The following is a 48,552-nucleotide window of genomic DNA, read 5'->3' as shown; positions in this document are numbered from 1 at the left end:
CGGCACCGACCACCACCCAGTCGCCCACCACCCAATCGACGACCACCGAGCCGACGACGACGCAGCCGACCACCACGTCGGCGGCGCCGACCACGACGGCCACGAAGTAGCCGACCCCAGGTGAGCCGACAACGGCCGGGCCCGTAGCAACGGGCCCGGCCGTTTCAGTTGGCCGCTCGCTCGGCGAGCATCGCGGACGCGGTCAGTTCGACCGATCGGACGCGGTCGGCGATATCGGTGGCGTGGTGGACGAGAATCAGCTCGTCGGCTCCGATCGAGGCGGCGAATTCGTCGAGGTAGTCGCGCACTTCGTCGGCGGTGCCGGCGGCGGTGTAGCGCGTCATCGAGGACAGCTGGGCGCCGTTCGGAGAGGCGAGGAAGGCGTCGATCTCCGCGTCGGTGAAGGTCGCCGTGCCGGCGCCGCGGGAGATCATCATGCGGGCGCGGGCCCGGTAGGAGACGGTCTTCTGCGCGATCGCCGCGTCGTGGGTCTCGGCGGCGAACACGTTGGCGCCGGCCATCACATACGGTTCGGAAAGCTGTTCGGAGGCTTGGAACTTCTCGCGGTAGACCTGGACCGCCTGGTGGAGTGCGTCGGGTGCGAAGTGCGATGCGAACGCGTACGGCAGGCCGAGATGCGCCGCGAGCTGGGCGCCGAACAGCGAGGAACCCAGAATGTAGAGCGGCACGATGCCTTGCGCACGCGGCACGGCCTCCACCCCGGGGATCCGCGACCGGCCGCTCAGATATCCCTGCAGCTCCAGAACGTCTTGCGGGAACGAGTCGGCCGAATGCGGATCGCGGCGCAGGGCGAGCATCGTCTTCTGATCGCTGCCGGGCGCGCGGCCGAGGCCGAGATCGATGCGGCCGGGGAAGAGCGTTTCGAGAGTGCCGAACTGTTCGGCGATGACCAGCGGGGAATGGTTGGGCAGCATGATGCCGCCCGCACCGAGCCGGATGGTCTCGGTGTGTTCGGCCACATGGCCGATGAGCACGCTGGTGGCGCTGGACGCGATCGAGCGCATGTTGTGGTGTTCGGCGTACCAGACGCGCCGATATCCGCTGCGCTCGGCGGCCTGGGCGAGGGCGACGCTGTTGGCGAAACTCTCGCGCGCGGTCGCGCCGGGTGCCACCGACGCCAGGTCGAGGATGGACAGGGCGGTGGGCCCAGTGGCGGTAGGCATGGTCGCTGCCTTTCGTACTCGGGGGTGCGTGGATCAGAGCACGCGGTGTAGTCGGTCGGTGAAGTGCCGGATGCGGGCCTCGTCGCGGCGGTAGTACGTCCACTGCCCGCGCCGGGTGGCGACGAGGAAGCCCGCGCGCTGCAGTACCGCCAGATGGGCGGAGATGGTCGAGGCCGACGTTCCGGCCCGCCGCTGGATCAGTCCGACGCACACGCCGAGTTCAGCCGAATCCTGTTCCAGCTCAGCGAAATTCGCGTGCGGGTCTTTGAGCCAGTGCAGGATCTGCAGCCTGGTCCGGTTGGCCAGGGCCTTGCATTCCTCGAGCATCTCGCATTCGGCCTCGCTCACCTCCGCGAGGTCTCCCGCGCGGACCGATCCGCTGTCGCGCACATCCACCATCCTTCGGCATTTCGCTAATTAACGAATTTAGGCGCCCGACAGCGGACCGGCACTGTGTCGCTCATCACCCGGGTCGCTCAGCACCCGGGTCGCCGGTCACCCCTGCCGCATCGGCTCCGGCGCCGGCTGCGGTTCCACCGCGTCGTCCGCGTCGACGTATCCGCCTCGGAACAGCAGCAACGGCGTGGCCAGCAACAGCACACCGGCGACGGCGAGTGCGGTGCGCGGGCCGGTGAGTTGCGCCAGCACGCCCCAGAGTGCGGTCAGTATCGCGGTGGTGGCCTTTCCGGTGATCGACCACGCCGTCAGCATGCGTGCCACCACTCCCGGATCCGTGCGCTGCAGGCGGTAGGTCGCCATCACCGGATTGAAGATCCCGATGCTCGCGATGAGACCGGCCTCGACGAGAATCACCAGCACCAGACCATCGAGCCCCGCGGTGATCCCTGCCAATCCGATCGGCCAGCAGGCCCTCAGGCTGCCGGCGACCAGGACGATCCGGCGTTCCCCGTACCGCCGGACCAGCCGGGGCGACAGCCGGGAGCCGAGCAGGCCCGCCAGGCAGGGGATTCCGAATGCCAGCCCGTACTGCCAGGTCGGAAAGCCGAGGCGACCGAGCATCAGCACGGCCAGCACCGGCGCGGTCGCCATGATCAGCCCGTTCACGGCGACGGAGTTGAGAAACAGCGGCCGCAGTCCGGGATGGGCCAGCAGATAGCGCCAGCCCGCGAACAGATCGGCGGCGCGGGTGCGCGTGGCCTTCCCGCGATCCGGACGCGGTTCGCCGGCGCGGATCGAGCCGAGCGCTGCGGCGGACAGCAGATAGCTGCACGCGTCCGCGAGGACGGTCGTGACCGGACCGAACAATCCGATCGCGGTACCGCCCAGCGGCGGCCCCAGCGCGGTCGCGGTCCAGGTGGTGGATTCGAATCTGCCGTTGGCGGCGAGCAGATCCTCCTGCGAGACAACGCTTTTCAGGTAGGCGCCACTCGCCGCGCGGAAGGCGATATCGGCCGCGGCCACCACGACGGAGACGACGAGCAGTTGCGCGTAACCGAGTACGCCGAAGGCGAAGGCGACCGGAATACTGAGCATGGCGGCGAAGCGCAGCAGATCGGTCGCGACCATCACCGGACGTTTCGGCCGGTACTCGACCCAGGGGCCGAGCGGCAGGGCGAGCAACACGCCGACCGCGAGACCGGCGGCGGCCAGTGCCGAGACCGCGCCCGGTCCGGTGTGCAGCACGCGGATCGCGATCAGGGGTAGCGCATCCAGAGCCAGGTAGGTGCCGAAGGTGCTCACCGCGTAGGCGGACCAGAGCCGGGTGAACGAGGTGCCCAGCGAACGATTCATCATCGAGGGGATCGAAGCAATCGGCCCGGGCGGCGCGCAAACAACCGACACGCGCGCGGCCACAACCGCCGGTTGTATCGCGGTGACACGGATCGGCCGCGGCGACCACCCCGTTCCTGCCCATCGGGATCATCGGTGACGCGTGGGCGCCGAGCGCTTACCGTGAGCACAGACGAGTGCTGGGAGTGTGCGGTGACGGACTGGAACGAAGAAGTCGATGTACTGGTCGCGGGTTCGGGCGGCGGTTTGGCCGGCGCCTATACCGCTGCGCGGGAGGGACTTTCGGTGGCCGTGGTGGAGGCGACCGAGAAATTCGGCGGCACCACCTCGTATTCGGGCGGCGGCGGAGTGTGGTTTCCGTGCAACCCGGTGCTGCGGCGGGCCGGTGTGGACGACACCTTCGAGGACGCGCTCACCTATTTCCGCGCGGTCGTCGGTGATCGCACACCCGCCGACCTGCAGGAGACCTATATCCGCAACGGCGCCCGGGTGATCGAGTACCTGGAGAGCGACGACAGTTTCGAATTCCAGATGTTCCCGTGGCCGGATTATTTCGGGGCGGCGCCGAAGGCTCGTACCGACGGTAAGCGTCATATCGTTCCGGCGCCGCTGCCCGCCGCGACGCTGGGGGAACTCGCCGCAGCCGTGCGCGGCCCGCTGGGGACCGATCGGCTGGGCGAGCCGCAGCCGAAATATCTGATCGGCGGCCGCGCCCTGGTCGGGCGGTTCCTGCTGGCGCTGTCGAAGTACCCCCACGTCTCGCTGCAGCTGAACACCCCGCTCGTCGAGCTGGTCACCGAGAACGGCGCGGTGGTCGGCGCGATCGTGGAACGCGAGGGCACGCGAGTCGCCATCCGGGCCCGCAAGGGAGTTCTGCTGGCGGCGGGCGGTTTCGAAGGCAACGACGACCTGCGCCGGCGCTTCGGCGTCCCCGGACGAGCGCGGGACACCATGGGGCCCTGGGGAAATCAGGGCAGGGCGCACGAGGCCGGAATGGCGGTCGGCGCCGATACCGATCTGATGGATCAGGCGTGGTGGTCGCCGGGAATGATTCATCCCGACGGCCGTGCGGCGTTCGCACTGTGGTTCACCGGGGGCATATTCGTCGACGGGGCCGGACAGCGTTTCGTCAACGAATCCGCACCCTACGACCGGCTGGGCCGCGACATCATCGCCCGCCTGGACGAGGGTTCCATGACACTGCCGTTCTGGATGATCTACGACGACAGCGCCGGCCCGGTACCACCGGTGCAGGCCAGCAACGTGCCGATGGTCGATCACGAGGAGTATGTGCGGGCGGGGCTGCGGCACAGTGCGGCGACCCTGGACGAACTCGCCGAGAAGATCGGCGTTCCGGCGCAGGCGCTGGCCGACACCGTGAACCGATTCAACGACTTCGCCGACCGCGGCGTCGACGAGGATTTCGGGCGCGGTGACGAGGCCTACGATCGCGCCTTCTCGGAAGGAAAGTCGCCGCTGGTGCCGATTCGGAAGGGGCCTTTCCACGCCGCCGCCTTCGGCATCTCCGACCTGGGCACCAAGGGCGGGTTGCGCACCGATACGACCGCTCGGGTGCTGAACGAATCCGGCACCCCGATTCCCGGGCTGTACGCCGCGGGTAACACCATGGCCGCGGTGAGCGGAACCGTCTATCCCGGCGGCGGTAATCCGATCGGGGCATCGGTGCTGTTCAGCCATCTGGCCGCGCTGGATATGGCCGGACGCTAGTCCCCGCCGGCTCTGGGGCGGGCGCGCACGTGGGCGCGCTCGCCCTGTTTGCCGAACAGGCTCAGGAATTCGACGGACTGTTCGTCGGCCGGGCCGAACCAGTGCGGGACGCGAGTATCGAATTCGGCGGCCTCGCCCGGGGCCAGCACGAGGTCGTGTTCGCCGAGGATCAGGCGGAGACGTCCATTGAGGACGTAGAGCCACTCGTACCCCTCGTGGGTCTGCGGATCCGGTTCGCCGCGGCGGTTCTCGGGGTGGATCACCATCTTGTAGGCCTGAATGCCGCCCGCGCGCCGGGTCAGCGGCAGCATGGTCATCCCGTGCCGGGTGATCGGTCGCAGATGGATGCGCGGGTCGCCGGTGGGCGGGGCGTCGACGAGTTCGTCGAGCGTGACGCCGTGGGCCCGGGCCAGCGGCAGCAGCAGTTCGAGGGTCGGCTTGCGGTCGCCCGATTCCAGGCGGGACAGGGTGCTCACCGAGATGCCGGTCGTCGTGGACAGATCGGCGAGCGTGGTCTGGCGTTGTTGCCGCAGTGCGCGCAGCCGCGGGCCCACGGCGTCGAGCGCTCGGTCCAGGTTCTCGTCCATGCGTCCAGTTTGCCATTTCAGCAAAGATGTTTGCCATGTTCTCCACGTATCCGGCACGGTGGACGCCAGGAGGTGGTCATGGTGACCGATGAGCTGAACAGCAACTACGACGTGGTGATCGTCGGCGGTGGGGCAGCGGGGTTGAACGGCGCGTTGATGCTGGCGCGGGCCCGCCGATCGGTGGCGGTGGTCGACGCCGGCGCACCCCGCAACGCCCCGGCCGACGGGGTGCACGGCCTGCTCGGCCGGGAAGGGATGCCGCCGGCGGAACTGCTCGCCCGCGGCCGCACCGAGGTGCGCGGCTACGGCGGGCACATCGTGTCCGGTGAGATCACCGGCGCTGTCCGCGAGGACGGCGAATTTCTCCTCGAACTCGCCGACGGGCGGACCGTGCGAGCGCGCCGCCTGCTGGTGACCACCGGCTTGGTCGACGAGATTCCGGAGGTCGCGGGCCTGCGGGAACGCTGGGGCCGCGATGTCGTGCACTGTCCGTACTGCCACGGATGGGAGGTCCGGGACCGCAGGATCGGGGTGATCGCCAACGGCCCGATGTCCGTCCACGGCGCGCTGCTGTTCCGGCAGTGGACCGACGATGTCGTCCTGTTCACCCACACCATGGACGCACCCGGCGGCGAGGAGGCGGAAAAGCTTGCCGCGCGGGGTATTCCGGTGATCACGGGGGAAGTGGCGGCGCTGGAGGTCGCCGGGGACCACATCACCGGTGTGCGGCTCGCCGACGGAACGGTGGTGGCACGCGAGGTGATCACCGTCGGCCCACGCATGGTCGCGCGGTCCGAGATCCTTCGCAAACTCGGTCTCGAGCCTGTCGACCATCCTTCGGGCGCAGGCGAATACATTGCCACCGATGCGATGGGCCGCACCGACGTTCCGGGCGTGTGGGCGGCGGGCAATGTCACCGACCTGAGCGCACAGGTGGGTGCGGCGGCCGCCGCGGGCGCGTTCGCGGCCGCGCAGATCAATGCCGATCTGGTGGAGGAGGAGACGCGCCGGGCGGTGGAACGGCATCGACGCGGATTCTCCGCCGACGATGAGAGGGAGCTCGCCGACCGCGTGCTCGGCGATCGGCGCCACGGCCTGTGAACTCGCACCCCACCGAAGGAGCCGACATGAGCGGCAGCCATCCGACCGGCGGCGACACGACCGGTGACCACGCACACCACGAGCATCGGCACGGCTCCGCCGGGCGTGAATTCGACCGGCACTATTGGGAACAGCGTTATCACGGCGCCGGTTCGGCGTCGGAGAGCGAACCCAATCCCCACCTCATCGGCGAACTCGCCGGCCTGCCGCCCGGCACGGCCCTGGACGCCGGCTGCGGTGAGGGCGCGGAGGCGATCTGGCTGGCCCGGCAGGGCTGGCGGGTCACCGCCGTCGATATCGCGGCGGCGGCCGTCGCGCGCGGCAGGGAGCGCGCCGATCGGGCCGGCCGCGACATCGCCGGCCGAATCGATTGGCACGCAGCGGATATGACGCAGTGGGACGCGGGCGAGAACCACTTCGACCTGGTCTGCGCATGCTACGTACACCCGGTCGATTCGAACGACGCCCTGTTCGAGCGCCTGGCCGCCGCCGTGGCGCCGGGCGGAACGCTGTTCATCGTCGGCCACGCCCCCGGGGATCACGAGTCGGCCGCCCACACCTCCGCTTCCCACGTGCACGTCACCGCCGAGCAGATTGCCGCCGGATTGGCGCCGGATCGCTGGGATGTTCAGCTGGTCGAGAGCCGGACGCGATCGGTCGTCCGTTCGAACGGGGAGTCGATCACACTGCGGGACAGCGTTTTCCGAGCCCGGAGGCGTTGACCACCGCCGGATCAGCGGCGCTCGTGGAGCAGGAGGAGACCGTAGGCGGCGATGGTCTGCGAGTCGGTGATCTCGCCGGTGCGGATCATCCGTTCCACGACGCCGCGCTCGAACCACTGGGACCGCATGTCCTGTTCTTCGGGTTCGCGTTCGGGTTCGCCCGCGGTGAGACCGGTGGCCAGGTAGGCGTGGCCGCGTTGGGCCAGCGTGGCCGGTGCGGCGTCGAGGATGCCGAGGTGGGTGAGGTCGGCGGCGCGCAGACCGGTCTCCTCGCGCAGTTCGCGGCGGGCGATCTCGACCGGGTCGTCGGACTCGCCACCCGGCAGCGCGCCCGCCGGGAACTCCCAGCACCGTTGTCCCAGTGGGTATCTGAACTGCTCGACCAGATGCAGACGGTCGCCCTCCAGCGGCACCACCACCGCGAATTCCGCCCGGTGGACCACGCCGTAGATGCCGGTGGAGCCGTCGGCGCGGCGAATACTGTCCTCGCGGACCTCGATCCAGGGATTTCGATACACGATGCGGGAGGTGAGCGTTCTCATCCGTCCGCCTCCCGGTGCTGCGTCGAGGTGGCCATGCCGCGACCCTACGCGCCGAAACCCGGAAGGGTCCGGGCTCGACGTGGGTAGGCTGCCGGAGTGAATGCGAATTCCGATGCGGTCGCGGCCGCATACGACGGGGTGGCGGAGCTCTACACCAACCTCTTCCGGGATGCGATGGTGAACGCGCCGGTCGATCAGGCGATGCTGGGGCTGTTCGCGGAGCTGGTACAGGCCGAGGACCGCGGGCCGGTGGCAGACCTGGGATGTGGTCCGGGCCGGATCACCGGATATCTGGATGGGTTGGGGCTGAACACCTTCGGGCTCGACGCCTCGGCGGAAATGATCCGGATGGCCCGCGAGGTCCATCCGCATCTGCGATTCGAACAGGGCTCGATGGAGAAGCTGGACGTCGCCGACGGCGGGTTCGGCGCAATTGTGGCCTGGTACAGCATCATTCATATGCAGCCGGAGCAATTGCCGGATCTGTTCGCGGAATTCGCTCGCGCACTGGCCGCCGACGGTTATCTCATGCTGGCGTTCCAGGCGGCCGACGACGGCGCCGAACGGCAACCGTACGACCACAAGGTGGCGCCGGTGGTGCGGTGGTCTCCCGAACGCCTCACGCAGATGCTGCGGCCGCACGGGTTCGTCCCGGTGGCCCGGATGGTGCGACCCCCGGAACCCGACGAGCGGTGCCCGCACGGATATCTGCTGGTGCGCAAGTCCGCGACACCCGGCGGATCGGACGCGGGTCGCGCGGATTCGTGATATCCAGGGCTGATGCGCGACTCCTATGACGTCGTCATCGTCGGCGGCGGGCACAACGGGCTGGTGGCCGCGGCGTACCTGGCGCGCGCCGGACTGTCGGTACTGGTCCTCGAGCGGCAGGACCATACCGGTGGAGCGGCGGTGTCGGAGCAGGTGTTCGCCGGGATCGATGCGCGACTGTCGCGGTATTCGTATCTGGTGAGTCTGCTTCCGGATCGGATCGTCCGGGATCTGGATCTGCGGTTCCGGACCCGCGAGCGGCGGATCTCGTCGTACACGCCGGTCGGCGACACCGGGTTGCTCGTCGACACGGCCGATGCCGGACGAACCCGCGAGAGCTTTCGCCGGGTCACCGGATCCGATGCGGATTTCGAGGCGTGGCAACGGTTCTACGCGACGACCGCGCGGGCCGCGCAGCGGATCTTTCCGACCATGCTGCGGCCGCTGCCCACCCGTACCGGACTACAGCGGGTGCTCGACGATCCGGACGCCTGGGAGATGCTGTTCGAGCGGCCGCTCGGCGAAACCGTCGAGGCGCGATTCCGGGACGACACCGTGCGCGGCGTGGTCTTCACCGATGCGCTGATCGGCACGTTCACGCACGCGCACGATCCGGGGTTGCGGCAGAATCGCTGCTTCCTCTACCACGTGATCGGCAACGGGACCGGCGAGTGGAACGTGCCGGTCGGCGGGATAGGCGCGCTGACCGATGCCCTCGCCGATGCGGCGCTGCGGGCGGGTGCGCGGGTGCGCACGTCGTGCACGGTGACCGGGATCGACACCGACGGCGACACAGCGCAGGTCCGGTTCGACACGCCGGACGAATCCGGCCTGGCCGATGCCCGCCACGTCCTGGTCAACGCGGCGCCCGCGACCCTTGCCCGGCTGTTGGGCGAGCCGGTCGACGCGCTGCCCGAGGGCAGTCAGTTCAAGGTGAACATGCTGCTGCGCCGGCTCCCCCGGCTGCGCACCGAGATCGATCCGCGCGCGGCGTTCTCGGGCACGTTCCACATCGCGGAGGGATACGACCAGCTCGAACGGGCCTATCGCGAGGCGGCCGGCGGGCGATTCCCGAGCGCCCCGCCATCGGAGATCTACTGCCATACGCTGACGGATCCGTCGATTCTCGGTTCCGAGGCCGCCGAACAGGGCATGCATACACTGACCCTGTTCGGTTTGCACACTCCGGCAACTCTTTTCGAGCACGGCTCACGCGACGAACTGCTGGCTTCGACGCTGCGACAACTGGATGCCGTTCTGGCCGAGCCGCTTTCCGGCTGTCTCGCCACGGATGCGAACGGCGATCCGTGTATCGAGGCCAGAACCCCGTTGGAATTGGAGGCCGAACTCGGCCTGCCACGCGGCCATATCTTCCACGGCGACTTGGATTTTCCGTTTCGCACCGACGACGATTCCGCGCCCGCCGCTCGCTGGGGAGTCGGCACGGGCCATCGCAACATCTTCCGGTGCGGTGCCGGCGCGGTCCGCGGCGGTGGCGTGAGCGGAATCGGCGGTCACAACGCGGCCATGGCGGTACTGGAGATTATGGGCCGCACCGCCCCCGCGGCGGACTAGCATTACCGACCGATGCCCGGCGGACAGGAGAACCGCATGCGCACCCATCGCATCTTGCCCAACCTTCGAGTGGCCGATATCGAGGCCGCCCGCGATTTCTACACCGAATTCCTCGGCCTGAGCACCGAGGAATTCGATATGGGCTGGGTTGCCCGCTACACGTCCCCGGATACGGGCGCCGCCATCCAGCTCGTCACGCAGGACGCGGCCGCGCCTGCGGACTCCGTCGCGTCGGTGCTGGTGGACGACGTCGACGCCGCCTATGCGCAGGCGCAACGACTCGGCTACGAGATCGTCCATCCCCTCACCACCGAGCCCTGGGGAGTTCGCCGGTTCCTGGTCCGCGCCCCGGACGGCAACGTGCTCAATATCGTCCGCCACCGCGAATGAGTGGCGGGCCGGTCAGCCGAAGCTGGGTCGCACCACCGAATTGCCGGTGACCCGATAGGTGGTGAGGAGGACGCCGTTGTCGAGCACCTCGGATTCGGCGAGGGCGAGGGTGGCTTCCGGCTCGACGGACTCGAACAGCCGCAGGCCGCTGCCCAGCAGGACGGGGTAGACGACCAAGCGGTACTCGTCGACCAGTTCGTGCTCGCGCAGGTACTTCACCAGCGAAGCGCTGCCGAAGACCAGCAGGTTCTGCTCGGTCCGCAGTTTCGCGATGCCGGCGGCGAGATCGCCCTCGATGCGCTGAGCGTTCCACTCCAGCTCACGCAGCGAATCGGTCGCCACATACTTGGGCATGCTGTTCATCTTGTCCTTGTACGCACCCTCTTCCGGGTGGTCCGGCCAGGACGCGGCGAACATCTGATACGTGGTGCGGCCCAGCAGCAAGGCGTCGACCGCCTCCAGCTCACCGGATTTGTACTTCGCGATGCCGTCGCACCAGAAGGGTGCGGTCCACAGCGGATCCTGGATGAATCCGTCCAGCGAAACGAACTCGGCGACAACGATCTTCCCCATGATTGACCTGCTCCTCTGCAACCTGTCACCGGCCCGGTCGGCCGATGCGTTCGAACCATGAAGACGGGACGAACAACGCTAACTAATCGGTGCGGAGAAAAACGCGGTGCGGAGAAATACGGCGGATCAGCTCACCGTGGGGAGACGGGTGCGAGGTTCGGTCAGCCATTGCAGCCAGTGCGGGCCGATCATGGCCGCCAGTTGCTCGTAGCCCGGCGCGCCGGGGTGGTAGCCGTCGCCCACGCGCAGTTCGCGCATCCAGATGTCGTTGTGGCGCAGCGGTTGGTGAACGCGAAGATACTGAACCTGTTCGCCGGAACACATTTCGGTGAACCGATCGTCCAATTCGACTGTGCGCGTGTTCTGTTCGTCGTCGATACAGGGCGGGGGCGCGACCACCAGGACGGTCCAGTCGAGTTCGGCGCAGCGGCGCAGCATGCGGCGGAGATTGGCCGCGGACTCGTCGGCCGGCACCCGGATCGCCCCGTTTTCCCACAGCGTGTCGTTGACGCCGAAGGAGAAGACGACCCGCGCGTCGACCTCGCCGGATAATCGCTGTCCGCATTCGGCCTCCCAGCGGGCGGCGATATCGGAGGAGGTCTGGCGTCGCACCCCGAGGTTGTAATAGGTCAGCGGTATTCCTGCCGCTGTCGCACGCCCAGCGAGCCGGCCCGCCCACCCGAGACACTGCGGATCTCCCAGTCCCGCAACCAGAGAATCTCCCACGAAACAGACCCGAACGTCGCGCACCACCGGGTGATGGTTGCACAAACCGGGACGAACTCGGCGCGGTACCGGGAAGGCAATAAGATCGGCGGGGTAGTCCGGGAGGGAGCTTGTATGTTGTCCGAGGCGCCGTTGCCGCGCTGGTTCATCGATCTGCTGGCACATCGGCGATGGATTCGCCGCACCCGCCCCTTCCCCCACGTCTACGTCCGCGACGTCTTCGTCGCCGAGTTCTACCAGCGGCTCGCGATCGAATTCGAACGAGTGCGCACCGATCGCCGGGACCTGTTCGGTCCGGTTGCCGCGGGCTACGGCGCCTCCGGCGCGAGCCTGACCCGGATGCGCAACGGACCGCTCGAGGTCTTCCTGTCGCGCGCCTGGCACGACCTGATCGAACGGGTCGCGGGCGTCCCGGCCAGCGGCGACGTGGAGGGCTCACTTCATCATCACCCGCCGGGGAGTCCGCGCGGCTGGCCGCACCACGACCTCACCCCGGCCTGGTTCCCGGGGGCGGCGCCCGGGCCGGACACGGTCGGCCTGCCGGGCGACGATATCGATCTGAAGTCCGGCGCCCGGCCCGCGGGGGTGCCGGCGCGTGAAATGGTGCGCGCCGTCGCGGTGCTGTTCTATCTGGGCAACGGCGAATGGCAACCGGGCGACGGCGGCGAGACGGGACTGTTCGCCGATATCGGCGCCGCGGAGCCGACACCCACGGTGGTCGTTCCGCCACTGGACAATTCGATGGTCGTCTTCGAATGCACGCCGCGGTCCTGGCACACCTTCCTCGGCGCCAACACCGCGGCCCGCAACAGTGTGGTGATGTGGTTGCACCGGCCCAAGGAGCAGGCGGCGAGCCGCTGGGGAGGGGACCGCATTGTCCAGTGGTGACAGCCGTCGAGTGTGCCTGCTCACCGGGGCGGGCGGGCGATTGGGCGATGCGTTCTGCCGCGCGTACTACCGGGACTACGACATCGTGGCCGTCTGCCGCAATCGGGTTCCGGCCGCGCCCTCCCAGGAGGAATGGTTCATCGATCCGCTGGAACCCTGGCAGCCGGTTCCGGAGAACGACTCCCGCATCTTCGTCGTGCGCGCCGATCTGCGCCGCGAGGGCGAGGCCGAGCGAGTGGTGGATCTGGCACTGGCGAAATTCGGCGGGGTCGATCTGCTGGTCAACAATGCGGCGCAGCTGGATCTGCAGCCGAACGGCCTGGTCGACGGCGACACCGCCCTCGACGCGCTCGCCCCGCAGTTCGCGATGAACGTCGAGGTGCCGCTGCGACTGGCGACGCGGCTCGCACAGCGTTGCTGGCTGCATCGCGGCGACGAGAATCGGGCGCGCAATCGCAATATCGTCAACGTCTCGAGTTTGTCCGGATCCCGGGTCTACTCCGGCGGGCAGGCCGTCTATTCCGCGACCAAGGCCGCACTCGACCACCTGACCAGGCATATCGCCGCGGAATTCGCCGAATTCGGGGTCCGCGCGAATGCCGTCGCCCCCAATTCCTTTCCCGCGCTGGTGCCGACGGAGCTGGTCGCGGCCGCGATCGCCGAACTCGACACCGGCACCATGACCGGCGGTATCTTCAGCGTCGGCGACACCGACGCACTCGAACCCGTCACGGCCGGCTCGGGACCGCCCGGGTGACGCTGCGCCCTGCCGGTCCGCGAAGACCCGGGCGCTCGCGCGGTGGCCTCGGCCCGAGCGAGCGGAGATCCGGACGCGGAGCAGCCACCCGAGTTCGGTCGGCTCGTGTGGAGTACGCGCACGCCCACCTGCGCGAACCCGGGGAACGGCGTGTTGCCGACGGGCGCTCGGACGGCCTCCTGCATACTCACACCCGAGCCGACCCAGGGACCGACGCAGCTCCCTCGATCCGAAAGTTTCGATACGACATGCGAGTAGACGGGCGGGAGATCCCCGTCTCCGGCAGTCTGCTGCAGCCGCGGATCAGGCGGACCAGCGACATCATTCGCGTGGTGTTGTCCGCCCTGCTGGTGGCGGTGGTGGTCGCCGGATCGCTCATCACCCGGCCGCGCTGGGAAGCCCTGGAGCGATCGGTCTCCGACATCGTCGGCTTCCTCACGCCCGAACAGTCCAACCTGGTCTATCTGCTCTACGGCATCGCGATTCTGGCATTGCCCTTCGCGATTCTCGTTCGCCTGATCTTCCGGATGCAATGGAAACTGCTCAGCGGCTACGTCACCGCGGGCCTGATCGCGGTCCTGGCGCTGTCCATCACCGAATCCGGAATCTCGGCGCCGCAGTGGCATCTGGCGGTGCCACGCCAGCTCGACACGTTCCTGTCGCAATTTCTCGACGATCCGCGCTGGATCGCGATGCTGGCCGCCGGATTGACCGTGGCCAGTCCCTGGCTGCCGGCATCCTGGCGACGGTTGTGGTGGGCGCTGTTGATCGCGTTCGTGCCGCTGCACCTGTTCGTGAGTCTGGTGGTGCCCTCGCGGGCGATGTTCGGGCTCGCGGTGGGCTGGTTCGTCGGTGCGGTGATCGTCCTGCTGGTCGGCACTCCGGCCTTGGAGGTGCCGCTGGAGGCCGCCGTCCGGGTGCTGGCCGGCCGCGGATACACCGTCACCGGATTCACCGTGCTGCGCCCGGCCGGTCCCGGACCGCTGCTGCTGAGCGCCGACACCGGGCCGCATCGCCAGCTGATCGTGGAGATGTACGGACAGAATCAGCGCAGCTGGGGAATGTTGCGGCAGGTCCGGCGCTGGCTGACCTTCCGCAGCAGCGAACGCACCCCCGCCTTCGCCTCGATGCGCCGCGCGGTCGAGCATCGCGCACTGATGGGTATCGCGCTCGGCGATCTGGGACTGGCCAGCAACAAACCGCTGACGGTGGCCGCGCTGAGCCGCGGCTGGACCCTGTACGCGCACACCGCGCCCCGGGGCCGGCAGCTGGCCCCCGGCGACAGTGAGGTGGTGCTGACCAACGTCTGGCGGTCACTGCAGAACATGCATCGCGCCCAGATCACCCACGGCGATCTGCGAGTCGAGGAAATCCGCATCGCCGAGGGGCGGGTGCTGTTCGGCGGCTTCATGGCGGCGGAATTCGGCGCCTTCGACTCCCGCTTCTCCGCCGATATCGCGCAGCTGTTGCTCACCACGAGTTCCCTGTTCGGGGCGGAAACGGTGGTGGCCACCGCCATTCACGTGCTGGGGGAACAGGCGGTGCTCGACGCCTCGCGCCGGCTCACCAAGAACGGAATCGGCACCCAGGTCCGCAAATCGGTGCCCGACAGCGGTGAACTGATGAAAACGGTCCGCGCCCAAGTACTCCAGCAGACCGGTAAGGATCGGATCGAGGCCGCGCGGATCACCCGCTACTCGCGCAACCAGATCGTGCAGCTGGTGCTGCTGATCGCGCTGGTGTACGTGGCCTACCCGTTCATCAGCCAGGTGCCGACCTTCTTCACCGAACTGCGGACCGCGAACTGGTGGTGGGCGCTGCTGGGGTTGACGATCTCGGCCGCCACCTATGTCGGCGCGGCGATGGCGCTGTGGGGATGTGCCGGGACCTCGGTGAATTTCCGCAAGCTGCTGGGCATGCAGGTCGCCAACACCTTCGCCGCGACCACCACGCCCGCCGGGGTCGGCGGGCTGGCGCTGAGTGTGCGATTCCTGCAGAAGAGCGGCCTGGGCACCGTGAAGGCGACCGCGGCGGTGGCATTGAACCAGGCGGTGCAGGTGATCACGCACGTGGTGCTGCTGATCGTCTTCAGCGTGGCCGCCGGTGTCTCGGCGAACCTGGAACATTTCGTGCCGAGTGCGACCGTGCTGTATCTGCTGGCCGGTGGTCTGCTGGGCGCGGTCGGTGCGGCCATGTTCGTGCCGACGGTGCGACGCTGGCTGCGCAACGAGGTGCGACCGCAGCTGGCGGAGGTGGTCGCGGAACTGCGCACGCTCTCGCGTGAACCGAAACGGCTGCTGATGATCGTCGGCGGCTGCGCGACCACCACGCTCGGCGCGGCGGGCGCGCTGTGGGCGGCCATCGAAGCATTCGGCGGCGCAACGACATTCGTGACCGTGACGGTCGTGACGATGATCGGCGGGACGCTGGCCTCGGCCGCGCCCACGCCCGGTGGTGTGGGCGCGGTGGAGGCGGCGCTGATCGGTGGTCTGGCCGCCTTCGGCGTGCCCGCGGCGATCGGCGTGCCGGCCGTTCTGCTGTACCGGGTACTGACCTGCTGGCTGCCGGTCTTCTGCGGCTGGCCGCTGATGAACTGGCTCACCAAGCACGACATGATCTGAGCCGCACGCCGATTCGCACCGGTCGCGGAGCGAAACGCCCGGCCGCGGGGCCGATACCGCGACGAGCCGCCGAGTGTCGACTCGGCGGCTCGTTCACGACCGGATATGCGGCGCAGGCCTGTTCTCGGCCGTGCCGGGCATATCCTTTGTCCGAAGGTCAGCCCGCGTATTCCTTGCGCAGCTGCACCTTCACCACCTTGCCGCTGGCATTGCGCGGCAGCTCCGGCACGATCACCAGATCCTTCGGATGCTTGTACCGGGCCAGGTTCTCGTTGAGGAACGGGGTCAGCTCCTCGAGTGTCAGCGTTTCGCCGTCGAGCAGCGCGACCACGGCCACCGGCACCTCGCCCCACTTCTCGTGGGCCCGGCCGACCACCGCGGCCTCGTGGATCTTCGGATGCGCGAACAGCACATTCTCCACTTCGGCACAGTAGATGTTCTCGCCGCCGGAGATGATCATGTCCTTCTTGCGGTCGACCACCCAGACGAAGCCCTCCTCGTCCTGGCGAACCAGGTCACCGGAGTGGAACCAGCCGCCGGCGAAGGCTTCCGCGGTCGCCTCGGGCTTGTTCCAGTAGCCCTGCATCATGGTCGGCCCGCGGTAGACGATCTCGCCGATCTCGCCCGGCGCGACATCGTTCATCTCGTCGTCGACGACGCGGCTCTGGATGGTCGGGATGGGCTTACCGACCGAGCCCAGTTTGCGCAGCGCGTCCTTGCCCTCGAGTACGCAGGTGATCGGCGACATCTCGGTCTGGCCGAAGACCGCGACGTTCTGCGCGTTCGGGAAGCATTCGGCCATCGCCCGCAGCACGGTCTCCGAGGCGGGCGCCGCTCCCCAGCTCAACGTCTCCAACGCCAGCTTGCGCTCCTTGACCGTCGGATCCTCGCAGATCAGCTGCCACTGCGCGGGGACACAGAAGGCGGTGGTGGCCTGTTCTGCCTCGATGGCGTCGAGGAATTCGGTCGCGTTGAACGCGCCGAGCGGATGCAACACGGTCTTGGAGCCGAGCATGAACGCCGGGGCGAGGGAGCCCAGTCCGGCGATGTGGAACAGCGGCGAGGTGCAGAAGCCGATGCTGTCGGGGGTGGCGTTCATCGCCCGAATGCAGGTCAGCGCCTGGGCATTCAGATTCTCGTAGGACAGGATCGCGCCCTTGGGGCTGCCGGTGGTGCCCGAGGTGTACATGATCAACGCCGGAGTGTCCTCCGGAATGTCCTGCGGCACATGGGGTTCGCCGGTCTCGGCGAGGAAGTCGTCGTAGCCGATGACGCCCTCGCCCGTGGTGCCACCGATGACGACGCAGGTATGCAGCGCCTCGCTCTGCGCCATCACACCGGTGGCCAGCGGCTGCAGCAGCGAGTCGGTGACGATCGCCGCGGCCCCCGAATCGGCCACGATGTAGGCGACCTCGGGCGGGGTGAGCCGGAAGTTCACCGGTACCGCGATCGCGCCCAGCGCGTTGATGCCGAACACGGCCTCCAGGTACTCGGTGTAGTTGAGCGCCAGAATCAGCACCCGGTCGCCGAAGCCGACACCGCGCCGAGCCAGAGCATCGGCGAATTTCAGTGACCGCTCGTGCAGTTGTTTCCAGGTGGTGTCCTGCCCGCGGAACCGGATCGCCACCGCGTCCGGGCGCATCAGCGCATGCGTGGCGAGCTGGTTGTTCCAGTGGTTTCGACGCGACCGGATCGGTTCGTCGGTCTGGACACCGGTGGTCATGCAGGAACTCCTCTCGGACCGTCGGAGTTCGCCACCGAATGGGCCCGGCGGCGTCGACGGCTGAACCAACAGCGAGAATAGCAACTAACTTTTTGCCGTGACAAGGGTTACATACGAGAATCCCGGTTCACAGAACATTCGCACGAACGCGCCAACTCATGGCTATAACCTGGGTCTTTGGCTGAGTTCACAGTGACCTCAGTTCGCGATCCTTCGAGACTTTCGGAGCAAACTGCCGCTCACATCCTGTTGTCTCCGACGCGGTCGCCATGCCAGTATCGAGCCATCCGGGCAGGCCCGGCTCGCACGCGGCCAGGCACCCGAGGGGCGGCAGTCTGTGCACACACCGGCATCGAGGGGTGCCGGAGATGCCGGGCGCGTCGCCCCGAGTCGTACCGCGGCCAGGAGGACAACCAGATGTTGCGCACCAGATTCACCGAGATGTTCGGTATCGAACACCCGATCGTGCAGGGCGGCATGATGCACGTCGGCCGCGCCGAACTCGTGGCGGCGGTCGCCAACGCCGGGGCGCTCGGTTTCATCACCGCGCTCACCCAGCCGACCCCCGACGATCTGCGGCGCGAGATCGAGCGCACCCGGCAGCTCACCGACAAGCCGTTCGGCGTCAACGTCACCATCCTGCCGTCGATCAACCCGCCGCCGTACCAGGAATACGTTCAGGCGATCATCGAATCGGGCGTGAAGATCGTCGAGACCGCAGGCAGCAACCCGGAGCCGTTCCTGCCCTACTACAAGGAAGCCGGAATCAAGGTGCTGCACAAGTGCACCAGCGTCCGGCACGCGCTCAAGGCGCAGAAGATCGGCGTCGACGGCGTGAGCATCGACGGTTTCGAATGCGCCGGCCACCCGGGTGAGGACGACGTGCCCGGCCTGATCCTGATCCCGGCCGCCACCAAGGCGCTCGACATCCCGGTCATCGCGTCGGGTGGTTTCGCCGACGCCCGCGGCTTGGTCGCGGCGCTGGCTCTGGGCGCCGACGGCATCAACATGGGCACCCGCTTCCTGTGCACCGAGGAGTCCCCGGTGCATCGGAAGGTGAAGGAACAGATCGTCGCCCACACCGAGCGTGACACCCAGCTGATCTTCCGCACCATGCACAACACCGCCCGGGTCGCCGACAACGAGATCAGCCGCAAGGTGGTCGAAATCGAGGCCGCCGGAGGCAAATTCGAGGATGTGCGCGATCTGGTCGCCGGAGCCCGCGGCCGCCGCGTCTTCGACGAGGGCGACCTGGACGCCGGCATCTGGTCGGCCGGACAGGTGCAGGGTCTGATCGACGACATTCCCACCTGCGCCGAGCTGATCTCGCGCATCGTGGACGAGGCCGAGACGCTGATCAACGCGCGACTGGGTTCGCTGGTCGTCTGATTCGGCGTGCGGGGCGAGCCGCGACCGGCATGGGACGCGGCTCGTCTCGTCACTCTCGCCCCTGTGGCCTCAGCTGTCTCGACCTCTTCACCGGGCCCCGACTTGTCGGCATAATCGCTGGGGAACCTGCACTATGCGGGACACCCGCACCCGGTCGGCACTGTGAGCCGCTGCGCGAATCGCGCTCACATGCCACCCGACCGTCGTGCGACGGCGCCGGATACGGGGAGGACATGGCGGTGGGGCAGCGGGAACGGATCGGCACCTCGGCGGACGCGGCGGTCGCCGCCGTCGCGCACATGCTGGGCGCCGCACCCGAATCCGTTTCCACCACAGTGCCTTTCACCGATCTGGGCCTGAGCTCCGCGCAGCTCGCCCGCCTCGCGGGCGTGCTCGAAGATGCTCTGGGCGTGGAGATCTCGCTCACCGAGCTCTACGACAACCCGGATATCGAGCGGCTCGTCGACCATCTCGAGCGCCGATGACAGCCGCCACGCCACCGATATCGATCATCGGTATCGGATGCCGAGTACCGGGCGCTTCCGGCGTGAACGAATTGTGGCGCTTGCTGATCGAGAGCCGCAGCGGAGTCGGCGACCCGCCGCCGGGGCGCGACGGCGCGGGCCGCGGCGGCTATCTGGATTCGATCACGGAATTCGACAACGACCGCTTCTCGATCTCCGATCGCGAAGCGGCCCTGATGGATCCGCAACAGCGGCTGGCGCTGGAGGTCGCGGTCGAAGCGATCGACGATGCCGGAGTCGGGTATCGGCTGAGCGGGTCGGACACGGCGGTTCTCTTCGGCGCCTGCGGTTTCGACCACGGAGCGGTCGTCCTCGGCAGCGGCGGGCAGGACGCGCCCTACGCGGTGACCGGGTCCGCGCTGAGCATCATCGCCAATCGGATCTCGTACGCACTGGATCTGCACGGACCGAGTGTGGTCCTCGACAGCGCGTGTTCGTCCTCGCTCGCGGCGGTGGACCTCGCCGTGCGGTTGCTGGCCGACGACGCCGTACCGTACGCCATCGTCGGCGGCGTGAATCTCGCGCTGCTGCCGCACACTTCGCAGTACCTCGAACAGGGTGGCTTCCTCGCCGCTGACGGGCGGTGCAAGCCGTTCGACGCGGCCGCCGACGGATACGTTCGCGGCGATGGGGCGACCGTGCTGGTATTGCAGCGCACGGCCGACGCGCAGCGTGAGGGCAACCGGTGCTACGCCGAGATCGCCGGCGCCGCAGTGGGTTCCGACGGCCGCTCGAACGGTCTATACGCCCCGAACGGGCGCGCGCAACAACAGGTGATCCGCACAGCGTGGGCACGCGCCGGCCTGGATGCCCGCTCCGCCGGATACTTCGAATGTCACGGCACCGGAACACCGGTCGGCGATGCGGTGGAGATCGAGGCGCTGGCCACCGTACTCGATGCGCCGGGCGGCGCGGTGAAACCGTATGTCGGATCGATCAAATCGAATATCGGCCATCTGGAGGCGGCGGCCGGGGTGACCGGGCTGGCCAAAGTGGCGCTGTGCCTGCACCACGGAACCATCGTGCCCACCATCAACTTTCAGCGCGAGAATCCGCTGCTGCGGTTGTCCGAACGCGGCCTCCGGGTGCCGGGTGAAGTGGTCGGCTGGCCCACGGATTCCGGCATGCCGCGATGCGCGGGCGTCAGTTCGTTCGGATTCGGCGGCACCAATGCGCATGTGGTCCTGCGGGAGGTGGAGCCGGGACCGGTGCGCGAGGCGCGGCCTCCGGTGCTCATCGGCCTCACCGGTCGCGACGAGGACGAACTGCGTGACACCGCGACCGTTCTGGCCGGCGGCGAGATGTCGCTGTCCACCCTGGCCGCAACCGGACGCGCACTGCCCCAACCGGTTCGGGCCGCGATCGTGGCGGACGAGCCCGACGATGCAGGCGACGCGCTGCGCGCGGTGGCGAGCGGCTCCCGTTCGCCGGCCCTGCTCGGCGTCGGTGGGCGACGGCGCGGACGAGTGCTTTTCCTGTTCTCCGGACAAGGTGGTCAGCATGCGCACATGGGGCGCGAGCTGGCGGCCCGGTATCCCGAATACGCCCGGGCGGTAGCCGAAACGGCCGACGCCGTGGCGAATGCGGGCGGGCCGCGAGTGTGGACGCCCCGGCACGGCTTCGCCGACAGCGTCGGCGCTACCGAGACGGTGCAACCGGCGCTGTTCGTCTACCAGGTGGCGCTGGCCCGGTTGCTCGCGGCGTGGGGAATCGAGCCGGATGCGGTGGCCGGGCACAGCCTCGGCGAAATCGCGGCCGCGGTGATCGCGGGCGCCCTGTCCCTCGACGATGCCGCGCATCTGGTCACCGTGCGCTCACGGGCGCTGGGGCGGCTGGCCGGGCAGGGCATGATGGCGCTGCTCGAGGCGACGCCGGATCAAGCGCGGCGGCTGGTCGAGCCCTTGCGCGCGGAGGTCGCGGTGGCGGCGGTGAACGGGCCCCGGGCGGTGGTGGTCTCCGGGACCACGCGATACATGGAGACATTGCTGCGGCGAGCGCGGCGGCGGCAGTACTACGTACGACCCGTGCCGGTGGATTTCGCCGCGCACAGCCCGCAGGTTCGCGCGCTCGCCGACGAATTCACCACCGCGCTGCGAGCGCCGGTGCCGCGGGCCCCCCGCGTGCCGGTGTTCTCGACGGCACGATCCGGCCGGGTGATCGATTCCGCCGCGATGGATACCGACTATTGGATCGACAACCTCTGTGGCACCGTCGATCTGGACGCGGCCGTCGAATCCGCCGTGGGCCGGGGCTACACCTCGGTCGTGGAAATATCACCGCATCCGGTGCTGGCGCCGGCCGTGCGCGACTATCCCGAACTGGCCGACGCGGTCTTCTCGGCCGCGCATCGCGACGGCGAGGTCACCGCCCTGCTCCGCACGGTCGGCGCCATGTATCTGCGAGGGCGTGATGTCGATTGGTCGATCCAGGGCGCGACGGCCGGTCCTGCGGTCGAACGACGCTGGCGGCGAAGAACTTTCCCGTTGCTCACCCGGACCGCGACCGATCCCGGCCGCGAACGACTGGACGATCACGTGGTGAACGGTGTGCCGACCGTGCCCGCCGCGTATTGGATTCGGCGCCTGCTGGATTCGGTTCCCGGACCGATCCGGCTGGCCGACTTCGCGGTTCACGAACGCACGGACATCGCGGATCTCGCCGCGGTCGGCTACCGCAGCGGATCGGATCTGCGCGTACTGCTGGGGCCGGTGTCGCTGGCCTCGGCGCGGGCGGAGACCGCCGCCTCGCCCGCCGACATTCTCGGGTGGATGCGTACGGTGGACGACCATCGCATCTTCGCCACGACAGCGGACGAACTCGATATCGACGAGTTCTATACGTCCTTGCGCACCCGTGGACTCGACTACGGTCCGCGGTTCCGGACGCTAACCGCCGTGCGTGCCGGAAACCGCGGCGCCGTCGGAGTTTTCGATTCGATCCCGCTGACCACGGCCGCGCTCGACGGCTGCTTACAGCTGATCGCCGCCGCCGGCCGGGAAATCCTGCCCGCGGCCGGGCTCGCGGTACCGGTAGCCATCGGGTCGGTATGGCTTTCCGATGCGCCCCGTGTACTGCTGACCGAGGCGCACGCGTTCGTGCGCGGGCACGAGCCGGGCGGGCTGCTGTGCGACGTCATCGCGGTGGACCAGGACGATGCCCCGGCAGTGGCACTGCTCGACGTGCGAATCACATTCGCGGACAGGGCTTCCGGCTCGCGGCAAGCGGCGAGAGATCCGTCCGGGCACACGGTCGTCTACCGGCCGCCCGGAAACGCCGACTTCGACGGCGACCGTCCCGACGCTGCCACCGATGACGGTTTGTACGCCCAGCCCCGGATGACTCGTGCGGCGGTGCCGGACGATGCGCCGCGCGAACGCGCGAGTGCCGGTGTTGTTTCCGGAGTCGCCACCGGCTCGGGAATGAACCTGCTTCTCGAGCGCACCGCCGGGCGCGCACGAGCCGAGTACGACGCGACGGTCGCCACGGCACCGGAGTGGGCGAACTCCGTATTGCGCGAGGAACAGTGGATTGCTGTGCCGTTCTCCGCGGACGCCGCGCGGGCGGTGCACCCGACCGTCGAGCGGGCGTCGGTCGTCGGAGAATCGCGCCTCGCGAAGTCGATCGCCCGCGCGCTGGACCGCCACCTCCCCGCCGAGCGGATCGCCCGCGAGCCCGGCGAGTCGACGGCCTTGGCGGCAGCGGCACAAGGACCGGCGCCCACGGCCGTGGTGCTGGTCTGGGCGGAAGCACTCTCGGCGCCTCGGCACGACGCGTTCGGCGCGGGAACCGACACGAGTCCGGTCGTCCCCGCACTCGAGCGAGCCTTGCGCGTCCTGCAGCAGGTGATCGCCGCGGAAACGACGGCGAGCCTCACTGTGGTGCTACGGGATCCGGCATCCGTCGAACACAATGCTGTCGCCGCGCTGGTCCGGACCCTGCAGCTGGAATCCGGCCGACCGGTGCGCCTGATCTGGTCCGACGAATCGGGCGCCGACATCGTGCGCGAGCTCGTGCTCGACTCGCGGGGGCCGGCAGAAGTGCGCGTGGAAGGTGCGCGGACGCTGATGCGGCGGTTCCGGCGACTCGGCGGAGCAGGCTCCGGGGTCCCGATCTGCGCCGACGGCACCTACGTGGTCACCGGCGGGCTCGGCGCGCTGGGGGCCGCCGCGGTGCGGTGGCTGCTCGAGCAGGGAGCACGCGATGTGGTCGTCCTGACCCGGCGTCCGCGGCCGCTGCCGCCGCTGCTCGACGGCGCCGAGGACCGCGTGGTAGTCGTGCGCTGTGATGTCGCCGATCGCGCGGACCTGGCCAACGCCCTCGACGACATCCGAGCGTGCGGATCGACGATCCGAGGTCTGGTGCATTCCGCCGGTGTGCTGCAGGACGCCGAATTCGACCGCGTGACAGGCGAATCTCTGGCCTTGCACTTCGAACCGAAAACGACCGCCGCCGTCTCGCTGCTCGAACTGACGGCGAGCGACCCGGTCGACTTCACCCTCCTGTTCTCCTCCGCCACCGGTCTGTTCGGGGCACCCGGACAAGCCGCGTACGCCGCCGCCAATGCGGCAGTGGATGCGCTCGCGCACGCCGCCACCGGCCGATCGGTGACCAGCATCGCCTGGGGCAGCTGGGACGCCGGGCTCGCCCGCTCCGCCGGAGGCGCCGCACATCTGCGGACCGCCGGCATCACCCCTTTCGATGCCGCTCGCGGCATGTCCGTGCTGTCCGCGATTCTCGGCCGCCCGCAGGCGGTGGTGCTCGCGCTGGACTACACGCCCACCGACGACCCGGGACCGGTCGCGGCCAGACTGCGCGAGGCGCTGGCTCCCGCGGGTTCACTCGGGGCCGATTTGCCGGGTGGACGCTCGCCGGGCTCGGCAAACACTGCGGCCGACAGACGTCTGTCCCTAGTTGCCGACGCGGGCGAGGATGTACAGCGAATCGTGCGCGCCACGGTCGCGAACGTACTGTCGCGAGACGTCGAATTCGTCGATCCCGAAGCCGATTTCGCGACACTGAATCTGTCCTCGCTGCTGGCCATAGATCTGCGACGCCGTCTGGAGCACCGGCTGGGAATCCGGATCGCCACCGCCGAGCTGTTCGACAACCCCTCTGTCACGGCGTTGTCGGCCGCGTTGGCGCTTCGAATGCCGCGCCAGGAGCGACGATGATCAACCGCTTGGCGGCGACCGTCGCGGACCGGGCAGCGAAAACACCGGACGATCCGGCCTTCACCGCGCTGTCGTACCCGGGCGGCCAGCGTACGGCGGCCACCGTCACAGTGTCCGAATTACACAGTGCGGCAGGCGCATTGGCCGAGCGGCTTCGCGAGCGGACATCGCCCGGTGATCGTGTCGCGATCCTGTGCGAGCACGGTCTCGACTATGTCGTCGCCTTTCTCGCCTGCCTCTACAGCGCCCGCACCGCGGTTCCGTTGTTTCCGATGGCGATGCGCCGCAATGCCGAACGGCTACGGACGATCCTCGTCGACGCCGAGCCGCGTCTGAGCCTCGTCTCGCCACGCTTGCCGACCGGCACGCCCGAATGTCCGGATGCCGACGCCATGCCGTACGGCGAACTCCTGACGGTGGATGTGCATGCCGGCACCGGCGACGTCCGAGTGGATCCGGCCGGCGCGCATCCCGCCTATCTCCAGTACACCTCCGGCTCCACCACTTCGCCTGCGGGAGTGTGCATCACCCACGCCAATCTCGCGGCGGCACTCGATCAGTTGCGTACGGCTCTGGCACCGGCCGACGACCGTCCGATGGCCACCTGGCTGCCGTTCTTCCACGATATGGGCCTGGTTTTCGCCCTGTCGCTGCCGCTGTATCTGGGCGTTCATGCGATCACGATGCCACCGGCCGACTTCGCCAAACGGCCGATCCGATGGTTGCGCGCGTGCAGCGACTATCGCGCCGCCGCGACCGCCAGCCCGAATTTCGGTCTGGCACTGGCTGTTTCGGCCACAACGGCGGCGGAGCGCGACGGTCTCGATCTGTCCTCGCTGGATCTGCTGCTCAACGGGGCCGAACCGATCCGCGCCACCGCTCTGGACGCCTTCACTCGCACCTTCGCCCCGTACGGATTCCGTCACCGGGCCCACACCGCGGGATACGGCCTGGCCGAGGCAACCCTTCCGGTGACCATCTCGCGCCCGGAGGCGGAACCGGTATGCGTCGACTTCGACCGCGCCGCCCTGAGCTCGGGCCGGGCGACGGTCGCGTCCGCGCGCCACGACGGTATCGCGCTGGTCGACTGCGGCCGTCCCGCCGGGCAAACCGTGCGCATCGTCGATCCCGTAACGCGCCTACCGTGCGACGACAGTGCCGTCGGTGAGATATGGGTGCGGGGTCCGAATGTCGGCGCGGGATATGCGGGGCTGCGCGAGCGGACCGCGGCCACCTTCGGCGCAGTGCTCCCTGGACAGTCCGGAGCGTGGCTGCGCACCGGAGATCTCGGTTTCCTCCACGACGAGGGGCTCTACATCGCGGGCCGCCTGCGCGACACGATCGTCATCGACGGCCGCAACCATTTCCCCGCCGATATCGAAGCCACCGCCGCCGACTCCGTGCCCGAACTGCGTCCCGGGCATATCGCGGCGTTCGGTGTCGATACCGGTGAACGCGAGGACCTCGTGGTCGTCGCCGAGGTGGTGAGCCCACCGGCCGCCGCGAGCGATATCGGCCGGCGGGTACGGGCCGCGGTGGCGACCGTGCACGGCATCGCACCGGCGGACGTGCTGTTGTTACCGCGCGGCGCGATTCCGAAGACCTCGAGCGGAAAGGTGCGCCGGGGCGAATGCCGCACCCGCTATCGGGCAGGGGAGTTCAGCGAGGAATTCGGCACCGACGCGGGCGCCCTCCGCGCGAACTCAGGTCGAATCCCGGCCGAGTAGCCGATCGGTTTCGCGGCGTTCGCGCTTGGTGGGGCGTCCGGCGCCGCGGTCGCGCTTGGGCATCGCGGCGACGATTTCCGGTGCGGGTGGCGGAGGGCTCTTGTCGATATAGCATTGCGTCGCGATCGAAGCGCCGACGCGTTTCACGACCGGTCGGACCACGACGACGATGCGTTCGGCCCCGGCATTGCGGACCCGCACCTCATCACCGGGCTTGATCTGATGAGCGGGTTTAACCGTCGCGCCGTTGACACGCACATGACCGCCGCGGCACGCGGTGGCTGCGGCGGATCGCGTTTTGAACAGCCGGACAGCCCAGATCCAGGAGTCGACCCGAGCTGTAGCTGGTTGTGCCTGTTCCAGTTTTCGCTCCTCACAGCATGGCCCGGCGGATCACCGCCGGGCCATGCTGTCGAGCGGAACGACTAGGCGACGCGGCGTGCGGTGACGATCGAGTCGGGGTCCAGATGCGCGTAGCTGACGGTCTCACCCGACTGCGGCGCCTGGAGAATCTTGCCATCCCCGGCGTACATGGACACGTGGCCGCCACCGTTCTGGATGACGAGGTCGCCCGGCTTCAGGTCCTGGAAGGCGACCGGCTTGCCGACGTGCGACTGTTCGAAGCTGGTACGCGGCAGCTGAATTCCGGCCTGCTTGTACGCCCACTGCACCAGACCGGAGCAGTCGAAGTTCGAAGGACCGGAAGCGCCCCACACGTAGTCGGCGCCGATCTTGCTGCGCGCAGCGTCGAGCGCGACGTCACCGACGCCGTGCTGCTGCTGCGGCTGGCCGAACATGCCACTCATCGGGTTCTGCGCGGCGTTGGGGATGCTGGGCGCGATCGCCTGCGAGCTCAGCGCCTGCTGAACTCCCTTGATCTGATCCGCGTGATCGGCGAGCACCTGGTTCGCCTGGCTGACCTGCTGGTCGAATTCCGAACCCAGCGGAACGTCGAAGTTGCCGACGCCGGGAACGTTGATTGTGGCCGCCATGGCCGGAATCGCCGGAATCGCACCGGTTGTGGCCGCTACTGCGCCGCAGACCAGCGCACCCTTGACGGAATTCGGCAGCCGAGATTCCCGTTGCAGACTGTGTTTACCCACCGAGCTGAGTCTCCTGTTTCTTCCTTGCCCACGCGCCGACCGGGTTAGCTGACGGGTTCGGACCGGGAAGATTCGGCCCTACCCCATCGACCTTGCGACCGAAGAGGATTCACCCCAGTAACCTGGGTCCCCGGTTCAGCGATCGAGCTGCCCACTCGACTGCTGATTAGGCGGTGACTCAGCGGGCCGCCCCTCTAATGAAGCGACATACTCCGCGAAGTCACGAAGAGATTACGACGGCTCGGTGTTGTTGTCCACCCCACACGACGGCGTGTCTGCCCGCGTGTCGCCAAAACGCCAGGACCACCCCCGATTACAGCCCGACGAATCCATCTGCTATGGAGATCACGGCACGGTATCCACGGCTCTGCCCTCGTTATCGAAACGAGTCGCCCGGGGCGTTACATCCGTGGCATTTCGTCGGCGGCATTACATCGGCGGCCGATTCACGCCTCACCGTGCGGACGGACCGCCCGCTCGAGTTCCGCGATGCGTCCTCGCGCGTCCGCCAGTTCTGTTTCCAGCCGACCCAGCGCGATCACGAGCGGACCGACCGCCAGATCCGCCACCAGTTGCGGATCGTCGTACCCCTGCGCGATCGCGTGCAGGATGTTGTCGCGAATCTGCCGGGCGACGCTCGCTCCGGCCGGCACGTCCCAGGACCCGACGACCTCGGCCACCGTGGGGTTCGGCCGATCGCCGGACTGCTGATCTTCCGAATCGGTGGACATGACCCCTCCTGCGGGCATTTCGGACCTCGATCAGCCACCAGCGTAGAGAGCCCCTCGCGCCCGGTCATCCCCGCACAGCGGCTGCCATTCGCTCGGATAGCGCAATCTAGGACATCCCCTATATATCCCGAGATTTCGGTGCGAACGCGCTACGGTGTCGGGGCATGGACCCCGTGCGGAATCCGTATGCCCCGGGCGCCGGCCAGCGCCCGCCCGAACTCGCCGGGCGCGACAAACAGCTCGACGCGTTCGACATCGTGCTCGAACGCATCTCGCGCGGGCGTCCCGAACGCAGTGTGATGCTCACCGGCCTACGCGGCGTGGGAAAGACCGTGCTGCTCAACCAACTTCGGTCCACGGCCCGCTCGCGCGGCTGGGGGACCGGCAAACTGGAGGCTCGCCCGGATCAGGAATTGCGGCGACCGCTGGCATCGGCGCTGCATATGGCGGTGCGCCAGATCGCGGTCGCCCACCGCAATCCCGAGATGGTCGACGATTTCCTGGGCATCCTCAAGGCCTTCGCCCTGCGCGCGACCGCCGACAAGGGGATGCGGGAACGCTGGCAGCCCGGTATCGACGTCCCGGCCGTCACCGGGCGCGCGGACTCCGGTGACATCGAGATCGATCTGGTGGAGTTGCTGCTGGAGGCCGCCCAGCTCGCCCGAGATATCGGCGTAGGCATCGCCGTGTTCATCGACGAGATGCAGGATCTGGGACCGGCCGATATCTCCGCGATCTGCGGCGCCTGCCACGAATTGAGCCAGGAGACAGCGCCGTTGATCGTGGTGGGCGCGGGCCTGCCACATCTGCCGGCCGTTCTCTCGGCCTCCAAGAGCTATTCCGAGCGCCTTTTCGGCTACCACCGTATCGACCGACTCGATCGCGATTCCGCGGACCGCGCGCTGATCGCCCCCGCCGAGCGCGAGGCGGTGGAGTTCACCGAGGAGGCCCTGAAAGCCCTGTACGACAAGGCAGATGGGTACCCCTATTTCGTCCAGGCCTACGGTAAGGCCACGTGGGATGTGGCCGCCCGCAGCCCGATCGGCGCCGAGGATGTGGAACTGGCCGCCCCCGCTGCCGAGGAGGAGTTGGCGGTCGGATTCTTCGGCTCCCGCTATGAACGGGCAACTCCGGCCGAGCGCGAGTACATGCGGGCGATGGCCGATCTGGCCGGCGACGACGGGCCGGTGCCGACCGCGGCGGTCGCCCAGGAGCTGGGCCGCAAACCCGCGTCGCTGTCTCCGGCCCGGGACGGACTCATCAAGAAGGGGCTGATCTACTCCGCCGAGCGGGGCACCATCGGCTTCACGGTGCCGCATTTCGGGCGGTACCTGCGCGGCGTGCAGTAATTCTTCGACCGCCGATTTCGCCGGAGGCCTACCGGCGGGTAACCAAGCCTTCTACACTCAAATGTGATCCTGATCACGTTTCGAGGGAGGGTCCCATGGCGACAGCCGCGAAAGTTCACGCCACCGAAGAGCAGGCCCGCGCACTGGTCGAGGAGTCGCGCGAAAGTACCTGGGCCAAACCGTCGTTCGCCAAGCAGATGTTCCTCGGCCGGTTCCGGCTCGACCTGATTCATCCGTATCCACAGCCGGCTCCCGACGACGCGGCGCGGACCGAGGCCTACCTGGAACGGCTGCGGGCCTTCTGCGAGACGCTGGACGGGTCGGTCATCGAGGCCGAATCGAAGATCCCCGACGACTACGTTCGCGGCCTGGCCGAACTCGGCTGCTTCGGACTCAAGATCCCGCCGGAATACGGCGGGCAGGGCCTGTCGCAGGTCGGCTACAACCGGGCGCTGATGCTGGTCGGCTCGGTACACGCGAGCCTGGGCGTGCTGCTGTCGGCGCATCAGTCGATCGGCGTGCCGGAACCGCTGAAGTTGGCCGGCACCGAGGAACAGAAGCGCGAATTCCTGCCCCGATGCGCGCGGGGCGCGGTCAGCGCCTTCCTGCTGACCGAACCGGACGTCGGATCCGATCCCGCCCGGATGGCGAGTACCGCGACCCCGACCGCCGACGGCGAGGCCTACGAACTCGACGGAGTGAAGTTGTGGACGACCAACGGTGTGGTCGCCGAACTGCTGGTGGTGATGGCGCGGGTGCCGAAGGGGCCCGGACATCGCGGCGGGATATCCGCCTTCGTGGTGGAGGCCGACACCCCCGGCATCACCGTCGAGCGCCGCAACGCCTTCATGGGTCTGCACGGGATCGAGAACGGTGTGACCCGGATGCACAAGGTCCGGGTGCCGGCGCGCAATCTGATCGGTCGCGAGGGCGACGGCCTGAAGATCGCGCTGACCACACTCAATGCCGGACGGCTGGCGATTCCCGCGCTGTGCACCGCGGCGGCGAAGTGGTCGCTCAAGATCAGCCGCGGCTGGTCGGCGGCGCGCGTGCAGTGGGGCCGCCCGGTCGGTGAGCACGCGGCGGTCGCGTCGAAGATATCCTTCGTCGCCGCAACCGCTTTCGCGCTGGAGGCGGTGCTCGAGCTGTCCGGGACGATGTGCGACGAGGCGCGCAACGACATCCGCATCGAAGCCGCACTGGCCAAACTGTGGGCCTCCGAGATGAGCTGTCGCATAGCCGACGAGCTGGTGCAGATACGCGGCGGGCGCGGCTACGAGACCGCCGCCTCCCTGCGCAGCCGGGGTGAGCGGGCGGTGCCGGCCGAACAACTGGTGCGCGATCTGCGAATCAATCGGATCTTCGAAGGCTCCAGCGAGATCATGCGGCTGCTGATCGCCCGGGAGATGGCCGATGCGCACATGGCCGCCGCGGGCGCACTCGTGGACCGTCATGCGGCGTTGAAGGACAAGGCCACCGCAGCGGTCGGGGCGAGTGGCTTCTACGCGAAGTGGTTCCCGCAGTTGGCGGTCGGCCGTGGCACCCTCCCTGCCGGATATACCGAATTCGGCCCGCTGGCAACACATCTGCGCTTCGTCGAGCGCATGTCGCGCAAGCAGGCACGCGAACTGATGTACGCGATGGCGCGCTGGCAGGCGAAACTCGAATACCGGCAGGGGTTCCTGGGCCGTCTCGTGGATATCGGCGCGGAGCTGTTCGCCATGTCGGCGGCCTGTGTTCGGGCGCAGGCCATGCGCGCCGAGGACAGCCGGGACGCGGCCGCGGCGACGGAACTGGCCGATACCTTCTGCCGCCAGTCCCGGTTGCGGGTCGAGGCCGCCTTCGCCGCGCTCTGGGACAACACCGACGACGCCGACACCGCGCTGACTCGGCAGGTGCTCGAGGGCCGCTACGAATGGCTGGAATCGGGCGTGCTCGACCCGAGCGAGGGCACCGGCCCGTGGATCGCGGAATGGGAATTCGGGCCGTCCACCGAGCACAATCTGCTCACCCCGTTCCTGCCGTCCACGCGCGCGGCGGCCGACGCGTAGCGATCCATCGGAAAATCTAGGGCTGTCTAGCTTCAGCGATCGAGAGCCTTAGATTTCCCGATGAAACGTCGCTCAGCCGAGATTGCCGAAGAAGGTGCGCAGGTCCGCCGCATATGCCCGCGGTTGATCCATCGCGATGAAATGGTGCCCGGGCGGATTGCCCTCGGGCCAGTGCACGATCTTCGCGGTGCGCTCGGCGAGCCGCCGGATACCCGGCGCACCGCTGTACACCCCGGTCGGGACCTGCGCCGAACCGGTGGGCCAGGCGAAGCCGCTGCTGTCGTAATACGACCACGCGGAGGTGCCGAAACTCTGAGTGAACCAGTAGATGCTCACGGTGGTCAGCAGCGCATCGCGGTCGATCGCCGCCTCGAGCGAGCCGGCGGCGCTGAATTCGGTGTACTTCTGCACCATCCAGGCCAGTGCGGCGGCGGGTGAATCGTTCCATCCGATCGAGAAGGTCTGCGGCGCCGCACGCAGCAGGCCGTGATGGTCCACGCCGTTGACCCAGTCCGCCGCCATCATCGCCTCGTAACCGGCCCGTTCCGCGTCGGTCAGGATCGGGAGATCGGCCTCGGTGGGAAAGCCCGGACCGGCGGTGAGGTAGAGCCCGGCCACCCGGTCCGGCGCTGCCTCGGCCATCGCGGTGCCCACGTAGGTGCCGAGATCTCCGCCCTGGACGCCGTACCGCTCGTAGCCGAGCCGACGCATCAGCTCCACCCACATCCGTCCGACGCGCTCGGTGCTCCACCCGGTTTCGGCAGGCGCCGCCGAGAATCCGTATCCCGGCACCGACGGTACGACCACGTGGAAGGCCCGCGCGGGATCGCCACCGTGCGCCCGGGGATCGACGAGAAGATCGACGAGATCGGCGAATTCGGTGAAGGTGTTGGGCCAGCCGTGGTTGAGGACCAGGGGCAGCGCCTCGGGTTCGGGCGAGTGCACATGCAGGAAATGCACATCGAGACCGTCGATCTCGGTGCGGTATTGCGGGAACCGATTGAGCCGGGATTCCTCTGCCCGCCAGTCGTATTCGGTGCGCCAGTACTCGGCCAGCTCGCGGAGCCGAGCCACCGGGACACCCCGGCTGCCGTCCGCGCCGGGCAATTGCGGCGCCCACCGCGTCCGGGCGAGGCGTTCGTGCAGATCATCGACGTCGGACTGCGGAATATCGATGCGGAAGCTGCGGATCTCTGCGCTCATGAACGCCACGCTATGGGCGGTATAGGCCAGATTCCGTCCTAGTACGGCGGGAAGGTCTCGATGCCTTTCTACGGCTGTCTACAGAAGTCGGTAGATACGCGAAGATTCTCCCGATCACCGCCCCGCCGGATCGTCGGCGTCCCAGCGGCAGCAATTGTGCAACTTCTGCATAACACCAGGTTAGAGCGGTTAACGCGACGGCAATCAATGACGACATCCGGGCAGGAACGGACTCTGCAGGAGGACGTCATGTCCACGACGATCGCCACCCGCGTCACCGTCTGCGCCGACGACGGCACCCCGCTGGCCGCCTGGACCTTCGGCCCGGCCACGGCCTCGGTGACGGTGGTCTTCGTCCACGGTCACTGCCTGCGGACCGAATCCTGGTGGTTCCTGCGGGATGAACTGCTGCGGCAATGGGGCTCGGACACCCGGATGGTGTTCTACGACCACCGCGGTCACGGCGATTCCGCCGGCGCCGATCCCGCGACCTACACCATCGACCAGCTGGGCCACGATCTCGACGCGGTCTTGCGCGCGGTCGCGCCGACCGGTCCGGTGGTTCTGGTCGGCCATTCCATGGGTGCGATGGTGGTCCTGGCCTACGCTCGCCTGTTCCCGGCCACGATCGGCACCCGCGTGGTCGGCGTCGGGCTGATCGCCGGAGCGGCCGCCGGTATCACCGCGGTGGGGCTGGGCCGATTGCTCAACCGGCACACCGTGACGTCACTGCGGGTCGCGGTACAGCGGGCGCCGCGGGCGCTACAGGTCTCGAAGCGTTTGGGGCGCCGCGTTTTCGAGCCGATGGTGCGCGAAGCGAGTTTCGGCTCGCGGCGGGTGAATCCACGCATGGCCGCTCTCGCCACCGCGATGCTCAACGAAACCCCACTGCCCACCATGGCCTACTTCCTCGATTCGCTCATCCGCTTCGACGAGACGCCGACGCTGCGACTGCTGTCCGATCTTCCGGCCCTGGTCCTCGGTGGATCGGCCGACATCATGATTCCGTTCGCGCATTCGGTGGTACTCGCCGCGCAGCTCGGCCGTTCGGAACTGGTGCGGCTAGACGGCGCCGGGCACAGCGTGATCCTGGAACGCGCCGAGGAAGTGGCCGTGGCCGTCGCGGCACTCGTGGACCGCGCGCTCGTGCCGTCGGCCGGGACGTCGGCCGGGACCTCCGAGAGCCGTCCGGCCGTCACGGCCGTACTTCCGGTTCTCGCACCTCTCGGCGAGGTGGAGCCGCCCTCGGTGACGGTGACCCTGCCGGCCGCCGGATGAGACTCGGATCCAGCGCAGGTGACGAGATCTTTTTCCATGGGCGACGAGCCAGAACGCAAATGATCACGTAATGTGTTGTAGATCACGATGTGCGGTCCGTCACAGGTTTGATCTTGCCCTCGGGCGAGATCCGAGCCGGTGATCGGCCCGGAAGCACCAGGAGGTTTCGATGACACGCAGTGAGATCGCTGAACTGCGCTTCGCAGTCGGACAGCTCCGGCAATGCGTCGGCGCGTTGCGCACCCATTACGGAGATGCCAATTCGGTCCGCCGGCTGGAGAACGATCTCGAACGACTCACCATCGATGCCGAGGAGTTCGAACACACCCCACCACCCGAGGTGGACAGCCGCCGCCAGCAGGAGGTCATCTACGTGCCGGACAGCAAGTCCGACGAGGCGGCATGGATGGGCGCGCAGGACGAAGGCCTCGGCTTCCATTCGCGGCCGCGCACCAAGTAACCGAACATTCACCAGCAGCACGGGCCGTCGCGGCGGCTGTCCATTCCGCCGTGACGGCGCTGCGGCCCGTCGGTTCCCACCCCACCGTATTCGCGAAGAAGGTCTGAAGTAGCTCGTCATTCACTCGTTGCACCGCCGCCGTCGCGCGCCCAGAGAATGTGGCGCAAATCATAGGACGGGGCGGCGATAGATCTTGCCTGGACCGGCCTCGAGTCATAGCCCGGTTGTCGTATGGTGCTCAGCATCACATTCGACGCCGGAGGTAACGATGACGTTCCACGGGGTAGACCAGCGAGGCAGCTTGCAGTGAGCGCAGCACCGACACGCGCCCCCGAGGCGGGCACGGGAGTTTTCAGCAAAGGCCGGGCGGCCATTTCCACACGCACTCTGCGTACCGACCGATGGTGGGTCCCCCCACTGCTCACGGTGCTCGGACTGGCCGCATTCATCATCTACGCAACCGTGAGAGCCTTTGTGCGATCGGCATATTGGGTCTCCGACTACCACTATCTGACGCCGTTCTACTCACCGTGCGTGAGTACCTCGTGCGTCGAAGGTTCGAGCCACTTCGGGCACTGGGTCGGCGACCTGCCGATGTGGATTCCGCTCGGTTTCCTGGTGCTGCCGTTCCTTCTGCTGTTCCGGTTGACCTGCTACTACTACCGCAAGGCCTACTACCGCGCGGTGTGGTTCTCGCCGCCGGCCTGCGCGGTCGCCGAACCGCACGGCAAATACACCGGTGAGACGCGGCTTCCGCTGATCATCCAGAACGTGCACCGCTACTTCTTCTATGTCGCGGTCGTCGTGTCGGTGGTCAACACCTACGACGCGGTCATGGCGTTCCACGGCAAGGACGGCGGCTTCGGCTTCGGCCTGGGCAACATCGTCCTGGTGGTGAACGTCGTTCTGCTGTGGGCATATACGATCTCGTGCCACTCCTGCCGGCATATCACCGGCGGCCGTCTCAAACACTTCTCCGCCCATCCGGTGCGCTACTGGATGTGGACGCAGGTGTCGAAGTTGAACACACGGCACATGCAGCTGGCGTGGACCACGCTGGCCACCCTGGCGATCACCGACTTCTACATCATGCTGGTCGCCAGCGGGACCATCTCCGATCCGCGTTTCGTCGGCTGATTCCGGTGACAGATAACGCCATAGAGCCCAATTCCTCAGTGTCCCAGGAGAATTCGTTTCATGCCTGAAGTCGAACGGCACAAGTACGACGTCGTCGTGATCGGTGCCGGTGGCGCCGGCCTGCGTGCGGTGATCGAGGCGCGCGAACACGGTCTGTCGGTGGCGGTGGTGTGTAAATCGTTGTTCGGCAAGGCCCATACGGTCATGGCCGAAGGCGGTTGCGCCGCCTCGATGGGCAATGCCAACGAGAAGGACAACTGGCAGACGCATTTCCGCGACACCATGCGCGGCGGAAAATTCCTCAACAACTGGCGCATGGCCGAACTGCACGCTCAGGAAGCGCCCGACCGGGTGTGGGAGCTGGAGACCTACGGTGCGCTGTTCGACCGGACGCCCGACGGGCGGATCAGTCAGCGCAACTTCGGCGGGCACACCTATCCCCGCCTCGCCCACGTCGGCGACCGCACCGGCCTCGAGATCATCCGCACCATGCAGCAGAAGATCGTCTCGCTGCAGCAGGAGGACTATGCCGCGACCGGCGACTACGAGGCTCGGATCAAGGTGTTCGCCGAATGCACGATCACCGATCTGCTGAAGGACGGCGATGCCATCTCCGGTGCCTTCGGGTACTGGCGGGAGTCGGGGCGGTTCGTCCTGTTCGAGACTCCCGCGGTCGTCCTGGCCACCGGCGGGGTGGGCAAGTCCTACAAGGTCACCTCGAATTCGTGGGAGTACACCGGCGACGGCCACGCGCTCGCACTGCGCGCCGGCGCCTCGCTGATCAATATGGAATTCCTGCAGTTCCATCCGACCGGCATGGTCTGGCCGCCGAGTGTGAAGGGCATTCTGGTCACCGAGGGTGTGCGCGGTGACGGTGGCGTGCTCAAGAACACCGAGGGCAAGCGCTTCATGTTCGAGTACATCCCGGCGGTGTTCAAGGGGCAGTACGCCGAGACCGAGGACGAAGCCGATCAGTGGTTGCGCGACAACGATTCCGCGCGCCGCACCCCGGACCTGCTGCCCCGGGACGAGGTGGCTCGCGCGATCAACGAAGAGGTCAAGGCCGGGCGCGGCACCCAGCACGGCGGGGTGTACCTCGACATCGCCTCCAGGCTGCCGGCCGCGGAGATCATGCGGCGGCTGCCGTCGATGCATCACCAGTTCAAGGAGCTGGCCGATGTCGACATCACGAAGGAGCCGATGGAGGTCGGGCCGACCTGCCACTACGTGATGGGCGGAATCGAGGTCGATCCCGATACCGGCGCGGCCACCGTGCCCGGATTGTTCGCCGCCGGTGAATGTTCGGGCGGTATGCACGGATCCAACCGCCTCGGCGGCAACTCGCTGTCGGACCTGCTGGTCTTCGGTCGACGCGCCGGCTTGGGCGCGGCCACTTATGTCGAACAGCTGGCACAGCGGCCGGCGGTCGCCGACGCCGATATCGACGCGGCCGCGAAATCCGCACTGGCGCCCTTCGATCCGCCGACCACGGGGACCGGAGAAAATCCGTACACCCTGCACACCGATCTGCAGCAGACGATGAACGACCTGGTCGGCATCATCCGCAAGGAGCACGAGCTGGAACAGGCCATCGTGCGCCTGGGTGAATTGCGGGAGCGCTACGACGGCGTGACCGTCGAGGGCCACCGGCAGTTCAATCCCGGCTGGCATCTCGCACTCGATCTGCGAAACATGTTGCTGGTCAGCGAATGTGTCGCGCAGGCCGCGCTGCTGCGCACCGAGAGCCGGGGTGGTCACACCCGCGACGACCATCCGCAGATGGATCCGCAGTGGCGCAATCGGCTGCTGGTGTGCCGGACCGATCCGGACGGTGTCGGCCAGACCGTGCCGCCGGTGGTGGTCACCTCGGAGGATCAGAAGCCGATGCGACCGGACCTGCTCGCCCTGTTCGAGTTGAGCGAGCTGGAGAAGTATTACACCCCGGCGGAGACCGCCGCTCATCCCGCGGCCGCCGAATCATCCGCGAAAGGGGATGAGTAGCAATGGGTTACGATGCCCACTTCCGCGTATGGCGCGGTGACGACGACAAGGGCGAACTGCAGGACTACACCGTCGAGGTGAACGAGGGCGAGGTCGTCCTCGACATCATTCATCGGTTGCAGGCCACCCAGGCCCCGGATCTGGCGGTGCGCTGGAACTGCAAGGCCGGCAAGTGTGGTTCCTGTTCGGCGGAGGTGAACGGCCGTCCGCGTCTGATGTGTATGACCCGAATGTCGACCTTCGCCGCCGACGAGGTGGTGACGGTGACCCCGTTGCGCACCTTCCCGGTAATTCGCGATCTGGTGACCGATGTGTCGTTCAACTATCAGAAGGCCAGGGAAATACCGTCTTTCACTCCGCCGGCCGATCTGAAGCCGGGGGACTACCGCATGCAGCAGCGGGATGTGGAACGCTCGCAGGAGTTCCGCAAGTGCATCGAATGCTTCCTGTGCCAGAACGTTTGTCACGTCGTGCGCGACCACGAGGACAACAAGAACGCCTTCGCCGGGCCGCGCTATCTGATGCGGGTGGCCGAGTTGGAGATGCATCCGCTGGATGTGGCGGACCGGCGCGAGATGGCGCAGGAGGAGTTCGGACTCGGCTTCTGCAACATCACCAAGTGCTGCACGGAGGTGTGCCCGGAGCACATCAAGATCACCGACAACGCCCTCATCCCGATGAAGGAAAGAGTTGCGGATCGCAAATACGATCCGATCGTCTGGCTGGGTAACAAATTGTTCCGGCGATAAATCTACGGCGGAATCGGAGAAGAATTTCTTCGCCGATTCCGCCGTTTCTCACTTTGTTCGAATAACGGTAACCACGTAGCCGGTCGGTTCGCCGACCGGCTACAGCATTGTCACCACACCGATCGCGACTACCGCGACCAGCGCTCCTACCAGCAGTGACGAGAGCATGGCACCGGTCAGTACGTACACCCCGACAGCCGATACCACGAACAACATTCCGACGATAAGGTGTTCTACCCAGTCACCCGGAAGCAGTTTGCGGTACCGAGGTGAGGTATTTCTCAGCCCGCGATCCATGTAGTTCTGATTACCCGAACGGGCCCGGGGTAAACATAGATTCGTTGCGAAACGGGTGTGGTTTCGTGATCTGCCGGCAAATATTCGGGGCGCGCATCCCGGGCGGCGGCGCGGCGGCATGCCCGGAGTGTTCGCAGGTGGCGACGCTCGGACGGATGCGAGAAGTCCTTTTCTCCCAAGCTGATTCGGTGCTGGCGGTTCGCTGAGAATCGGACGGGATCGGCGATTCTGCCCCGCGCAGCGACGATCTGATGGATGCTGAGAGTGTGCTCGCAGCGGGGCCCCGGAGTCGGCTCGCCGGGCACAGTCGGGTATCGCATGCAGGAACGAGGAGTCATGGCTGTTCATGTCATCGGGTCGTCGTTGATGACCAGCGAACTTTCGTCCGCTTCGACCGGCCGCGCCGCGACCGGACCACAGGATCCACCAGCTCCACCGCGCCGCCGGTTCGCGGCGGGGGTGTCCGAATGCAACTGACGAATCTGCACCTGCCGGTCGCCGGACTGCTGCGCTGCGGCGCCGATCCGGGCATCATGACCGTCGAACAAGCCCACGCCGCAATGCAACTGCACCTCGACTGCACCGTCGATACGTGCGTGGTCAGGCGGCGGGCGCGGGCGGTGCTGGTCGAACAGGGCCGCTGCGTCCTCGACGATCGGGCCATCCCGTGACCGCGTTCGCCGGGGGCGGCGCCCGGCATGCCGCCCACCGGCACGCACGGCACCGGGTCGACGGCGGCCACCGCGCGGCGGTCTATCTCCCGGACACCCGGCCGCTACCCGTGGGCGGCGGCGCCCACCGCCCACGCCATGCCCGCCGCAGCGGACCCGATCTGTACGACCGCATCGTTCTCGCGATTGCCGGTTGGCTGCTGGCGATCCGGATCGCATTCGTCGGGGAGCACGTGATCGACGAGGTCTAGTGGCGCGCGCCGGACGCTCGGGAATGACGTCCGGCGGCTGCGCGCACGCCGGACGCCCGCCCTGAAGAGACGGGGGTTGCGGGTCGCGCCGATCCACCTATTCTTCTTCGGTAACGGGCGGGGTCCGCGTGTCCAGGTTCCTGCACGACCGAGAGGAACCACATGGCCCGCAACCAGTACGCGGAGGAACGCTGGCCCGAGGTCCCCGAGGAGGAGTACTGGGCCGACGAGCCCGTCGCCGCGGACGATCGCTGGGAACCGCCGCCGTCGCGCCGGGCCGCCAATCCCCGGGTCGCCGAACCGCCCGACGAACGGTGGGAAACCACGCCGAACCGGCGGCGGCCGGCGCCTGACGCCGAGGAGGACCGATGGGACGGCGCACCCAACCGCCGCCGCACCGGACGGCTGCGGGTGGAGGTGCCGCCGATCGTCAATCCGTACGCGATCGTCGCGCTGGTGGCCGCGCTGCTCGGATTGTTCCCGGTGGCCATCGTATTCGGCCTGATCGCCTTCAGCCATCCGCGCGGACGGGTGATGGCGATGTCGGCCCTGCTCCTGGGACTGGCCGAGGTGCTGATTCTCGCTGCGGCGCTGGTGCTTTCGGGTGTCACCCTGCCGCACACCACGCTGGGCGCGGTTCCGGCCGCCCTCAGCACCGAGACCGTCACCTCGAACACCGCCGCGACCCGGACCGCGGTACCGACGACGGTGGGGACACCGCCGCCGACCGCGCCGGCCACGACCACGACCGCTCCCGCCGGGCCCGTCTCGGCGGCCAAGGGCGAGGTGTGCACGCAGGCGCAGGCCGGATTGATCGGGTCCGCGACCGACGGCAGCACGCTGCTCTGCCTGCACGGCAGCAGCGGCTACCGCTGGACCGGGCCGTATTCGGTGTCGACCGCCGTGTACGAGGGCGGGGCGAAATGCGATCCCAATCTGGACAAGACGGCCCGCACCCCGGACGGGCACGCGCTGGTCTGCGAGGGGCAGGGGCGCAGCAGCATCTGGTCGCTGTGGGTGGAATAGCGGCTGCCGCCGCGGTGGGTGGAATAGCGGCGCGTACCGTTCCTTCCCAGCGAATGTTCCGAGAGGTACAGGAGGACCGCCAATGGCTGAACGCGTTGCCGTCGTCACCGGCGCGGCACGAGGCATCGGTGCCGCGATCGCGACCCGGCTGGCTCAGGACGGACTGCAGGTAGGCGTACTCGACCTGGACGCGGCGCACTGCGCCGACACCGTCCGGGCGATCACCGACGCCGGCGGCCGGGCCGTCGCGCTGAGCGCCGATGTCTCGAACGAGGATTCCGTCGCCGCCGCGGTGACGAAGCTGGCCGACGAGCTCGGACCGCCGACCGTCCTGGTCAACAACGCCGGCATCCTGCGCGACAACCTGCTGTTCAAGATGAGCGTCGACGACTGGGACGCGGTGATGAACGTGCACCTGCGCGGCGCGTTCCTCATGAGCCGCGCGGTGCAGAAGTACATGGTCGACGCCAAATGGGGTCGCATCGTGAACATGTCGAGCAGTTCGGCACAGGGCAACCGCGGCCAGGTCAACTACTCCGCGGCCAAGGCCGGCCTGCAGGGCTTCACCAAGACCCTCGCGCTGGAACTCGGCAAATTCGGCGTCACGGCCAATGCCATCGCCCCGGGATTCATCGTCACGGATATGACCGCCGCGACCGCCGAGCGGGTGGGCGTGCCGTTCGAGGACTTCCAGAAGGCCGCCGCCGCGCAGATTCCGGTGCAGCGCGTGGGCCGGCCGGAGGACATCGCGCATACCGCGTCGTTCCTGGTCAGCGAGGGAGCCGGCTTCGTCTCCGGGCAGGTCGTCTACGTCGCCGGCGGTCCGCTGGACTGAGCGAGCCCGGCGCCGCGCCGCTGCGGCGACGCCGCTACCGGGTGACCGGTAGCGTCATCTGCTGTGAACCGACGAGCGGTTCGTCGTGCCGTGACGAGTTGGATACTGCTGGCGCCGAGCCTGTTCGGGATCGGGATTTTCCTGATCCTGCCGATCGTGCTGGTGGGCTGGCTCAGCCTGCACAGCTGGAATCTGCTCGGGCCCATGGAATTCGTGGGCCTGCGCAACTGGCGCTCGGTGCTGTCCGATGACGCGTTCGGCCACTCGCTCCTGGTAACGGCCGCGCTCACCGTGCTCGTGGTGCCGCTGCAGACCGTCCTCGGATTCGCGGTGGCCGCGCTGCTGGTGCGCCGCCGTGCCGGTGGCGCGTTCCGGGTGCTGTTCGCGCTGCCCTGGATGTGCGCGCCGGTGGCGGTGGGCGTGATCTGGCGCTGGCTGTTCGCACCCACCGACGGCGCTCTCAACGCACTGCTGGGCCGGCGGATCGAATGGCTAGCCGATCCGGCGCTGGCCCTGCCTTCGGTTGCGGCGGTGAGCATCTGGTCGAACTTCGGCTATGTGGCCCTGTTCTTCGTCGCGGGGCTGCGGGCGATACCTCCGGAGATCCACGAGGCGGGGGCGCTGGACGGGGCCACCGGCTGGCGGCGGATTCGCTGGCTGACACTGCCGCTGCTGCGCCCCACTCTGTTCTTCGTCCTGGTAACCGGGACCATCACCGCGTTCCAGACCTTCGACACCGTGTATGCCCTGACCAAGGGCGGTCCGGGCGATCGCACGAATGTGGTGGCGATGCAGATCTTTTCGGAAGCGTTCGACGCCGCGCGGCCTGGACGGGCCGCGGTCATGGCGATCGTGGTCTTCGGGATCATGCTGGCGATCACCGTGCTCCAGCATCGCTACTTCCGCACCAGGACCGGCTATGAATTCTGATGCCCGGCATCGCCGTTCGGCGGGTGCGCGATCGGCCCTCGCCTACCTGCTGCTGCTGGCGGGCGCGGTGTGCACGGTGGCGCCGCTGGCGCTGGGCGCGTTCACGGCCGTGAAGACGCCGGGGCAGTTCGCGTCGGAATCTCCGCTCGCACTGCCGGATCCGATGACCTGGGACAACTTCCGCGCGGCGTTCGACCAGGGGTTCGGCCGCGCGGTGCTGGTGACGGCGTTGATGACCGCGTTCATCACCATCGGGCAGCTGGTCACCTCGATCGCCGCCGCATATGCGTTCGGCTGCACCGAGTTCCGCGGTCGCGACCTGCTGTTCTGGATCTACCTGGCGACGATGATGGTGCCGCCGATCGTCACCTTGATTCCGCTGTATCTGATGTTCGCGCATCTGGGTTGGCTGAACACGTTCTGGGCACTGGTGCTGCCGTTCGTATTCGGCTCGCCGTATGCGATCTTCCTGCTGCGCCAGTATTTCCGGGCCATTCCGCGCGAGTTGATGGGCGCGGCGCGGCTGGACGGCGCGAACACCCTCGACGCGATCGTGCATGTCGTGGTGCCGATGAGCCGTCCCATTCTGGCGACGCTCGCGGTGATCACCGTGGTGACGCAGTGGAACAGCTTCCTGTGGCCGCTGGTCGCCGGCTCGGGCCGCTGGCAGGTGCTCATGGTGGCCACCGCCGATCTGCAGACCCGCTACAACGAGCAGTGGACGCTGGTCATGGCGGCGACGACCCTGGCGATCGTGCCGCTGCTGGTGCTCTTCGTGATCTTCCAGCGGCAGGTGCTGCGGTCCATCGCGTGGACGGGCCTGAAATGAGAGCCGTGAAGACCTCGACGCTGAGCGTGCTGGCCGTCGCACTCGGCGTGGTGCTGCTGGTGACCGCGGCGCTGTGGCTGGGCCACGACAGTACGGGCGGATCGGGTCGCACGGTGATCCGGCTGCGGATCTGGGATGCGAGTTTCGTACCCGCCTATCGCGCCGCACTCGACGAATTCCAGCGCGCCGAACCGGATGTCGAGGTGCGGATCACGGTGGTGCCGTGGGCGTCCTATCAGCAGAAGTTGCGTCTCGACGTGGCGGGCGCAACGGTGGACGACCTGTTCTGGACGAATCTGTACACCGATTACGCCGATGCCGGCCGACTCGCCGATATCGGCGCGATGCTGGGCCCCGAGACGGTGCGGCAGTGGGATCCGGGTGCGGTGGAGCAGTACACACGTAACGGAAAGCTCTGGGCGGTACCGCAATTCGTGGACGGCGGTACGGCGTTCTACTACAACCGCGATCTGCTGAGCGCGGCCGGAGTCGACCCCGCGGAATTGGCACGCGCGACCTGGAATCCCCACGGGCCGGATACCTTCGAGCCGATTGTGCGCCGGATCGCCGCGGCGGCGCCCTGGGCTTACAACGCCGCCAACGATTTCCAGTCGCTCTCGCTGCCGTATCTGGGATCGGCGGGCGGGCAGTTCCAGGATGAGGATCGGTACGTCTTCGACAGTCCACAGGGTGTGGATGCCTTCGGGTATCTCGTGGGGCTGGTGCGGGCGGGGCTCACCCCTCCGGCGGCGGATACCCGCAGCGGCAGTGATTTCGCGAAAAACGCCTTCCTGCAGGGCAAGCTGGCGTTGTTCCAATCCGGAAGTTTCAATCTGGCGCAGATCGCGCAGCAGGCTCGCTTCGGCTGGGGGATCGCGATGATTCCGGCCGGGCCCGCAGGCCGGGTGAGTACCGACAACGCGATCGGCATCGCCGCCGATGCCCGCACCGCCCACCCCGATGCGGTGCGGCGGGTGCTGGCCTGGCTCGGCAGCCCCGCCGGCAACCGGTATCTGGCCGCCGGTGGGCAGACCATTCCGGCCGTGGTGGCCGATCAGCGGCTGTATCGGGAGTATTGGGCGGACCGGGGCATCGACGTGTCGCCGTTCTTCGATGTGCTGCGCGGGCCGCGGATCGCTTCGGGTAGCGGACCGGGTTTCGCGGCCGCACTGCAGGCGATCGACCCGATTTTCGACGAGATGTTCCTCGGCCGCATTCCGGTACCCGAGGCGTTGCGTCGCGCCCAGACCACCGCACAGGCCACGGCGCAGCGCTGATCCGCTCAGATCCGGCTGTGGTCGACCAGGGGAGTCCGCGGGCCGAACGCCGGCTTGCGCGCCTGCCCCGATATCTCGAGCAGCCGGATCGCCCGATAGCGGTGCGGGCGTAGCGGTTCCAGGTAGTCGACCATGCCCTCGTCGTCGAGCGGGCGGCCCAGCAGCGTCCAGCCGACGATCGCGGCCAGATGGAAATCACCGACCGACAGCGCATCGGCGTCGCCCAGGGCTCGCTGCGCGATCTCCGCGGCCGTCCACACTCCGATCCCCGGCACGGTGCACAGCCGCTCGGCGGCCCGCTGCGGCGTCATCGTCGCGGCGGCTTCCAGCTTCTCGGCCATCCGGGCGGCGGTGACGATCGTGCGCGAACGCTGCGGATCGACGTTGGCGCGGTGATAGACCCAGGAGGGGATGTAGCGCCAAGTCTGCGCCGACGGCGGCACCCGCATCGGCGCGGGCGTGGGTCCGGGCGCCGGTTCGCCGTACTGCCACATCAGCTTTCGATACGAGCCGCGAGCGGTGACGGTGTGCACCCGCTGCTCGAGCACGGCCGGCACCAAGGCTTCGAAGACGAGTCCGGTGCGGAGCATGTGCAGGCCGGGATGACGCCGGTGCGCCTCGGCGATGCGGGGATGTTCGGGGGCGAAGTCGTCGAGCTCCTCGTCGACGCACAGCATGCGGGGCAGGTGCTCGAGAAATTCCGCCGCACCCGGACCCCAGGCCCGTGCCGCCACGACATTCGATTCGGCCTGGACGAGGCGATAGGTCACCGGGCCGCTGGCCATGCGCGACGCTCGCCAGTGGGCGCCGTCGGGAGTGACGCGGTGGCACGGGTCGCCCTGACCCCGGCGCAGCGGGGCGAGAGTATGTGCGAGGGCTATCGGCCGCGATGTGGTGACGGTGCGGGCCGCCCCGTCGCTCTCGGCGCGAGCGGAGTCGTGGGTCGTTCGGGAGGGACTGTGCCGGGCGGCGATCACCCCGGATCGGGGAGAGTCGATCATCGGCCTGCTTCGTCCTCGCACCGACTCATTGTGCGCCGTGCCGGAGGCCGACCGGGCGGGACCCGCGGGGTCGGGGCCGAACCGGCCGCCGGGCAGCCGCGTCTCGAGGAAACTCCCAGGTATTCCTATGGCGCGGGTCACGGATTCGGGGAAGCATGTAACGATATGATTAAGCGCGCCGATTTCGCCGAAGAATGGTTCAACAGCAATCATTCGGCAATGCCACAACGGAGGTATCCATGCTTACCAACATTCTGAATTGGCTGCTCAGCGCGTGGGGCGGAGTATCCGCCGGTAGCTCGGGCTACCAGATCCCTCCGGGCACCCTGCCGTTCGGTAGCTGATCCCGGCACCGCCCTCGCCCGCCGCCACTCGGCGCGGCGGGCGTGCGCGGTGAATCACCGGCGCGACCTCCCGCCATCTGAATCATCGATCAGTCAGATATTGCGCGAGGTGACGGCCCCGGCGCCCGGCCAGGTGATCGGCCTGGGTGCGGCACGAGAATCCGTCCGCCAGGAAGGGTGTCTCCGGATCGGCCGCATGTAATGCCGGGAGTAACCCGCCCTCCGCTACCGCGACGGAAATCTCGTAATGCCCGGATTGCATTCCGAAGTTCCCGGCAAGTCCACAGCATCCACTGATTTCGGTGATCTCGGCCCCCATTCGCCGCAATAGCCGCCGATCGGCGTCGAACCCTGTCACGGCATGCTGATGACAATGCGGCTGCAGCACCACCGGCTCGCCCGATCGGTCCGGTGGCTGCCAATCCGGTTGCTCCGTCAGGAATTCGGCGAGGGTGCGCACGGCCCGGGCGGTACTCGCCGCGCGCGGATCGTCGGGTAGCAACTGCGGGAGATCCGCTCGCAGCGCCGCCGTGCACGAGGGCTCCAGGCCGATCACCGGGCCGCCCTGTCGAACGTGGTCGTCGAGTGCGTCCAGGGCGGCTCGCAATCGCTGTCGCGCCCCGTCGAGCTGGCCGGTGCTGATCCAGGTGAGGCCACAGCACACCCGGCGCTCCGGGATACGGACCCGGTATCCGGCCGATTCCACGAGTTCCACTGCGGCCCAGCCGATTTCCGGGGCGAAGGCATCGGTGAAGCTGTCGATCCACAGCATCGCCACCGGGCCGTCCGGATGCCGGTCGCTTCCGCGGTCCGCCCACCGGCTGCGGAACGAGCGCGGCGCCAGTCGCGGCGCGGGACGCCGCGGATCCATTCCGGCCACGCGCATACCCGCCCGCCGCAACCATGGAATGCCGGTGAGCGCGTTCACGGTTCGGGGCATCCTGGTGCCCACTGCCAGCCACTGCGGCAACCGGCCGAGCACATAGTGGTCGATCGGGCGCGGCCGTCCCCGGTACGCGCGATACAGCGTCTCGGATTTGTAGGTCGCCATATCGACACCGGCCGGACAGTCGGAGGAGCAGGCCCGGCACGACAGGCACAGGTCCAGCGACTGCGCGACCGCCTCGTCGCGCCAGTCGAGCGCGCCTCGGACCACCTCCTGCAACACCCGCGACCGGCCCCTGGTGCTGTCCTTCTCGTCCGCGGTGGCGAGGTAGGACGGGCACATGAAACCGCCGGTCGCGCGAGTGTCGGCGCGGCATTTTCCGACCCCGACGCAGCGGTGTACCGCCGTGCCGATATCGCCGTCGGCGGTGAATGCGAAACCGCCCGCATCCGGGACCGGGCGCAGCCCGGGCAGACGCAGACCGGTATCGACCGGTGCGGGGCGGACCAGAACGCCGGGGTTCAGGATCGCGTCCGGATCGAAAAGCCCTTTGAATTCGGCGAATACACGCAAGGCGTCCGGTGAGTACATGCGCGACAGCAGTTCCGAACGGGCGCGGCCGTCCCCGTGTTCACCGGAGGCGGATCCGCCGTAGCGCACCACCAGATCGGTGGCGTCGAACAGGAAGTCGCGGAACCGTTGTGGCGCACGGGCGATCGGGAGATCCAGCCGGACGTGGATGCACCCGTCACCGATGTGCCCGTACAGCAGGCCGTCCACCCGGTGATCACGCATCAGCCGATCGAAATCGCGAAGGTAGTCACCGAGCCGCTCGGGCGGGACCGCGGCGTCCTCCCAGCCCGGCCAGGCCGGTTCGCCCGCGGGTGTGCGCCCGGCGAGGCCGGCGCCGTCGGCGCGAATCCGCCACAGCCGGGCCGCGGTTCGCTCGTCGGTGACGATCCGGGTGTCGAGTGCGGCGCAGGCGGTGGTGACCGCGGCCGCACTCTCGTAGGCGGATTCCGCGGTGTCCCCGGCGAATTCGACGAACAGCCACGCACCGCCGGCGGGTAGTTCGGGTACCGGGCGTCCGTGCGCGCGCACGACATCCACCAGGCGGGCGTCCAAGCCCTCGACCGCGATCGGCCGGCCCGCCATGACGGCTTTCACGTCGTCGGCGGCGGCGGGCATATCGGGATATCCGAGGATCGCGACCGCGGTCGCGCTGGGCAACGGGACCAGATCGACGGTCGCGTCGAGCACGAGGCCGCAGGTGCCCTCGGACCCGACGAATGCCTTGGCGATCGACGCGCCGCGTTCCGGGGTCAGGTGCTGCAGTCCGTATCCCGAGGCCTGCCGGTCGAACCGGCCCAGCTCGGTGCGCAGCGTCGCCAGATTGCGACGGGTGAACTCGGCCAGCCCCGCCACCACCGACAGATCGGTGCCCAGGCCGCGCTCGGCGCCGGTGCCGTCGAGAATGCGCAGCTCACGCACGGTATCGGAGGTGCGCCCCCAGGCCACCGCGCGGGGGCCGCAGGCATTGTTACCGATCATGCCGCCGAGCGTGCAGCGGTTCTGCGTCGACGGGTCGGGGCCCAGTCGCAGGCCGTGCCGCCCGGCGGCCTGTTGCAGGCCGGACAGCACGACCCCCGGCTGCACCCGGGCGCAGCGACGGTCGGCGTCGATCGACAGTACGGC

41 protein-coding genes and 1 riboswitch (1 of these 42 running past the window's edge) are annotated in these 48,552 nt (G+C 68.1%); of the genes, 27 read left to right on the top strand and 14 right to left on the bottom strand.

All coding sequences use genetic code 11. The annotated features are described in order from the left end of the window. Window positions 1-164: 164 nt before the first annotated feature. From A5789_RS14890 to A5789_RS14880, 3 genes are all read right to left on the bottom strand, one after another. Window positions 165-1,184, bottom strand: a complete 1,020-nt coding sequence (locus A5789_RS14890; RefSeq protein WP_064906337.1) for an LLM class flavin-dependent oxidoreductase — start codon at window positions 1,182-1,184, stop codon at window positions 165-167. A gap of 33 nt (window positions 1,185-1,217) precedes the next feature. After that, the gene (locus tag A5789_RS14885; protein ID WP_227463096.1) at window positions 1,218-1,574 is read right to left on the bottom strand and encodes a helix-turn-helix transcriptional regulator; all 357 of its coding nucleotides are present in this window, start codon (window positions 1,572-1,574) and stop codon (window positions 1,218-1,220) included. A 105-nt stretch (window positions 1,575-1,679) separates the two neighbouring features. Continuing rightward, window positions 1,680-2,939, bottom strand: a complete 1,260-nt coding sequence (locus A5789_RS14880) for an MFS transporter (RefSeq protein WP_064906335.1) — start codon at window positions 2,937-2,939, stop codon at window positions 1,680-1,682. 189 nt (window positions 2,940-3,128) lie between these two features. Here A5789_RS14880 and A5789_RS14875 point away from each other — a divergent pair, with 189 nt between their 5' ends. Continuing rightward, on the top strand, window positions 3,129-4,664 hold the full coding sequence (locus tag A5789_RS14875) for an FAD-binding protein (protein ID WP_063014405.1): 1,536 nt from the start codon (window positions 3,129-3,131) through the stop codon (window positions 4,662-4,664). Here the strand turns inward: A5789_RS14875 and A5789_RS14870 are convergent. Then, window positions 4,661-5,251 (bottom strand): helix-turn-helix domain-containing protein, encoded by a 591-nt coding sequence (locus A5789_RS14870; protein WP_063014320.1) that lies wholly within the window; start codon window positions 5,249-5,251, stop codon window positions 4,661-4,663. The genes A5789_RS14875 and A5789_RS14870 overlap by 4 nt on opposite strands. Before the next feature lie 78 nt (window positions 5,252-5,329). On the opposite strand from A5789_RS14870, the gene A5789_RS14865 reads away from it, so the two are divergent. Both A5789_RS14865 and A5789_RS14860 read left to right on the top strand, forming a co-directional pair. Continuing rightward, on the top strand, window positions 5,330-6,352 hold the full coding sequence (locus tag A5789_RS14865) for an NAD(P)/FAD-dependent oxidoreductase (RefSeq protein ID WP_064906391.1): 1,023 nt from the start codon (window positions 5,330-5,332) through the stop codon (window positions 6,350-6,352). A gap of 26 nt (window positions 6,353-6,378) precedes the next feature. Continuing rightward, on the top strand, window positions 6,379-7,074 hold the full coding sequence (locus A5789_RS14860) for a class I SAM-dependent methyltransferase (protein WP_082940730.1): 696 nt from the start codon (window positions 6,379-6,381) through the stop codon (window positions 7,072-7,074). Between the two features lie 11 nt (window positions 7,075-7,085). On the opposite strand, the gene A5789_RS14855 is transcribed toward A5789_RS14860, so the two are convergent. Next, window positions 7,086-7,616: an NUDIX hydrolase gene (locus A5789_RS14855; protein ID WP_063014322.1), complete on the bottom strand. Its 531-nt coding sequence runs from the start codon at window positions 7,614-7,616 to the stop codon at window positions 7,086-7,088. 96 nt (window positions 7,617-7,712) lie between these two features. On the opposite strand from A5789_RS14855, the gene A5789_RS14850 reads away from it, so the two are divergent. From A5789_RS14850 to A5789_RS14840, 3 genes are read left to right on the top strand one after another with little or no spacing between them, the layout of a single operon-like run. Continuing rightward, window positions 7,713-8,384 (top strand): class I SAM-dependent methyltransferase, encoded by a 672-nt coding sequence (locus tag A5789_RS14850; protein ID WP_064906333.1) that lies wholly within the window; start codon window positions 7,713-7,715, stop codon window positions 8,382-8,384. A 12-nt stretch (window positions 8,385-8,396) separates the two neighbouring features. Next, window positions 8,397-9,959: an NAD(P)/FAD-dependent oxidoreductase gene (locus tag A5789_RS14845; RefSeq protein ID WP_064906331.1), complete on the top strand. Its 1,563-nt coding sequence runs from the start codon at window positions 8,397-8,399 to the stop codon at window positions 9,957-9,959. A gap of 36 nt (window positions 9,960-9,995) precedes the next feature. Next, the gene (locus A5789_RS14840; protein ID WP_063014409.1) at window positions 9,996-10,349 is read left to right on the top strand and encodes a glyoxalase superfamily protein; all 354 of its coding nucleotides are present in this window, start codon (window positions 9,996-9,998) and stop codon (window positions 10,347-10,349) included. Window positions 10,350-10,361: 12 nt separating this feature from the next. Here A5789_RS14840 and A5789_RS14835 read toward each other — a convergent pair whose 3' ends face one another. Both A5789_RS14835 and A5789_RS14830 read right to left on the bottom strand, forming a co-directional pair. After that, on the bottom strand, window positions 10,362-10,922 hold the full coding sequence (locus A5789_RS14835; RefSeq protein WP_064906329.1) for a dihydrofolate reductase family protein: 561 nt from the start codon (window positions 10,920-10,922) through the stop codon (window positions 10,362-10,364). Between the two features lie 126 nt (window positions 10,923-11,048). Then, window positions 11,049-11,813, bottom strand: a complete 765-nt coding sequence (locus A5789_RS14830; protein ID WP_231956646.1) for a GDSL-type esterase/lipase family protein — start codon at window positions 11,811-11,813, stop codon at window positions 11,049-11,051. On the opposite strand from A5789_RS14830, the gene A5789_RS14825 reads away from it, so the two are divergent. From A5789_RS14825 to A5789_RS14815, 3 genes are all read left to right on the top strand, one after another. Continuing rightward, complete coding sequence (locus tag A5789_RS14825; protein ID WP_064906326.1) at window positions 11,763-12,536, top strand: 2OG-Fe(II) oxygenase; 774 nt, start codon at window positions 11,763-11,765, stop codon at window positions 12,534-12,536. The genes A5789_RS14830 and A5789_RS14825 overlap by 51 nt on opposite strands. Then, entirely contained in the window at window positions 12,523-13,293 is a 771-nt protein-coding gene (locus A5789_RS14820; protein ID WP_227463097.1) for an SDR family NAD(P)-dependent oxidoreductase, read from the top strand. Before A5789_RS14825 ends, A5789_RS14820 begins: the two co-directional genes overlap by 14 nt. A 248-nt stretch (window positions 13,294-13,541) precedes the next feature. Further along, window positions 13,542-15,914: a lysylphosphatidylglycerol synthase transmembrane domain-containing protein gene (locus A5789_RS14815; RefSeq protein ID WP_063014342.1), complete on the top strand. Its 2,373-nt coding sequence runs from the start codon at window positions 13,542-13,544 to the stop codon at window positions 15,912-15,914. A 157-nt stretch (window positions 15,915-16,071) separates the two neighbouring features. Here the strand turns inward: A5789_RS14815 and fadD5 are convergent, their stop codons facing one another. Further along, window positions 16,072-17,637 (bottom strand): fatty-acid--CoA ligase FadD5, encoded by a 1,566-nt coding sequence (gene fadD5 / locus A5789_RS14810; RefSeq protein WP_063014344.1) that lies wholly within the window; start codon window positions 17,635-17,637, stop codon window positions 16,072-16,074. Window positions 17,638-18,054: 417 nt separating this feature from the next. Here fadD5 and A5789_RS14805 point away from each other — a divergent pair, with 417 nt between their 5' ends. From A5789_RS14805 to A5789_RS14790, 4 genes are all read left to right on the top strand, one after another. Next, window positions 18,055-19,026 carry a nitronate monooxygenase family protein gene (locus tag A5789_RS14805; protein ID WP_030514128.1) on the top strand — a complete coding sequence of 324 codons (972 nt, stop codon included), beginning with the start codon at window positions 18,055-18,057 and terminating at the stop codon, window positions 19,024-19,026. A gap of 233 nt (window positions 19,027-19,259) precedes the next feature. After that, a complete protein-coding gene (locus A5789_RS14800; protein ID WP_063014346.1) occupies window positions 19,260-19,511 on the top strand; it encodes an acyl carrier protein in 252 nt (83 codons plus the stop codon). Beyond that, on the top strand, window positions 19,508-24,721 hold the full coding sequence (locus A5789_RS14795) for a type I polyketide synthase (RefSeq protein WP_064906325.1): 5,214 nt from the start codon (window positions 19,508-19,510) through the stop codon (window positions 24,719-24,721). The genes A5789_RS14800 and A5789_RS14795 overlap by 4 nt, the downstream gene beginning before the upstream one ends. Next, window positions 24,718-26,448, top strand: a complete 1,731-nt coding sequence (locus tag A5789_RS14790; protein ID WP_064906323.1) for a fatty acyl-AMP ligase — start codon at window positions 24,718-24,720, stop codon at window positions 26,446-26,448. The genes A5789_RS14795 and A5789_RS14790 overlap by 4 nt, the downstream gene beginning before the upstream one ends. On the opposite strand, the gene A5789_RS14785 is transcribed toward A5789_RS14790, so the two are convergent. The 3 genes from A5789_RS14785 to A5789_RS14775 form a co-directional block, all read right to left on the bottom strand. After that, entirely contained in the window at window positions 26,425-26,811 is a 387-nt protein-coding gene (locus A5789_RS14785) for an RNA-binding S4 domain-containing protein (protein WP_064906321.1), read from the bottom strand. The genes A5789_RS14790 and A5789_RS14785 overlap by 24 nt on opposite strands. 62 nt (window positions 26,812-26,873) lie before the next feature. Then, window positions 26,874-27,551 (bottom strand): C40 family peptidase, encoded by a 678-nt coding sequence (locus tag A5789_RS38395; protein ID WP_064906319.1) that lies wholly within the window; start codon window positions 27,549-27,551, stop codon window positions 26,874-26,876. A gap of 18 nt (window positions 27,552-27,569) precedes the next feature. Next, window positions 27,570-27,734: riboswitch (cyclic di-AMP (ydaO/yuaA leader) on the bottom strand. Window positions 27,735-27,997: 263 nt separating this feature from the next. Next, complete coding sequence (locus tag A5789_RS14775; protein WP_063014352.1) at window positions 27,998-28,282, bottom strand: hypothetical protein; 285 nt, start codon at window positions 28,280-28,282, stop codon at window positions 27,998-28,000. A gap of 164 nt (window positions 28,283-28,446) precedes the next feature. On the opposite strand from A5789_RS14775, the gene A5789_RS14770 reads away from it, so the two are divergent. Both A5789_RS14770 and A5789_RS14765 read left to right on the top strand, forming a co-directional pair. Then, on the top strand, window positions 28,447-29,631 hold the full coding sequence (locus A5789_RS14770; RefSeq protein WP_030514121.1) for an ATP-binding protein: 1,185 nt from the start codon (window positions 28,447-28,449) through the stop codon (window positions 29,629-29,631). A gap of 95 nt (window positions 29,632-29,726) precedes the next feature. Next, on the top strand, window positions 29,727-31,682 hold the full coding sequence (locus A5789_RS14765; RefSeq protein ID WP_063014354.1) for an acyl-CoA dehydrogenase family protein: 1,956 nt from the start codon (window positions 29,727-29,729) through the stop codon (window positions 31,680-31,682). 72 nt (window positions 31,683-31,754) lie between these two features. On the opposite strand, the gene A5789_RS14760 is transcribed toward A5789_RS14765, so the two are convergent. Continuing rightward, entirely contained in the window at window positions 31,755-32,885 is a 1,131-nt protein-coding gene (locus A5789_RS14760) for an epoxide hydrolase family protein (RefSeq protein WP_064906317.1), read from the bottom strand. A gap of 249 nt (window positions 32,886-33,134) precedes the next feature. Here A5789_RS14760 and A5789_RS14755 point away from each other — a divergent pair, with 249 nt between their 5' ends. From A5789_RS14755 to A5789_RS14695, 12 genes are all read left to right on the top strand, one after another. Then, a complete protein-coding gene (locus tag A5789_RS14755) occupies window positions 33,135-34,163 on the top strand; it encodes an alpha/beta fold hydrolase (protein WP_082940728.1) in 1,029 nt (342 codons plus the stop codon). A gap of 169 nt (window positions 34,164-34,332) precedes the next feature. Then, complete coding sequence (locus tag A5789_RS14750; RefSeq protein ID WP_030514117.1) at window positions 34,333-34,623, top strand: hypothetical protein; 291 nt, start codon at window positions 34,333-34,335, stop codon at window positions 34,621-34,623. Between the two features lie 306 nt (window positions 34,624-34,929). After that, entirely contained in the window at window positions 34,930-35,760 is an 831-nt protein-coding gene (locus A5789_RS14745; protein ID WP_062966449.1) for a hypothetical protein, read from the top strand. Between the two features lie 60 nt (window positions 35,761-35,820). Further along, a complete protein-coding gene (locus tag A5789_RS14740) occupies window positions 35,821-37,761 on the top strand; it encodes a fumarate reductase/succinate dehydrogenase flavoprotein subunit (RefSeq protein ID WP_063014356.1) in 1,941 nt (646 codons plus the stop codon). A 2-nt stretch (window positions 37,762-37,763) separates the two neighbouring features. Beyond that, window positions 37,764-38,510 carry a succinate dehydrogenase/fumarate reductase iron-sulfur subunit gene (locus A5789_RS14735; protein WP_063014358.1) on the top strand — a complete coding sequence of 249 codons (747 nt, stop codon included), beginning with the start codon at window positions 37,764-37,766 and terminating at the stop codon, window positions 38,508-38,510. Window positions 38,511-39,274: 764 nt separating this feature from the next. Further along, window positions 39,275-39,478, top strand: a complete 204-nt coding sequence (locus A5789_RS14725) for a hypothetical protein (RefSeq protein WP_063014360.1) — start codon at window positions 39,275-39,277, stop codon at window positions 39,476-39,478. Next, window positions 39,475-39,729 (top strand): hypothetical protein, encoded by a 255-nt coding sequence (locus tag A5789_RS14720; protein ID WP_063014362.1) that lies wholly within the window; start codon window positions 39,475-39,477, stop codon window positions 39,727-39,729. The genes A5789_RS14725 and A5789_RS14720 overlap by 4 nt, the downstream gene beginning before the upstream one ends. A 162-nt stretch (window positions 39,730-39,891) precedes the next feature. Further along, window positions 39,892-40,755 (top strand): DUF4190 domain-containing protein, encoded by an 864-nt coding sequence (locus tag A5789_RS14715; protein ID WP_064906315.1) that lies wholly within the window; start codon window positions 39,892-39,894, stop codon window positions 40,753-40,755. A gap of 82 nt (window positions 40,756-40,837) precedes the next feature. Further along, window positions 40,838-41,590: a 3-oxoacyl-ACP reductase FabG gene (gene fabG, locus A5789_RS14710; RefSeq protein WP_064906313.1), complete on the top strand. Its 753-nt coding sequence runs from the start codon at window positions 40,838-40,840 to the stop codon at window positions 41,588-41,590. A gap of 63 nt (window positions 41,591-41,653) precedes the next feature. Then, the gene (locus A5789_RS14705) at window positions 41,654-42,520 is read left to right on the top strand and encodes a carbohydrate ABC transporter permease (RefSeq protein ID WP_064906311.1); all 867 of its coding nucleotides are present in this window, start codon (window positions 41,654-41,656) and stop codon (window positions 42,518-42,520) included. Next, window positions 42,510-43,349 carry a carbohydrate ABC transporter permease gene (locus A5789_RS14700; RefSeq protein ID WP_064906308.1) on the top strand — a complete coding sequence of 280 codons (840 nt, stop codon included), beginning with the start codon at window positions 42,510-42,512 and terminating at the stop codon, window positions 43,347-43,349. Before A5789_RS14705 ends, A5789_RS14700 begins: the two co-directional genes overlap by 11 nt. Beyond that, window positions 43,346-44,626, top strand: coding sequence for a sugar ABC transporter substrate-binding protein (locus tag A5789_RS14695; RefSeq protein ID WP_064906306.1), 1,281 nt, complete (start codon window positions 43,346-43,348; stop codon window positions 44,624-44,626). Before A5789_RS14700 ends, A5789_RS14695 begins: the two co-directional genes overlap by 4 nt. A 5-nt stretch (window positions 44,627-44,631) precedes the next feature. On the opposite strand, the gene A5789_RS14690 is transcribed toward A5789_RS14695, so the two are convergent. Both A5789_RS14690 and A5789_RS14685 read right to left on the bottom strand, forming a co-directional pair. Beyond that, window positions 44,632-45,627 carry a DNA-3-methyladenine glycosylase gene (locus A5789_RS14690; protein ID WP_227463099.1) on the bottom strand — a complete coding sequence of 332 codons (996 nt, stop codon included), beginning with the start codon at window positions 45,625-45,627 and terminating at the stop codon, window positions 44,632-44,634. Between the two features lie 426 nt (window positions 45,628-46,053). Next, window positions 46,054-48,552, bottom strand: the 3' portion of a protein-coding gene (locus A5789_RS14685; RefSeq protein WP_064906304.1) for an FAD-binding and (Fe-S)-binding domain-containing protein. 273 nt of this gene lie beyond the right edge of the window; only the last 2,499 of its 2,772 coding nucleotides appear in the window; its start codon lies beyond the right edge, outside the window; the stop codon is at window positions 46,054-46,056.

The sequence above is a fragment of the Nocardia sp. 852002-51101_SCH5132738 genome, from assembly GCF_001665695.1.
Lineage (GTDB): Bacteria > Actinomycetota > Actinomycetes > Mycobacteriales > Mycobacteriaceae > Nocardia > Nocardia nova.
Note: the sequence above shows the minus strand (reverse complement) of the source record. Positions and strands in the feature narration are given on the sequence as shown.

Excerpts from the sequence above, each read along its gene's own strand:
- A5789_RS14890 (WP_064906337.1), bottom strand. The coding sequence starts at position 1,184 with ATGCCTACCGCCACTGGGCCCACCGCCCTGTCCATCCTCGACCTGGCG.
- A5789_RS14880 (WP_064906335.1), bottom strand. The coding sequence starts at position 2,939 with ATGATGAATCGTTCGCTGGGCACCTCGTTCACCCGGCTCTGGTCCGCC.
- A5789_RS14870 (WP_063014320.1), bottom strand. The coding sequence starts at position 5,251 with ATGGACGAGAACCTGGACCGAGCGCTCGACGCCGTGGGCCCGCGGCTG.
- A5789_RS14865 (WP_064906391.1), top strand. The coding sequence starts at position 5,330 with ATGGTGACCGATGAGCTGAACAGCAACTACGACGTGGTGATCGTCGGC.
- A5789_RS14860 (WP_082940730.1), top strand. The coding sequence starts at position 6,379 with ATGAGCGGCAGCCATCCGACCGGCGGCGACACGACCGGTGACCACGCA.
- A5789_RS14855 (WP_063014322.1), bottom strand. The coding sequence starts at position 7,616 with ATGAGAACGCTCACCTCCCGCATCGTGTATCGAAATCCCTGGATCGAG.
- A5789_RS14845 (WP_064906331.1), top strand. The coding sequence starts at position 8,397 with ATGCGCGACTCCTATGACGTCGTCATCGTCGGCGGCGGGCACAACGGG.
- A5789_RS14840 (WP_063014409.1), top strand. The coding sequence starts at position 9,996 with ATGCGCACCCATCGCATCTTGCCCAACCTTCGAGTGGCCGATATCGAG.
- A5789_RS14835 (WP_064906329.1), bottom strand. The coding sequence starts at position 10,922 with ATGGGGAAGATCGTTGTCGCCGAGTTCGTTTCGCTGGACGGATTCATC.
- A5789_RS14825 (WP_064906326.1), top strand. The coding sequence starts at position 11,763 with ATGTTGTCCGAGGCGCCGTTGCCGCGCTGGTTCATCGATCTGCTGGCA.
- A5789_RS14830 (WP_231956646.1), bottom strand. The coding sequence starts at position 11,813 with ATGTGCCAGCAGATCGATGAACCAGCGCGGCAACGGCGCCTCGGACAA.
- A5789_RS14815 (WP_063014342.1), top strand. The coding sequence starts at position 13,542 with ATGCGAGTAGACGGGCGGGAGATCCCCGTCTCCGGCAGTCTGCTGCAG.
- fadD5 (WP_063014344.1), bottom strand. The coding sequence starts at position 17,637 with ATGACCACCGGTGTCCAGACCGACGAACCGATCCGGTCGCGTCGAAAC.
- A5789_RS14805 (WP_030514128.1), top strand. The coding sequence starts at position 18,055 with ATGTTGCGCACCAGATTCACCGAGATGTTCGGTATCGAACACCCGATC.
- A5789_RS14800 (WP_063014346.1), top strand. The coding sequence starts at position 19,260 with ATGGCGGTGGGGCAGCGGGAACGGATCGGCACCTCGGCGGACGCGGCG.
- A5789_RS14795 (WP_064906325.1), top strand. The coding sequence starts at position 19,508 with ATGACAGCCGCCACGCCACCGATATCGATCATCGGTATCGGATGCCGA.
- A5789_RS14790 (WP_064906323.1), top strand. The coding sequence starts at position 24,718 with ATGATCAACCGCTTGGCGGCGACCGTCGCGGACCGGGCAGCGAAAACA.
- A5789_RS14775 (WP_063014352.1), bottom strand. The coding sequence starts at position 28,282 with ATGTCCACCGATTCGGAAGATCAGCAGTCCGGCGATCGGCCGAACCCC.
- A5789_RS14770 (WP_030514121.1), top strand. The coding sequence starts at position 28,447 with ATGGACCCCGTGCGGAATCCGTATGCCCCGGGCGCCGGCCAGCGCCCG.
- A5789_RS14765 (WP_063014354.1), top strand. The coding sequence starts at position 29,727 with ATGGCGACAGCCGCGAAAGTTCACGCCACCGAAGAGCAGGCCCGCGCA.
- A5789_RS14760 (WP_064906317.1), bottom strand. The coding sequence starts at position 32,885 with ATGAGCGCAGAGATCCGCAGCTTCCGCATCGATATTCCGCAGTCCGAC.
- A5789_RS14755 (WP_082940728.1), top strand. The coding sequence starts at position 33,135 with ATGTCCACGACGATCGCCACCCGCGTCACCGTCTGCGCCGACGACGGC.
- A5789_RS14750 (WP_030514117.1), top strand. The coding sequence starts at position 34,333 with ATGACACGCAGTGAGATCGCTGAACTGCGCTTCGCAGTCGGACAGCTC.
- A5789_RS14740 (WP_063014356.1), top strand. The coding sequence starts at position 35,821 with ATGCCTGAAGTCGAACGGCACAAGTACGACGTCGTCGTGATCGGTGCC.
- A5789_RS14735 (WP_063014358.1), top strand. The coding sequence starts at position 37,764 with ATGGGTTACGATGCCCACTTCCGCGTATGGCGCGGTGACGACGACAAG.
- A5789_RS14725 (WP_063014360.1), top strand. The coding sequence starts at position 39,275 with ATGCAACTGACGAATCTGCACCTGCCGGTCGCCGGACTGCTGCGCTGC.
- A5789_RS14715 (WP_064906315.1), top strand. The coding sequence starts at position 39,892 with ATGGCCCGCAACCAGTACGCGGAGGAACGCTGGCCCGAGGTCCCCGAG.
- fabG (WP_064906313.1), top strand. The coding sequence starts at position 40,838 with ATGGCTGAACGCGTTGCCGTCGTCACCGGCGCGGCACGAGGCATCGGT.
- A5789_RS14700 (WP_064906308.1), top strand. The coding sequence starts at position 42,510 with ATGAATTCTGATGCCCGGCATCGCCGTTCGGCGGGTGCGCGATCGGCC.
- A5789_RS14695 (WP_064906306.1), top strand. The coding sequence starts at position 43,346 with ATGAGAGCCGTGAAGACCTCGACGCTGAGCGTGCTGGCCGTCGCACTC.
- A5789_RS14690 (WP_227463099.1), bottom strand. The coding sequence starts at position 45,627 with ATGATCGACTCTCCCCGATCCGGGGTGATCGCCGCCCGGCACAGTCCC.